The 57,671-nt window shown below is 44.0% G+C and carries 47 protein-coding genes and 1 other RNA gene (2 of these 48 cut by a window edge); 19 read left to right on the top strand and 29 right to left on the bottom strand.

What is annotated here, in order from left to right; genetic code table 11:
* The 4 genes from R8N47_RS15870 to R8N47_RS15885 all read right to left on the bottom strand — a co-directional run.
* Nucleotides 1–275 carry the start of an ABC transporter permease gene (locus R8N47_RS15870; RefSeq protein ID WP_005378436.1) on the bottom strand. 466 nt of this gene lie to the left of the window's left edge, so the window shows 275 of its 741 coding nt (coding positions 1–275); the start codon lies at nucleotides 273–275; the stop codon falls past the left edge of the window.
* 81 nt (nucleotides 276–356) lie between these two features.
* On the bottom strand, nucleotides 357–1,127 hold the full coding sequence (locus R8N47_RS15875; RefSeq protein WP_005378437.1) for an ABC transporter substrate-binding protein: 771 nt from the start codon (nucleotides 1,125–1,127) through the stop codon (nucleotides 357–359).
* Between the two features lie 83 nt (nucleotides 1,128–1,210).
* Entirely contained in the window at nucleotides 1,211–1,981 is a 771-nt protein-coding gene (locus R8N47_RS15880) for an ABC transporter ATP-binding protein (protein WP_005378438.1), read from the bottom strand.
* Between the two features lie 241 nt (nucleotides 1,982–2,222).
* Nucleotides 2,223–3,686: a hypothetical protein gene (locus R8N47_RS15885; protein WP_033905046.1), complete on the bottom strand. Its 1,464-nt coding sequence runs from the start codon at nucleotides 3,684–3,686 to the stop codon at nucleotides 2,223–2,225.
* A 454-nt stretch (nucleotides 3,687–4,140) separates the two neighbouring features.
* Between R8N47_RS15885 and R8N47_RS15890 the strand changes: the two genes are divergently transcribed.
* The 9 genes from R8N47_RS15890 (at nucleotide 4,141) to R8N47_RS15930 (ending at nucleotide 17,127) form a co-directional block, all read left to right on the top strand.
* Complete coding sequence (locus R8N47_RS15890) at nucleotides 4,141–5,688, top strand: DUF3360 family protein (RefSeq protein WP_005378441.1); 1,548 nt, start codon at nucleotides 4,141–4,143, stop codon at nucleotides 5,686–5,688.
* Between the two features lie 303 nt (nucleotides 5,689–5,991).
* Nucleotides 5,992–8,268, top strand: a complete 2,277-nt coding sequence (gene pflB, locus R8N47_RS15895) for a formate C-acetyltransferase (RefSeq protein WP_005378442.1) — start codon at nucleotides 5,992–5,994, stop codon at nucleotides 8,266–8,268.
* A gap of 153 nt (nucleotides 8,269–8,421) precedes the next feature.
* Nucleotides 8,422–9,399 (top strand): lipid A deacylase LpxR family protein, encoded by a 978-nt coding sequence (locus R8N47_RS15900; protein ID WP_042522123.1) that lies wholly within the window; start codon nucleotides 8,422–8,424, stop codon nucleotides 9,397–9,399.
* Between the two features lie 211 nt (nucleotides 9,400–9,610).
* Nucleotides 9,611–10,351: a pyruvate formate lyase 1-activating protein gene (gene pflA / locus R8N47_RS15905; protein WP_005378444.1), complete on the top strand. Its 741-nt coding sequence runs from the start codon at nucleotides 9,611–9,613 to the stop codon at nucleotides 10,349–10,351.
* 154 nt (nucleotides 10,352–10,505) lie between these two features.
* The gene (locus R8N47_RS15910) at nucleotides 10,506–11,171 is read left to right on the top strand and encodes an energy-coupling factor ABC transporter permease (protein ID WP_064353743.1); all 666 of its coding nucleotides are present in this window, start codon (nucleotides 10,506–10,508) and stop codon (nucleotides 11,169–11,171) included.
* 136 nt (nucleotides 11,172–11,307) lie between these two features.
* A complete protein-coding gene (locus tag R8N47_RS15915; RefSeq protein WP_005378446.1) occupies nucleotides 11,308–11,808 on the top strand; it encodes a YfbU family protein in 501 nt (166 codons plus the stop codon).
* 494 nt (nucleotides 11,809–12,302) lie between these two features.
* On the top strand, nucleotides 12,303–14,237 hold the full coding sequence (locus R8N47_RS15920; protein WP_005378447.1) for a PrkA family serine protein kinase: 1,935 nt from the start codon (nucleotides 12,303–12,305) through the stop codon (nucleotides 14,235–14,237).
* Nucleotides 14,238–14,284: 47 nt separating this feature from the next.
* A complete protein-coding gene (locus tag R8N47_RS15925) occupies nucleotides 14,285–15,556 on the top strand; it encodes a YeaH/YhbH family protein (RefSeq protein ID WP_005378448.1) in 1,272 nt (423 codons plus the stop codon).
* An 11-nt stretch (nucleotides 15,557–15,567) separates the two neighbouring features.
* Nucleotides 15,568–17,127: a SpoVR family protein gene (locus tag R8N47_RS15930; protein WP_005378449.1), complete on the top strand. Its 1,560-nt coding sequence runs from the start codon at nucleotides 15,568–15,570 to the stop codon at nucleotides 17,125–17,127.
* A 79-nt stretch (nucleotides 17,128–17,206) separates the two neighbouring features.
* On the opposite strand, the gene kdsB is transcribed toward R8N47_RS15930, so the two are convergent.
* Genes kdsB through R8N47_RS15955 form a run of 5 tightly spaced genes read right to left on the bottom strand, consistent with a single transcriptional unit; the run spans nucleotide 17,207 to nucleotide 23,170 of the window.
* The gene (kdsB, locus tag R8N47_RS15935) at nucleotides 17,207–17,962 is read right to left on the bottom strand and encodes a 3-deoxy-manno-octulosonate cytidylyltransferase (protein ID WP_064353742.1); all 756 of its coding nucleotides are present in this window, start codon (nucleotides 17,960–17,962) and stop codon (nucleotides 17,207–17,209) included.
* Nucleotides 17,962–18,141: a Trm112 family protein gene (locus R8N47_RS15940; RefSeq protein WP_005378451.1), complete on the bottom strand. Its 180-nt coding sequence runs from the start codon at nucleotides 18,139–18,141 to the stop codon at nucleotides 17,962–17,964. The genes kdsB and R8N47_RS15940 overlap by 1 nt, the downstream gene beginning before the upstream one ends.
* Nucleotides 18,122–19,129, bottom strand: a complete 1,008-nt coding sequence (lpxK, locus tag R8N47_RS15945; RefSeq protein ID WP_064353741.1) for a tetraacyldisaccharide 4'-kinase — start codon at nucleotides 19,127–19,129, stop codon at nucleotides 18,122–18,124. The genes R8N47_RS15940 and lpxK overlap by 20 nt, the downstream gene beginning before the upstream one ends.
* Before the next feature lie 5 nt (nucleotides 19,130–19,134).
* On the bottom strand, nucleotides 19,135–20,883 hold the full coding sequence (gene msbA, locus R8N47_RS15950) for a lipid A ABC transporter ATP-binding protein/permease MsbA (protein WP_054575458.1): 1,749 nt from the start codon (nucleotides 20,881–20,883) through the stop codon (nucleotides 19,135–19,137).
* Between the two features lie 31 nt (nucleotides 20,884–20,914).
* The gene (locus tag R8N47_RS15955; protein ID WP_064353740.1) at nucleotides 20,915–23,170 is read right to left on the bottom strand and encodes a DNA internalization-related competence protein ComEC/Rec2; all 2,256 of its coding nucleotides are present in this window, start codon (nucleotides 23,168–23,170) and stop codon (nucleotides 20,915–20,917) included.
* Nucleotides 23,171–23,178: 8 nt separating this feature from the next.
* Between R8N47_RS15955 and R8N47_RS15960 the strand changes: the two genes are divergently transcribed.
* Nucleotides 23,179–23,688 carry a DUF2062 domain-containing protein gene (locus R8N47_RS15960; protein ID WP_005387834.1) on the top strand — a complete coding sequence of 170 codons (510 nt, stop codon included), beginning with the start codon at nucleotides 23,179–23,181 and terminating at the stop codon, nucleotides 23,686–23,688.
* 148 nt (nucleotides 23,689–23,836) lie between these two features.
* On the opposite strand, the gene lolE is transcribed toward R8N47_RS15960, so the two are convergent.
* Genes lolE through lolC form a run of 3 tightly spaced genes read right to left on the bottom strand, consistent with a single transcriptional unit; the run spans nucleotide 23,837 to nucleotide 26,992 of the window.
* The gene (gene lolE, locus R8N47_RS15965; protein WP_033905042.1) at nucleotides 23,837–25,081 is read right to left on the bottom strand and encodes a lipoprotein-releasing ABC transporter permease subunit LolE; all 1,245 of its coding nucleotides are present in this window, start codon (nucleotides 25,079–25,081) and stop codon (nucleotides 23,837–23,839) included.
* Between the two features lie 2 nt (nucleotides 25,082–25,083).
* Nucleotides 25,084–25,791: a lipoprotein-releasing ABC transporter ATP-binding protein LolD gene (lolD, locus tag R8N47_RS15970; RefSeq protein WP_005378457.1), complete on the bottom strand. Its 708-nt coding sequence runs from the start codon at nucleotides 25,789–25,791 to the stop codon at nucleotides 25,084–25,086.
* Complete coding sequence (lolC, locus tag R8N47_RS15975; RefSeq protein ID WP_017820015.1) at nucleotides 25,784–26,992, bottom strand: lipoprotein-releasing ABC transporter permease subunit LolC; 1,209 nt, start codon at nucleotides 26,990–26,992, stop codon at nucleotides 25,784–25,786. The genes lolD and lolC overlap by 8 nt, the downstream gene beginning before the upstream one ends.
* A 249-nt stretch (nucleotides 26,993–27,241) precedes the next feature.
* Between lolC and R8N47_RS15980 the strand changes: the two genes are divergently transcribed.
* The 4 genes from R8N47_RS15980 to R8N47_RS15995 all read left to right on the top strand — a co-directional run bounded on the left by R8N47_RS15980 (nucleotide 27,242) and on the right by R8N47_RS15995 (nucleotide 32,762).
* Nucleotides 27,242–27,811, top strand: coding sequence for a hypothetical protein (locus R8N47_RS15980; protein ID WP_054576371.1), 570 nt, complete (start codon nucleotides 27,242–27,244; stop codon nucleotides 27,809–27,811).
* A gap of 5 nt (nucleotides 27,812–27,816) precedes the next feature.
* Nucleotides 27,817–31,278 carry a transcription-repair coupling factor gene (mfd, locus tag R8N47_RS15985; RefSeq protein WP_033905041.1) on the top strand — a complete coding sequence of 1,154 codons (3,462 nt, stop codon included), beginning with the start codon at nucleotides 27,817–27,819 and terminating at the stop codon, nucleotides 31,276–31,278.
* Between the two features lie 7 nt (nucleotides 31,279–31,285).
* Nucleotides 31,286–32,053, top strand: coding sequence for a peptidoglycan binding protein CsiV (locus R8N47_RS15990; RefSeq protein WP_080773703.1), 768 nt, complete (start codon nucleotides 31,286–31,288; stop codon nucleotides 32,051–32,053).
* A gap of 160 nt (nucleotides 32,054–32,213) precedes the next feature.
* Nucleotides 32,214–32,762: a GNAT family N-acetyltransferase gene (locus R8N47_RS15995; RefSeq protein ID WP_042522138.1), complete on the top strand. Its 549-nt coding sequence runs from the start codon at nucleotides 32,214–32,216 to the stop codon at nucleotides 32,760–32,762.
* Between the two features lie 76 nt (nucleotides 32,763–32,838).
* On the opposite strand, the gene R8N47_RS16000 is transcribed toward R8N47_RS15995, so the two are convergent.
* The 7 genes from R8N47_RS16000 to hinT all read right to left on the bottom strand — a co-directional run bounded on the left by R8N47_RS16000 (nucleotide 32,839) and on the right by hinT (nucleotide 39,052).
* The gene (locus R8N47_RS16000; RefSeq protein ID WP_005378463.1) at nucleotides 32,839–34,128 is read right to left on the bottom strand and encodes an NAD(P)/FAD-dependent oxidoreductase; all 1,290 of its coding nucleotides are present in this window, start codon (nucleotides 34,126–34,128) and stop codon (nucleotides 32,839–32,841) included.
* Between the two features lie 533 nt (nucleotides 34,129–34,661).
* Nucleotides 34,662–35,204: an alpha/beta hydrolase YcfP gene (gene ycfP, locus R8N47_RS16005; protein ID WP_005378464.1), complete on the bottom strand. Its 543-nt coding sequence runs from the start codon at nucleotides 35,202–35,204 to the stop codon at nucleotides 34,662–34,664.
* A 75-nt stretch (nucleotides 35,205–35,279) separates the two neighbouring features.
* Nucleotides 35,280–36,161 carry a thiamine kinase gene (thiK, locus tag R8N47_RS16010; protein ID WP_064353739.1) on the bottom strand — a complete coding sequence of 294 codons (882 nt, stop codon included), beginning with the start codon at nucleotides 36,159–36,161 and terminating at the stop codon, nucleotides 35,280–35,282.
* A 24-nt stretch (nucleotides 36,162–36,185) separates the two neighbouring features.
* Nucleotides 36,186–36,776 carry a penicillin-binding protein activator LpoB gene (lpoB, locus tag R8N47_RS16015; RefSeq protein WP_005378467.1) on the bottom strand — a complete coding sequence of 197 codons (591 nt, stop codon included), beginning with the start codon at nucleotides 36,774–36,776 and terminating at the stop codon, nucleotides 36,186–36,188.
* A gap of 66 nt (nucleotides 36,777–36,842) precedes the next feature.
* Nucleotides 36,843–37,235 (bottom strand): YcfL family protein, encoded by a 393-nt coding sequence (locus R8N47_RS16020; protein WP_064353738.1) that lies wholly within the window; start codon nucleotides 37,233–37,235, stop codon nucleotides 36,843–36,845.
* Entirely contained in the window at nucleotides 37,235–38,632 is a 1,398-nt protein-coding gene (locus tag R8N47_RS16025; protein WP_064353737.1) for a COG3014 family protein, read from the bottom strand. The genes R8N47_RS16020 and R8N47_RS16025 overlap by 1 nt, the downstream gene beginning before the upstream one ends.
* Nucleotides 38,633–38,701: 69 nt before the next feature.
* Complete coding sequence (hinT, locus tag R8N47_RS16030; protein ID WP_005378473.1) at nucleotides 38,702–39,052, bottom strand: purine nucleoside phosphoramidase; 351 nt, start codon at nucleotides 39,050–39,052, stop codon at nucleotides 38,702–38,704.
* A gap of 269 nt (nucleotides 39,053–39,321) precedes the next feature.
* Here hinT and R8N47_RS16035 point away from each other — a divergent pair, with 269 nt between their 5' ends.
* Nucleotides 39,322–41,313 (top strand): methyl-accepting chemotaxis protein, encoded by a 1,992-nt coding sequence (locus R8N47_RS16035; RefSeq protein ID WP_064353736.1) that lies wholly within the window; start codon nucleotides 39,322–39,324, stop codon nucleotides 41,311–41,313.
* A gap of 163 nt (nucleotides 41,314–41,476) precedes the next feature.
* Nucleotides 41,477–42,637 carry a DUF1887 family protein gene (locus R8N47_RS16040; protein ID WP_064353735.1) on the top strand — a complete coding sequence of 387 codons (1,161 nt, stop codon included), beginning with the start codon at nucleotides 41,477–41,479 and terminating at the stop codon, nucleotides 42,635–42,637.
* Between the two features lie 157 nt (nucleotides 42,638–42,794).
* On the opposite strand, the gene udp is transcribed toward R8N47_RS16040, so the two are convergent.
* The 7 genes from udp to R8N47_RS16075 form a co-directional block, all read right to left on the bottom strand.
* Nucleotides 42,795–43,553, bottom strand: coding sequence for a uridine phosphorylase (gene udp / locus R8N47_RS16045; protein ID WP_005378479.1), 759 nt, complete (start codon nucleotides 43,551–43,553; stop codon nucleotides 42,795–42,797).
* A 314-nt stretch (nucleotides 43,554–43,867) separates the two neighbouring features.
* Nucleotides 43,868–46,174: a zinc/cadmium/mercury/lead-transporting ATPase gene (locus tag R8N47_RS16050; protein ID WP_017634749.1), complete on the bottom strand. Its 2,307-nt coding sequence runs from the start codon at nucleotides 46,172–46,174 to the stop codon at nucleotides 43,868–43,870.
* Nucleotides 46,175–46,346: 172 nt separating this feature from the next.
* Entirely contained in the window at nucleotides 46,347–46,766 is a 420-nt protein-coding gene (locus tag R8N47_RS16055) for a CBS domain-containing protein (protein WP_005378483.1), read from the bottom strand.
* A gap of 247 nt (nucleotides 46,767–47,013) precedes the next feature.
* Entirely contained in the window at nucleotides 47,014–47,748 is a 735-nt protein-coding gene (locus tag R8N47_RS16060) for an RNA methyltransferase (protein WP_064353734.1), read from the bottom strand.
* A 212-nt stretch (nucleotides 47,749–47,960) separates the two neighbouring features.
* Nucleotides 47,961–48,057, bottom strand: an RNA gene (ffs, locus tag R8N47_RS16065) — signal recognition particle sRNA small type.
* 137 nt (nucleotides 48,058–48,194) lie between these two features.
* Nucleotides 48,195–50,198, bottom strand: a complete 2,004-nt coding sequence (locus tag R8N47_RS16070; RefSeq protein WP_017634751.1) for a GGDEF domain-containing protein — start codon at nucleotides 50,196–50,198, stop codon at nucleotides 48,195–48,197.
* A gap of 152 nt (nucleotides 50,199–50,350) precedes the next feature.
* Complete coding sequence (locus R8N47_RS16075; RefSeq protein WP_005389942.1) at nucleotides 50,351–51,094, bottom strand: hypothetical protein; 744 nt, start codon at nucleotides 51,092–51,094, stop codon at nucleotides 50,351–50,353.
* Between the two features lie 257 nt (nucleotides 51,095–51,351).
* Between R8N47_RS16075 and R8N47_RS16080 the strand changes: the two genes are divergently transcribed.
* Entirely contained in the window at nucleotides 51,352–51,654 is a 303-nt protein-coding gene (locus R8N47_RS16080; protein ID WP_005378570.1) for a DNA base-flipping protein, read from the top strand.
* 30 nt (nucleotides 51,655–51,684) lie between these two features.
* Here R8N47_RS16080 and R8N47_RS16085 read toward each other — a convergent pair whose 3' ends face one another.
* The gene (locus R8N47_RS16085) at nucleotides 51,685–52,119 is read right to left on the bottom strand and encodes a YbaY family lipoprotein (RefSeq protein ID WP_005378572.1); all 435 of its coding nucleotides are present in this window, start codon (nucleotides 52,117–52,119) and stop codon (nucleotides 51,685–51,687) included.
* Between the two features lie 240 nt (nucleotides 52,120–52,359).
* On the opposite strand from R8N47_RS16085, the gene tesB reads away from it, so the two are divergent.
* Entirely contained in the window at nucleotides 52,360–53,220 is an 861-nt protein-coding gene (tesB, locus tag R8N47_RS16090) for an acyl-CoA thioesterase II (protein ID WP_005378575.1), read from the top strand.
* A 68-nt stretch (nucleotides 53,221–53,288) separates the two neighbouring features.
* Here tesB and R8N47_RS16095 read toward each other — a convergent pair whose 3' ends face one another.
* Both R8N47_RS16095 and R8N47_RS16100 read right to left on the bottom strand, forming a co-directional pair.
* Nucleotides 53,289–56,330 (bottom strand): cadherin repeat domain-containing protein, encoded by a 3,042-nt coding sequence (locus tag R8N47_RS16095; protein WP_213913864.1) that lies wholly within the window; start codon nucleotides 56,328–56,330, stop codon nucleotides 53,289–53,291.
* Between the two features lie 456 nt (nucleotides 56,331–56,786).
* A complete protein-coding gene (locus tag R8N47_RS16100) occupies nucleotides 56,787–57,251 on the bottom strand; it encodes an Lrp/AsnC family transcriptional regulator (protein WP_025998626.1) in 465 nt (154 codons plus the stop codon).
* Between the two features lie 140 nt (nucleotides 57,252–57,391).
* On the opposite strand from R8N47_RS16100, the gene R8N47_RS16105 reads away from it, so the two are divergent.
* Nucleotides 57,392–57,671: the start of a PLP-dependent cysteine synthase family protein gene (locus R8N47_RS16105; protein WP_005389952.1), read on the top strand. It continues 815 nt past the right edge of the window; the window shows 280 of its 1,095 coding nt (coding positions 1–280); it begins with the start codon at nucleotides 57,392–57,394; its stop codon lies beyond the right edge, outside the window.

The raw sequence follows: 57,671 nt of genomic DNA on the forward strand, positions 1-57,671 counted from the left end.
CACTCGTTGAGCGTTTCGTTGATGGAGTAAAGGCTGTTATTTAAAAGTATTTGTCCACCAAAGAAAATTAGCATCATCAGAACCAAATCTGGAATGCCGCGAATGACGGTGGTGTAAAGAGTGGCAATCGCCCTTGCCCATTTGTAAGGCGCTAACTTAGCTAATGCGCCAAGCATGCCTAAGACCATGGCGAGAATGAGTGAAAGCACTGCAACTTCTATTGTTACTAAAGCTCCTTTCAAAATCGAAGCTTCGTATCCTTGTAAATCTAGCATAGGTGAGTTCCTAATCCCTAAACTCAAAAAATCGACCGTTGACTACTTCTAGGAACAAGCCAACGGTCGCTTAATTACGGTTTATTCACCGTACACATCGTAGTTAAAGTATTTACCAGCAATTTCTTGGTAAACACCTTTCTCACGTAGTGAAATAATTGCTGCGTCGAGTTTCTTCGTTAGATCTTTGTCTTGTTTACGAACAGCGATACCCATACCTTCGCCAAACCATTTTGGATCGGTTAACGATGGTCCAACAAACTCATAAGCTTCGCCACCTGCTTTGTTGATCACACCCTCTTCTAGAGCAGAAGCATCACCTAAAACAGCAGCAATTCGACCATTTTCTAGATCAAGATACGCTTCATCAAAAGAGCCATAACGCACAATTTCAACATCATCGCCGTAGTTGTCAGTTAAGTACTTGTCATGTGTCGTCGCACGTTGCACGCCAATTTTGACATCTTTAAGATTATCAAAATCTAGACCCGCACCTTTCTTAGCGATAAATTTATTTGGAATTTGTGCGTACTTGCCAGTGAAATCGACTTTTTTCTTGCGCTCTTCAGTGATAGACATTGCTGCGATGATGGCATCGTACTTACGTGCAAGCAGAGAAGGAATAATACCATCCCAATCTTGAGCGACGATTTTGCACTTCACTTGCATCTCTTCACAGAGTGCATTTGCCATGTCTACGTCAAAGCCTTTTATTGAGCCATCAGTTTCTGTCCAGCTAAACGGAGGGTAAGCACCTTCGATACCAAAGCGAACTGTTTTCCATTCTTTCGCTTGGGCAACACCTGATACTGCCGTTGCAGCAATCGTTGCTGCTAATAACCACTTTTTCATTTCCATACTCCTGTGATTGCTATTTTATTTCGTTTTGTTTGTTGTGTTGGCTTAGGAGGCAATAGTCTGCCGCCTAACAAATATTAGTAAATGGATGAGATAAACTGCTGTAATCGTTCTGAATCCGGGTTTGTAAATAGCTTAGCTGGATTTCCCTGTTCTTCCACTAAGCCTTGATGTAAAAACATCACATGGTTTGATACGTCACGCGCAAACGCCATTTCGTGCGTGACCACCAGCATAGTTCGCCCTTCATCTGCCAAATCTCTCATTACCCCCAGAACTTCTCCTACAAGTTCTGGGTCAAGCGCAGAAGTTGGCTCGTCAAACAACATCACCTCTGGGTCAACTGCTAGCGCACGGGCAATAGCTGCACGTTGCTGCTGGCCGCCAGATAAGTGCCCAGGGTAATAATCCTTACGCTCATACAAGCCTACTTTCTTAAGCAAGACTTCTGCATTTTCAATCGCTTGAGCTTTTGGCACGCCTAAGACATGAACAGGCGCCTCAATCACGTTTTCTAGTACGGTTAGGTGAGACCAGAGGTTGAAACCTTGGAAAACCATTGCCAGGCGTGAGCGAATACGTTGGACTTGCTTTTCATTAGCAGGAACAGATTCACCTGCTCTGTTGTTCTTCATTTGGATTAATTCACCATTTACCCAAATTTCGCCCGCGGTAGGCGTTTCTAGCAAGTTGATACATCTGAGAAAGGTACTCTTACCTGAGCCGGAAGAGCCAATGATGGAGATAACATCTCCTTTGTGCGCGGCAAGTGAAATGCCTTTTAAAACTTCATTTTGTCCAAATGTTTTGTGCAGGTCTTTTATATCTAGCGCTGGTACATCATTCATGCGCCCTACTCCCTGTGTTTTTGTCACTGCAATTAAGGGACTCCGCCCTCTCTAATTTGGAACAAATTAGCACCGCCCTTTGAAACTTGCAACAAATTATTAACCTAAATAATTCGAATAGAAAGATACTATAGACAAATTAATATGCAATATATAGCAACATATTCTTCAAAAGTTGAATATTAAATATAAAAAAGCCCCTTTCAAAGGGGCTTAATTAATTTACAAAAGTGTTAAGACGCTACTTAACCAATACCATAAAATCAGATTTCTGAGCATTCGTATTGACCTTCTCAGAATCAACTTCACTGATCACAAGACCATCGTGATCCACTTTAAGATCGGTCACATCACCATGAGAGAAAAGAGAAACAAAGTCATAGCTATTTAGGTTTGCTTCAGCAGACTCCACGACAATAGATTGTGAGAAATCACTTTTAGAAGAAACTTTCAAATCTTGCTTCACACTGTCATCGAATGTGTAGTAGAACAACTCCGGAACAACGACATCACTCTCTAAAGTTGTAAATATCTTGTGTGTTACTCGGTGTAGTGTTCCAGAGTTAGACTCTGCACGATATGCAAGGCGGCTAAAGCCTTTATCTTGGTCAGTGAAAGCAAAACCAGTATCAATAGTTGAGCCTCTCACCACATGCGACGCAGGCAGAGCATTTAGGTTGTAGTAAGCGCTTGGATCAATTGAGATATCCCAATTTGCGTCCTGATACATCTTTTGGTTCAGCACTACCGTCCAACCATTGATAGGTTTTTCAGCTGCAACACTGTAAGTCCAAGTTTCCGTTTTTGGCTCAAGCGGGTGGTAGAACTTCGTCGTTGACATAGGTAGCTCTGCAACTTCGTAGTTGTAATCACCAACAAGTACACTGATGTCTAAAGTGTCATATTTAAAAAGTGTTGGGTTCAAGATTGGAGAAGAGCCATTCATGCCAACCAACGGCAATGGTGATTCACTCGACCAATCGCGAATACCATACTGGTGCAGTTCTGTTTTCGCTGCGTCTGCATATTGTAGCACGACTGTCGACTCCATCTTCGAACCAATTGCTCTTACATCCAAAGAATCAATAGAATAGGTAGGCTTAGACTCTTTCGCAATTTTAGATATGAAGTTGTACTCTAAGCCACCAGCCTCCGTTGCTTCATATTTAAGGTCAGTTCGGGTAGCCTTACGGAAGTTGCCATTTTTATTGCAAGCAGACACCGCCTCTCGATTCATTGAGAACGTTGAGTTTCTAAGGTTATTGTCCTTTAAAAAATCTCGACCGAAGCTGTTTGCCGTAAATACTGTTCCAGAAGCATCAAGCAACTGATAAGTAAAATAGCCGTCCTCAGGAATGTCTTCTAGAACAAATTTCAAAGTAGTGCCTGATGGGTAGATAAAGTCGCCTTGACGGACACCATTCTTGTCTGAATAGAAACCGACGACCTTACCTCCTGTTAGCTGTGCACTTACGGCTGGTTGATAGGTCAATACCTGCTCGATGCCGTTGCCATCTACTCTTCGGTCGTAAATAGTACAGCTGTCTTTTTGTGCATTTGTTTCACTAATGACATTTGGAGCTGCAAAAGTAAAAGTGAATGTAGTTCTTGGTGTGGAACCACCGCCACCGCCGCCACCGCCGCCGCAACCGACCATTAACCCTGAGATGATTGCCACTAGTGGCAGTACTTTAAGCTGTTTCATGTCTTTTTCCTAAACTGAGCGGCAATGATTAGCCAAAAAATTGTCTTTGCTCTGTCCAAAGCAAGAATAAAGCCAGCTTTATATAATCACCGTGAATATTGACATTTAATCTGCATCTCGTGCAAAAGGACAAAAAGTTCTAATTTTATGCAACTTGTGTAATGAAATTACACAAGATCTCCGCATCTCATTCGCATGCCAGAAACTTTCTGTAGTTTTATTTCACAACCATTCTTAAAGTGATCTAAATCAATCACCCTAAATGGCTATCTTGCTAGACTCCTGCCAAAAGATGAGGCTTTTTTTTGCGCCTCAACACAATAAGTTATTAGCTATGCTTAGGCACAGTGTCGACGTGTAACAAATCTAACAATAGCTAGCATAAGCGTGCCGCAGGATGCGGATTAACACAATTGAATGAAGAATTCATAACTTTTAAATATATGAGGAATCTATGTCAGACGCAGTTAACAAAACGCACTCTGATTCAGATATCGAGACCAAGAGCTACCGTGAGCTTCATCGTCCAGCATCTGAGTTCGCAAGCCGTTCAGACTACCTAGACCACGAACTACAAATTATGAAGCCACGTCGTTTTGGCTTGAACTTGCCAGGTCGTGACTTCCGCTTTGAGCTTGAAGACCTTGTTCCAGCACTTGCTGGTACTATCGGTATTATCGCAATGTACTCTGCGGTAATGATGTCTTGGGCTGAAGGTCTTACTGCAGCATGGGACCACGTAAACTTAGGCAAGGACTTTGCTATCGAAGTTGCGCGTGTAGAAATGCTCATCCCTGCACTTCTTTTCTGTGTACTTGCCTCTGGTTTTATTAACCCTAAAGCCAATCTAGCAGGCAACCACGGCCCAATGATCCCTCTTATTGGTACCATCGCTCTTGCTGGTGCTCACCCTCTTGCATTAGCAATTCTCATTGGTGTGTTTGGTTTGATTTTGAGCCTCTTAAAAGGTGGGTCAAAACTGGTTAACCTCACCTCTGAAGGTACGGCTGGTGGCCTTCTTATTTTCTTAGGTTTAACCGGAACCATGAGCCAAATTAACTCTATTCAAGCTTGGGCTGTTGGTTTGCAATCCGATACGGTTGCCGCTGGTAGCATGGGTTACATCGGTCTAATTGTTCTTGCGGTTACCATTGGCTTATACGCGTTCCTTGCTAAAGTGAACAAACGCTGGCTAGCGATCCCTGTTTGTGCCTTCACTGGGCTTGCAATCGCACTTGCTCTTGGCGCAGGCTTCGATATTAAATTCGTAACCGAGACAGGCCTTCCAAACCTAAATCCAATCTACTGGTGGGGTTCAACAGAAGAAGGTTGGATGCTTGGTCTTCCTAATATGGAACACTTCATCGCTTCTCTACCATTCGCCATTCTTGCGGTAGCAATGTGGTCACCTGACTTCTTGGGTCACCGTATCTTCCAAGAGATGAACTACCCACGTAAGAGTGAGAAAGTGCTGATGGACGTTGATGACACAATGACAATGTGTTCCGTTCGCCAAATGGTCGGTACTGCAGTGGGTGGTGGTAACATCACATCATCTTGGGGGACTTACATGATCCCTGCTGCAATCGCGAAACGCCCTATTCCTGCTGGTGCCATCTTACTAGGCTCTCTATGTATTATTGTTGCAATCCTTGGTTTTCCTATGGACGTTGCAGTATGGCCTCCAGTTATGCGCGTTGCTCTTCTCGTTGGTGTATCTCTACCACTGCTTGAAGCTGGCATGCAGATGGTGAAGGACTCGAAAGACTCACAAGCAGCAGGTATCTGTATCTTTGGTTCTGCCGTTGTTAACCCAGTTCTAGCTTGGGCACTAACTATGCTTTTAGATAACAACGGTTTAATTGGAGATAAAGAGCGCGCGTCTCGCCTATCATTTGTAGACAAGATTGTGATCCCAGTAAGCGTACTTGTTATCTGTTTAGTTGCTATGCTTGCAGTTGGTATGCTTGAAGGCCAGTATGGCATCCAAGCTTGGCTATAAGCTAGCAGTCCAGAAATTTGTGGGTAGCGCTCGTCGCTACCCCATTTTTATCGAAATTTTTGAGGATTTATTGATTTAGTTTAAGGTTTGCAAAAAAATTTTAGTTTAACCTCTAACTGTTGCTTAAAAAGAGAAACGTTAAAACTAGTGACAATATTTATAGTTTTGTAAATCGAATACGTAAATTTAAGACTATAAATATTGTTATTCATAAGAGTGTACTGTTCCCCTCTTTTATCTGGGGATAGCTGGCTCAACGGCGAAGCAGTACGTATTTTTTTCTACTAAAAAGGTAGGTATGTCATGGCAGAGCAATTTGCTAAAGCTTGGGAAGGTTTTGCTGCAGGCGACTGGCAAAACGAAGTAAACGTTCGTGATTTCATTCAGAAGAACTACACTCCGTACGAAGGCGACGAATCTTTCCTAGTTTCTGAAGGTACTGAAGCGACTAACAAGCTTTGGGCTAAGGTAATGGAAGGCATCAAACAAGAGAACGCGACTCACGCTCCTGTTGATTTTGATACTTCAGTTATCTCTACCATCACTGCTCACGATGCAGGCTACATCGAAAAAGACCTAGAAACTATCGTAGGTCTTCAAACTGACGCTCCTCTAAAACGTGCGATCATCCCTAACGGTGGTATCCGCATGGTTGAAGGTTCATGCAAAGCCTACGACCGCGAGCTAGACCCACAAGTTAAAAAAATCTACACAGAATACCGTAAAACTCACAACCAAGGCGTTTTCGATATCTACACTCCTCAAATCATGGCGTGTCGTAAATCTGGCGTACTGACTGGTCTTCCAGATGCATACGGTCGTGGTCGTATCATCGGTGACTACCGTCGTGTTGCTCTATACGGTATTGACTTCCTAATGAAGGATAAATTCGCGCAGTTCTCTTCTCTACAAGAGCGTTTTGAGAACGGCGAAGACCTACAAATGACAATGCAGCTCCGTGAAGAGATCGCAGAGCAACACCGTGCTCTAGGTCAAATCAAAGAAATGGCTGCAAAATACGGTTGTGATATTTCTCGTCCTGCTGAAACTGCGCAAGAAGCTATTCAGTGGACTTACTTCGGTTACCTAGCTGCTGTTAAATCTCAAAACGGTGCGGCTATGTCTCTAGGTCGTACTTCTACGTTCCTAGACATCTTCATCGAACGTGATATCGCGGCTGGTAAGCTAACTGAAGAACAAGCTCAGGAAATGATCGACCACTTCGTAATGAAACTACGTATGGTTCGTTTCCTACGTACTCCTGAGTACGATGATCTATTCTCTGGCGACCCTATCTGGGCAACTGAGTCTATGGGTGGTATGGGTCTTGACGGTCGTACGCTAGTTACTCGTACAAACTTCCGTTTCCTAAACTCACTATACACTATGGGTCCTTCTCCAGAGCCAAACATCACTGTTCTTTGGTCTGAGCAACTACCTGAAGGCTTCAAGAAGTTCTGTGCGAAAGTATCTATCGATACTTCTTCTATTCAGTACGAAAATGACGACTTAATGCGTCCAGACATGAACTCTGACGACTACGCGATCGCATGTTGTGTATCTCCAATGGTTGTTGGTAAGCAAATGCAGTTCTTCGGTGCTCGTGCGAACCTTGCGAAAACAATGCTTTACACCATCAACGGTGGTGTGGATGAGAAGCTAAAAATCCAAGTTGGCCCGCAAATGCCTAAGATCGAAGGCGATGTTCTTAACTACGATGAACTGTGGGAGAAAATGGACCACTTCATGGATTGGCTAGCGAAACAATATGTGACTGCACTAAACGCTATCCACTTCATGCACGATAAGTACAGCTACGAAGCGGCACTAATGGCTCTACACGACCGTGACGTTAAACGTACTATGGCTTGTGGTATTGCTGGTCTATCTGTTGCGGCTGACTCACTATCTGCAATTAAATACGCAAAAGTTAAGCCAATTCGTGACGAAGACGGTCTAGCAATCGACTTCGAAATCGAAGGCGATTACCCTAAATTCGGTAACAACGACCCACGCGTTGATGACATTGCATGTGAACTTGTTTCTGTATTTATGGGCAAAATCCGTAAGCTTAAGACTTACCGTGATGCAATCCCTACTCAGTCAATTCTTACTATCACTTCAAACGTGGTTTACGGTAAGAAAACTGGTAACACGCCTGACGGTCGTCGTGCTGGTGCTCCATTTGCTCCAGGTGCAAACCCAATGCACGGTCGTGACGAGAAAGGTGCTGTAGCATCACTAACTTCAGTTGCTAAACTGCCGTTTGCTGACGCACAAGATGGTATCTCTTACACATTCTCTATCGTACCTAACGCACTAGGTAAAGATGAGGGTTCACAACGCGCTAACCTTGCTGGCCTTATGGATGGTTACTTCCACCACGAAGCGGGTATCGAAGGTGGTCAACACCTAAACGTGAACGTTCTTAACCGTGAAACTCTAGAAGACGCAGTTAAGCACCCAGAGAAATACCCTCAGCTAACAATCCGTGTATCTGGTTACGCTGTTCGCTTCAACTCTCTAACTGCAGAGCAACAAGCTGACGTAATCGCGCGTACATTCACTGAGTCTCTATAAGACTATAGCGAAATAACGTTCTAGTAATACAACAAAGGCTGATGCTAAGTAGCATCAGCCTTTTTTTATTTCTTTAATGAAAGTTGTGATATCGCGAAAGACTTTTGCCCGCATTCTTACGTATGATGCGAAAAAAGTTAGCAAATAAAGTCTATGAGATTTAGTAAATTAATTATTCTTACCCTTCTTTCTCCAGTTGCAATAGCATCCACTAAGTCTACGGTTTCTTTTACCATCGACAACGATGGTATTTTTGGCGTCGATCAAGACTATACGAATGGTGTTTTCCTTTCTTACGCGACAGACCAACTGACACAAGAAAGCCAATGGAAATGGCTGAGTCTAGCTAACTCAGAGCACGCCAATATCGATAAAATAGAGTTGGCTCTTGGCCACAAGATGTGGACTCCAAGCGACATTGAAGCCGATTATCCACTAATCAATGATCGCCCATATGCCGGTTACCTACACACCGAAATCAACTACCTTTCCCTAACGAGTGACAAAGCTGTACGGTACAATTTCACCATAGGAACTACGGGTGAAAGTTCGCTATCAGAAAAGGCGCAAGAAATCGTTCACGGCATAACAGGATCGACGGACCCTCAAGGTTGGGATTACCAGATTGAAGATAAAGTGGCGTTCAGCCTTGGTTACCGCGTATTTAACAAATTGATGCGCAGCGAAGAACAAAAAACACAATGGGAGATCACCAACATTAACGACATCAATGCGGGTAACTTCCGTAGTGATGTCTCTCAAGGCGTCATGTTTCGTTGGGGTACAAACCTAGCGAATAGCATCGGAGCCGCCAATATCAGTGTCGAAAGCCCTTTCTCAGCAAGTATGATCGCTCAGAACACGTCGAGTTGGTTCTTGTTCACCGGGTTTGAAGGTCGTTACCGCTTTAATGACATGACTATCGAAGGCGATCGTCCTGGCATTCCTGAACCGTCAGCGCCATACGACGTCACACTGCAAAATTGGCAAGCAAGTGCCGTCGCGGGAGTATCTTGGTACAACCAAAATTACGGTGCAAGCATCACCTTTACAATTAAAACACCGGATTATGAAGAAGCCCAAACCGATGTTTATGGGACAGGCTCGTTCTCCGTGTTCGCCTTTTTCTAAAAACTGGATTATCCCAGCATCGAAGTCAATCTAGATACACGGCAAGTTCTCGGGGTAGGTATTAACCACCTCGTGTTCAAGCGTTTATGTAGATTGGCTCCATCTATTTTCTTTCTTCAAATAACCTTGCCTTTAGTACCGACAAAGCTGTTTTAACCCTGCTTTTTGTAATAAAATAACAGCTAGAATTTACTAGTAATGAGAGCAAAAGATGTCAACAGCTGGTCGTATTCACTCATTTGAGTCATGTGGTACCGTAGACGGACCTGGTATTCGATTTATCGTCTTCTTGCAAGGTTGTTTAATGCGCTGTAAGTATTGCCATAACCGCGATACTTGGGACACGCATGATGGCAAAGAAGTCACGGTTGAAGAAATCATTTCCGAAGCGAAAAGTTACCGCCACTTCATGAATGCATCAGGTGGTGGCGTTACTTGTTCTGGCGGCGAAGCGATGCTTCAACCGGAATTCGTACGTGATTTTTTCCGCGCAGCTAAAGCCGAGGGCATTCATACATGTCTAGATACTAACGGTTATGTTCGTAAGCACACTGATGTTATCGATGAAGTACTGGATGCAACAGACTTAGTCATGCTTGACATCAAACACATGAAAGACGAAGTGCACCAAGATCTCATCGGTGTATCCAACCGACGCACATTGGACTTTGCTCGTTACTTACAAAAAATCGGAAAGAAAACATGGATTCGCTATGTCGTCGTGCCTGGTTACACAGATGACCCAGAAGCAGCACACATGCTTGGTGAATTTATTAAAGACATGGATAACATCGAAAAGGTCGAGTTACTTCCTTACCACAAATTAGGGGCTCATAAGTGGGAAGCGTTAGGCTTAGAATACCCACTCGAAGGCGTAAACCCGCCACCGAAAGAAACCATGGATGAAATTCAATCCATTCTTGCTCAATACAACGATAACGTAAAATACTAAGTGAACCGCAAGACTAACCTCTTTAAAATACCAGCTTATTGCTGGTATTTTTTTGATTATATCTAAGCCTTATCAGTGAGTTTCTCTGCGGTCATTTAGGTATAAAAAGAACGATAGAAATGATTGCGTCATGTTCGCATAGGAAGGAAGTAACATGGATTTGTTTAACTTAGGCTCTCTTGTTGTCTCAATTTGGATAGTAGCTGTCTACTGCCTACCAGATTGGAAAAAAGTCGTTTGGCTCAAACTGGAAAAAGAAAAAGGATTTCAGCACCTCGTTTTTGCAACGCTCTTCTTTTTCAGTATTTTATGGGCCGCTCAAGCAGGTGTAAAAGAAGGATTACAGATTCATTTTCTTGCACTAACAACGCTGACGATGATGTATGGTTGGCGCATGGCATTTCTACTCAGCATTCCCGCTATGTTGGTCAACCACCTACTACATGATGTGTCCTTGCTACTCTTACCCACGTCGTTAGTTCTATCTGCCCTAATTCCGATTTTCATTAGTTACTTAGTGTTTCTTCTGAGTTACCACTACTTACCACGAAACATTTTTGTTTTCATCTTCGTTGCTGGATTTTTCAATGGCGCGATAACAGGAAGTCTGCACCTCATCATTAACTCTTTTTATCACCTATCAGTTGGTCACTACGATTGGGAAACCATTCAACATAACTACTTTGTTTTTGTGCCGTTGCTCGCCTTTCCTGAAGGTCTACTAAATGGTATGGCACTGGCGGTTTTAACCGTATTCAAGCCAGAGTGGCTGAGAGTATTTTCAGACCGAGACTACATATACAATCATTACCATAAATAAGTGTTTTGAAACTGGTCAAAAGTGACAGTTCTTGCCATTTTTTAGTATTAAATATGTGTTGAGATCATGTTTCACTCATGTCTTAAGCGTTAACCTAAGCACATTAAAAATGTATTAGATATCTAGTGAGGTCACCATGGAAATGTCAAACGCTCAACGTTTGATTCTATCAAACCAATACAACCTTATGTCTCAACTTGATCCAAGTAATGCGGCCAAATACAAACGCTTACAAACGATCGTTGAACGTGGTTATGAACTACAAATGCGAGAGTTGAACAAAGATTTCGGCTGCCTCTCAGAAGCAGAATGTCGTGAGATCATCGACGTTATGGAGATGTATCATGCGATGCAAGAATCTTACAACATGCTAGACGATGAAGATCGTAGCAACGTGGATCAACGTCGCTTGAAGTTCTTGGGATTTGATATCGCTTCAGAAGCGCAACAAGTACATTACGTACGTTTTCTCATCGATTCTGAAGGTTTGTACCCTCAGTTTGACAAGGCAGATCATCACTTTAACAGCCAAATGCCGATGCTAGATAAATACCGCCGTATGCTGCAAACTTGGCGTAACTGCCCTCGTCAGTATCATTTATGTGAAAACGAACTAGCGCAAATCTTCAGCGCATAAAAATGGTCGTCTAAGAATGAGGAGAGCGCCCGCTCTCCTTGTTATTTACCCTGTCACAAACTTATCTAAGACTTTGCTCTCTTCCTACCTCTTTCACTTACCTTGCTCAATGTAGAACAACGAATCACTGAGACTCTTCTGTCTTTGCCAAATATTTGATTTCTATTGCACCTATTCACGACATAAATTCGTCCTTAATAAAAGAGTGATTCAAATGTCACTTTTACAATAAATTCATAATTGTTAAGCAAAATTGCAAATCCCCGACTAGGCTTAAGTAGAGAAAGGCTGTGATTGAAAAATTCATATCCACCGCTCACCGTTGTAACGAAAAAACCGTCCATAAAGCAAAGTCTTTGGTGTCGCCAATCTTACATTCTGTACGAACCAAATGTGATAACAGGACGTATATTCAAACAACAACGAGCATAACTGTTGGTGGAAAGCCTGAATCAACGTTCGTCGGTAGACTGACTATTAAAGGGGAAAGCGACATGAGTATTTTCGACCACTATCAATCAAGATATGAAGCTGCAAAAGATGAAGAGATGTCGTTACAGGAGTTTTTAGCCCTGTGTAAAGATGACAAAAGCGCTTATGCTAATGCAGCAGAACGCCTACTGATGGCGATTGGTGAACCAGAGATAATCGATACGGCAAAGGATCCGAGACTAAGCCGAATCTTCTCGAATCGTGTTATCTCTCGTTATGAAACCTTTAAAGACTTTTATGGCATGGAAGATGCCATAGAACAAATTGTGTCTTACCTAAAACATGCGGCGCAAGGCCTAGAAGAGCGTAAGCAGATTCTTTACCTACTCGGCCCTGTAGGTGGTGGTAAGTCTTCGCTTGCAGAAAAGCTTAAGGCTCTGATGGAACAGATGCCTATTTATGTTCTTACTGCTAACGGCGAACGCAGCCCAGTGAATGACCATCCATTCTGCCTATTCAAAGCCACAGAAGATGGCGATATTTTGAAAAAAGAATATGGCATCGAGCACCGTTATCTTCGCTCGATCATGTCTCCTTGGGCCGCTAAACGTCTTCACGAGTTTGGTGGTGATATCACCAAATTTAAAGTAGTGAAAGTACGCCCTTCTATCCTTGACCAAATCGGTATTGCCAAAACTGAACCAGGCGATGAAAACAACCAAGATATCTCATCATTGGTTGGTAAAGTCGATATTCGTAAGCTTGAACACTATTCGCAAGACGATCCAGACGCTTACAGCTACTCCGGTGCGCTGTGTAAAGCAAACCAAGGTTTAATGGAATTCGTTGAGATGTTCAAAGCACCAATCAAAGTGCTTCACCCGCTGTTAACAGCAACGCAAGAAGGCAACTTCAACGGTACAGAAGGCCTTTCTGCGATTCCATTCGACGGTATGATTCTGGCTCACTCAAACGAATCTGAGTGGCAGACCTTCCGTAACAACAAGAACAATGAAGCGTTCTTGGACCGTGTTTATATTGTGAAAGTACCTTACTGTCTACGTGTTTCAGAAGAAGTCAAAATCTACCAAAAACTTCTTGAAAACAGTGAGTTGTCTCAAGCCCCTTGTTCACCAAGCACGCTCGAGACTCTGGCACAATTCAGTATTCTTTCTCGACTTAAAGAGCCTGAAAACTCGTCCATCTTCTCTAAGATGCGCGTATACGACGGTGAAACGCTGAAAGATACGGATCCAAAGGCAAAAAGCTATCAAGAGTATCGTGATTATGCTGGTGTCGATGAAGGCATGAACGGTCTCTCAACACGTTTTGCCTTTAAGATTTTGTCACGCGTATTTAACTTCGACCAAACCGAAGTGGCAGCCAACCCTGTACATCTATTCTATGTGATTGAACAACAGGTTGAGCGCGAACAGTTCCCTGCTGAAACAGCAGAGAAATATCTCGAGTTCTTGAAAGGCTACCTAGTACCTCGATACGTTGAATTTATCGGTAAAGAGATTCAGACCGCTTATCTTGAGTCTTACTCTGAATACGGCCAAAACATCTTCGACCGATATGTCACCTATGCAGACTTCTGGATTCAAGACCAAGAGTACCGAGATCCCGAAACTGGTCAGCTATTTGATCGCTCTTCACTGAATGCTGAGCTAGAGAAGATCGAAAAAACAGCTGGTATTTCTAACCCGAAAGATTTCCGAAACGAAATCGTTAACTTTGTGCTTCGTGCGAAAGCGAATAACAATGGTCAAAACCCGGTTTGGACCAGCTACGAAAAACTGCGCACAGTAATCGAGAAGAAAATGTTCTCCAATACCGAAGAGCTACTTCCGGTTATCTCATTTAATGCGAAAACCTCTTCTGAAGATCAGAAGAAGCACGACGACTTTGTCGCTCGCATGATGGAAAAAGGCTATACCGAGAAACAGGTTCGCCTACTTTCTGAGTGGTACCTACGAGTACGTAAGTCATCCTAACCCAGTATTGAGTTAGGTCGCTTGTGAAACATGAAGAGGGCTATTTCATGGCGCAATTTATAGACCGAAGGCTCAATGGCAAGAACAAGAGCGCTGTTAATCGACAGCGCTTCTTGAAGCGCCACAAAGAGCAAATAAAAGAGTCGGTAGCAGACGCAGTGAATCGACGCTCGATTACGAATACGGAAACGGGCGAAGACGTCTCTATCCCTCACAAAGACATCAATGAGCCTATATTTCATCAAGGCAAAGGTGGTGTTCGCGAACGAGTTCATCCCGGTAACGATCAATTCATTACTGGTGATAAAATTGAGCGTCCCAAAGGTGGCGGTCAGGGTAGCGGCTCAGGAGAAGGGAACGCCAGTCCAGATGGAGAAGGCCAAGACGAATTTGTATTCCAAATATCAAAAGATGAGTACCTCGATATTTTGTTTGAAGATCTCGAGCTGCCTAATCTAGAAAAAAACCAAATTGCCAAAATCACTGAATGGAAAACACACCGTGCAGGCTTTCAAACTGCCGGTATCCCTTCCAATATCGCCGTAGTACGCTCTCTGCAACAATCTCTTGCGCGCCGTACTGCAATGACTGCTGGTAAGAAACGACTTCTCAAAGAGCTAGAAGACGAACTTGCTCGCATCAAAAATATTGAGCCTGCTCAGCAGTTTGAAGAGAACCGCTTGAAGGCTGAAATTGAAGAACTGCGCAAGAAAATCGAAAGCGTGCCGTTCATCGATACCTTCGACTTACGCTTCAAGAACTATGAGAAACGCCCTGTACCATCGAGCCAAGCGGTCATGTTCTGTCTAATGGACGTATCCGGTTCTATGGATCAGGCAACGAAAGACATCGCAAAACGCTTCTATGTTCTTTTGTACTTGTTCTTAACTCGTACCTACGAGAATGTCGAAGTCGTCTTTATCCGCCACCATACCCAAGCGAAGGAAGTGGACGAGCACGAATTTTTCTACTCACAAGAAACCGGGGGTACCATTGTATCTAGCGCGCTCAAGTTAATGGATGAAATAGTAAAAGAGCGATACCCGATTGGTCAGTGGAACATATATGCAGCTCAAGCATCCGACGGTGACAACTGGGCAGATGATTCGCCAAGATGCCGGGATCTGTTAGTGAACAAATTACTTCCAAACTGTCAGTATTACTCTTACATAGAGATCACACGGCGCTCGCACCAAACTCTATGGCATGAGTACGAAAAACTCACTGAAGAATTTCCTAATTTCGCAATGAAAAACATTCGCTCTGTGGAGGATATTTTCCCAGTCTTTCGTGAACTATTCCAAAAAGAAACGGCGTAAGGAGGCTAGCGATGAATACCGCAACGAGAAACCTCTCAGGAGAGGCGCCTAAGAAGCGTAACAGTAAAGTGTTGCCAGATGGACCAGATTGGACTTTTGAGCTGTTAGAGCGATACCACAAAGAAATTAAGCGTGTCGCGGAGCATTATCGCCTAGACACTTACCCTAACCAAATAGAAGTGATTACTTCAGAACAGATGATGGATGCCTACTCAAGTATCGGCATGCCAATCAATTACAACCACTGGTCATTTGGTAAAAAATTCATTCAAACAGAGCAGAACTATAAACATGGTCAAATGGGGCTAGCCTACGAGATTGTGATTAACTCCGACCCTTGTATTGCTTATTTGATGGAAGAAAATACGGTAACAATGCAAGCACTCGTTATAGCGCACGCGTGTTACGGCCATAACTCTTTTTTCAAAGGTAATTACCTATTCCAAACGTGGACTGACGCCAGCTCTATTATCGACTATCTGCTGTTCGCCAAAAAGTATTTAGCCGAGTGTGAAGAACGATATGGCGTAAAAGAAGTGGAAAAACTGCTCGACTCTTGTCACGCGTTAATGAACTTTGGTGTAGACCGCTACAAGCGTCCAGAGAAAATCTCAATTACAGAGGAAAAAGCAAGACAAGAAGAACGCGAAGCATACCTACAATCTCAAGTTAATGAGCTTTGGCGCACGGTACCAACAGCCAAGACGAAAGAGGAAGACATTAAAGAGCGATTCCCAAGCGAGCCTCAGGAAAACTTGCTCTACTTCTTCGAAAAACATGCGCCGTTGCTAGAGCCGTGGCAACGTGAAGTTGTTCGTATCGTCCGTAAGATCAGTCAGTATTTTTATCCGCAAAAACAAACGCAAGTCATGAATGAGGGCTGGGCAACGTTCTGGCACTATACCATACTCAACCATCTTTATGATGAGGGCTTGGTGTCTGAAAAGTTCATTCTAGAGTTCTTACATAGCCACACCAGTGTCGTGGCTCAGCCGCCTTATAACAGTCCTTACTTTAATGGCATTAACCCCTACGCGTTAGGCTTTGCCATGTTCCGAGATATTAAGCGTATCTGCGAAGAACCAACTGATGAGGACAAGGAGTGGTTTCCAGACCTAGCAGGAACCGACTGGTTAGATGCAGTGCATTTCGCGATGCATAATTTCAAAGATGAAAGCTTTATTAGCCAATACCTTTCTCCGAAATTAATGCGTGATTTCAAGCTGTTTGCGATCAACGATGATGATCATAAGAACTTTATTGAAGTCGCTGCTATACACGATGAGATGGGTTATAAACGCATTAGAGAAACCTTAGCCGCTCAGTATAACTTATCTAATCTTGAGCCAAACATTCAGGTGTTCAATGTCGATGTCCGTGGTGATCGATCGCTTACGTTGCAGTACGTTCCTCACAACCGCATCCCACTTGATGATAGTTACGAAGAAGTTCTAAAGCACGTGTATCGATTATGGGGCTTTGATGTCATTCTCCAAGAAGTGAAAGACACCGGTCACCGAGAGGTGTTAGCGACCTGCCCTAAACGGAACCAATACGACACTAACATTTAACTAATACCGCGATACAAGTAAAACAAAAAGGCTCCTAATTCAGGAGCCTTGTTTATTCTTAAATCTATATGAGCATTTGTTACGCTTGCTTCTCAACAATCGCGCGCACGGCTTCTAGGTCTTCGGGCGTATCAACCCCTGCCGCTGGTGCTTCTTTCGCTACCGCCACATGAATTTTTTCACCGTACCAAAGCACTCGCAGTTGCTCAAGACACTCAATCTGCTCTAATGCACTTGGTGCCCAGTTGACATACGTATTAATGAAACCAGCTCGATAAGCATAAATACCAATATGACGCATTAATGGGTTGGCAATAGTTTTGTCTTGTTTAGCAAAGTTATCGCGATCCCAAGGGATGGTTGCTCGACTAAAGTACATCGCATAGCCTTGCTCATCTGCGACAACTTTAACAGCGTTCGGGTTGAACACTTCCTCTTCCGAGTCTATTTCTACAGCTAACGTCGCCATCGGGGCTTCACACCCAGATAAGTTATCAGCAACCTGACGAATGATGGACGGCGGAATCAAAGGCTCATCCCCTTGCACATTAACAATAATGTGGTCTGACGGAATAGCCATCTTTTCAACAACTTCGGCAAGACGCTCCGTACCTGATTCGTGGTGGGGAGAGGTCATACAAACTTTACCACCAAATGACGAAACCGCTTTCGCAACACGCTCGTCATCAGTTGCAACGATGACATCTTCCGCACCCGCTTGTAGCGCTTGTTCATAAACCCACTGAACCATAGGCTTACCACCAATATCCGCTAGCGGTTTACCAGGCAAACGGCTCGATGCGTAGCGCGAAGGGATGACAACCGTAAAAGACATTAGCGTCCCTCATCCATGCTCATAGTGCGAGCTTCAGGCTCTAGCAGAACTGGAATACCCTCTTTGATCGGGTAAGCAAGGCGATCCAATTTGCAGATCAACTCTTGATTATCTTTATCGTACGTCAGCTTACCTTTGCAAACAGGGCAAGCTACAATCTCAAGTAGACGGTGATCCATAAGCCGCTTTAACCTCTTTTATTCTATTTAAAATTTGCTCTGCATCGTTTGACTCAAACTGGGCAGATACAGGCAGATACCACCAATTATCTTGCGCATAATGGCTGCACTTGACGGCATCTTTCTCGGTCATAATCACATTGGTCCCTTGTTGAGCCAATGCTTCTAATTCTTGTTGATCAAAGTCTTGATGGTCAGCAAAACCTTTTGTGACTTTAACATTTGCGTTCATCGAGTTTAGTGTATGAAAAAAACGCGGAGGATGCCCAATGCCCGCAAATGCGACGAGATCTTTCAACTCCGAGACATCCACATGTTGCTTAGTCTTAAGATTAATAGCTTTAGAGGGTGCTAAAGCCATTGCGATTTCGCCCGTATGCGCTTGACCGCCATTGGTGATGATAAAGTCGACTTCTTTAAGTCGCTCAATACCTTCACGTAAAGGACCTAATGGAATCAGGCTTTCATTCCCAAACCGGCGATTCCCATCCACAATCACTAACTCAATATCACGGCCTAACGCATAATGTTGTAATCCATCATCCGTAATTATGATATCCACATCCAAATCTAGCAGTGCTTTCACAGCATTTGAACGCACAGGATCTACCGCAACAGGTGCTCCTGTACGGCGATGAATCAACTTAGGTTCATCGCCACAATGCTTCGCTGGCGTATCTTCTTTTAGCACTAACGGATAGACAGGAGCCTTTGCCCCATAACCACGAGAAACAACCCCCGGCTTAAAGCCCATTTGCTGTAGTTGCTCAACAAGCCACACAACAACTGGTGTTTTACCATTGCCACCAGCAGTGATATTGCCAACCACAACAACAGGTATTGGCGCATTATAAGCTTGCTTACGGCCAGTTTGGTATTGCTTTCGCTTTGACTTGCTTATCGCTCCAAATAATAAACTCAGTGGCCACAAAAGCGGCCACAAGAGGTATTTTATTGGATGGTTTTCAAACCAGATTTTTTCAATCACCGCGCTTATTCACCAAACTGAATACGGTGCAATTGTGCATACGCACCATTTTTCTTAATAAGCTCAGCGTGGTTGCCACGTTCAATGATGGCACCATCATCAACCACAAGAATTTCATCGGCTTTCTCGATTGTGGATAAGCGGTGCGCTATTACAAGTACCGTTTTATCTTTTTGCAGCTCATCAAGTGCAGCTTGAATAGCTCGCTCGGATTCGGTATCCAAAGCCGAAGTTGCCTCATCAAGAATCAGCACTGGAGCATCACGCAATAGAGCTCGCGCAATCGCAACACGTTGGCGTTGACCACCAGACAAGCTAGCACCATTTTCACCAATCATGGTATCAAGTCCATCATCCATTTTGCCGATGAACTCCATCGCATGCGCGAGTGTTGCCGCTTTCTCGATATCACTGCGCTCGTATTGGCCATCCGTTGCGTACGCAATATTGTTTGCTATCGTGTCATTAAACAAATGAACATTTTGCGATACTAGTGCAAATTGCTGACGTAAATTCTTTAGCTCGTAATCACGAATATCATGCCCATCTAATGTGATAGATCCACTGTCAACATCATAGAAGCGGTTGAACAAGTTCGCGATGGTACTTTTACCTGAGCCAGAACGGCCAACTAGCGCCACCGTTTTTCCTCTTGGAATATCGAAGCTGACATTTTCCAATGCTGGTTTTTCTGCACCAGTGTAAGTAAAGCTTACGTTTTTAACTGAAACATCGCCATTTGCGCGTTCAACTGTCAACTTACCTTCGTTTTTCTCAGGCTCGAGGTCAATTAACGCGAAGAGCGTTTGGCTCGCGGCCATACCACGTTGGAACTGAGAAGTAACGTTAGTCAGCGCTTTAAGTGGGCGCATCAGACCAAACATTGCAGAGAACACAACAGTAAATGTACCTGGAGTCAGTTGCTCTTTAATCGAATCAATACTTGCTAAATAAAGAACGGCAACAATTGCAAGTGATGCAATCATTTGGATGATAGGGTTAGCCGCCGCTTGAGCCGTCACCAACTTCATGCTTTGTTGACGCATTTGGTTGCTGACTTTTTCAAATCGTTTACGTTCGATGTCTTGGCCGCCATAGCTCAACACAACTTTATGGCCTTTCAGCATCTGCTCTGCTGATGCAGTTACGTTACCCATCATGGTCTGCATATTTTTGGATATTTTTCTAAAACGTTTAGAAACAACACCAATACCCCATGCTACAACGGGAGCAACAGCAAACAGCACTAGCGACAATTGCCAGCTGTTGTAAAACATCAAAACTAACAGACCAATGATACTTGCGCCTTCACGGACAATGCTCACCAACGCTTGGCTAGTTGCCGCTGATACTTGCTCTGAGTCGTAGGTTATACGCGACAATAAGTTGCCCGTCTTTTCCTTATCAAAATAAGACACTGGCATATGCATAAAGTGATTGAACACCATGCGACGGACTTGCATAACTACGTTGCCAGATACCCAGCTCAAACAATAGGTGGAGACAAATCCACTTATGCCACGGATGAACATCATGGCAAAAATAATCAATGGAAGCGTGCGTAAAAAATCAGATTCAGCGTTCCCAAAACCTTCATCGAGTAGTGGTTTTAGCAGGGAAATCATATAGGTATCTGATATGGCATTAATAACTAATGCAATGACTGCAACGACAAGACCTGACTTATAAAGGCGAATAAATTGCCATAGACGCTTAAACGTCTGCCAAGTCGTTTCATCAGTATTTATCGACATAGAAGTGCTTTATTTTCTTACATTAAGACTCTCATTCTACTCCCTTACGCAGCATCTGCCTATACCAAGGCTCAAATGTATCGCTACGTTTGGTTTCTGAGCGCCAATTATCACGGTGAATAAAGAAGCTTACCTGACCACCCTCACCAGTATCAAGCCAAGTGACGCCAAGTTTTCGGTATGAAGCAACGACACTTTCCGCTGGCATTCCCCATCGATTGTTTTTTGCTAAAGAAGCAACCGCCACACTCGGGCTCACCGCCTCAATAAATCGAGGATTCGATGAACTTTTACTCCCGTGGTGAGGGACTAGCATCACATCGCTTTGTAACTTTCCGGGTTCTCTAAGCAAAATCCACTCGCTAATGGCCTCAATATCACCAGTAAAAAGCATACTAAAGTTAGAAATAGGGTCAGTAAGTCGTAATACACAGGAGTGCGGATTATACGCACGTTGAACAAGTGCAGGAGGCCAGAGCACTTCCATGTTTAATCCTTGCCATTTCCATTGGTCGCCTCTAGTGCAAGGCTCATATTCGATAAAGAATTGACTACTAAGTTTACGCTGTGGAGAAAAGGCATCTTCAATGAAAAAGCGGCCGCCTGCGTGATCATTATCGGAATGGCTTAGAATCAGTGTATCTATGCTTTCATAACCTCGTTGATGCAAAACCGGAGTGACGACCTGCTCTGCGATACTGCCGCTTTGCCATGCTTTACCAGTGTCATACAGCAACACCTTGTCGTCTTTTTCTACAACCACTGCAAGGCCATGACCTACATCTAATACATCGATACGCCAATGCGGTTCATACTCCGCTGCAAACTTGATACTAATAACGATGCCGAGTAACAAATACCACGCGTACTGAGACATGAACCGTTGAAATATTAAGCAAACCACTATCACCATAACCAGCATTGTCATTTCCATGCTAATGGGTTGCCAAGAACCTACTGCGTACTGTATTGACGTGCTCAATGGCTGTAATGACCAGTCCACCAAATGCCACAGAGGCTTCGCTATCATTTCAAGAAACAAAGATGAGAACAGGGCTAGAAACATCAAAGGTACAACGATAAATCCGAACCAAGGAATAAATACCAAGTTGTAGGCTATTGAGGACAAACTAAAACCGGAGAAGAAATGGCCACTAACAGGTACGATTAAAGCGCTCAACATCAATTGAGTAAGCAATAACGCTTTTAATCGCGCTTTCCAACCTCCCCTTTGATGTCGAATCAAATTAATTGCGAACAATACCGCACAAACGGAGAGGTACGATAACCAAAAGCTCATACTGTAGGATGCAAAAGGTTGGACAAGCAGTTGTAGAGATACTGCAAGCAAAAGAACTCGCCAAGAAGTCCAGTGCACCAGAGTATACTTCAGGAGAACGTAAACAACGCATACCGACACTGCTCGCGTAGTAGGCAGAGAGAAATCCGCTAACCAAGCGTAGGCAACAGCGAAGATCAGCCCATATAAGCTAGGCAACAACTGGTATTGGGGTAATAGATAACGAACGGTACCGCCCACGACTAGCCCAAAAGTAAACGCCATACCAATATGTAAACCAGAAATGGAGACCAAATGCAGTAAACCACTGTCCCTGAGCGCTTGCCAATCTTCCTTAGACAACCAAGAACGGTCAGCAAAAACTAACGCACTTATTAACGAGAAATGATGAAGGGAAGACACATCATCAGCGACATCGGCAATAATGGATTGACGCAGAGATACATTAGAACGAACAATCCACTTAGCGTCTTTGTTAACAACCGCTCGGGCGATAGTATTTTTACCCATCGCGTGCTTTTCAGCATCAAAGCCAGCTTCGTTGCGTAGACCTGTAATCGGCTTTAACGAGATGGATGTCGTAAACTCACTGTTAACATCGAGTGGAAAAGGCGTAATAAGACGGATTTTAGGTTTAAGAAAAGGTAACAGAGTTTGAGAATTTACCGCTTCTATAGCGACAATACCTTCATAACCGTGACTTATTTGCGTAAAAGGGCTGTCAACTTTACCAATTATGGTAATATTCTCCCCTGCTTGAAAAAGGGCTTGTCTCTGAGACTCCAATACATTGCCGTGGACGATGACAACCATAAAGCCCGCAATTGCGCCTATGCTAATTAAGCCACGACGTAATTTGATTATTGAGCCAGTGGTTATTATTCCCAGCAGCAACCAACGCCAATCTGGTATTGTCGGCCACCAAGCTGACGAGATTACGCTCGCTACAAATAACGCCAAGGTCCAACTTTTTTCTGAGAGAGTCATGCTGTCCTATGCCTAGAAAGCTGATAAAACGCTTCATGCCAGATCATGAATTGATCAAACGCCAAAAAGCATTGAAGGTCTTCGGCAATGTGTTGTACAACCCAAACTTGTGGTGCTTAAACCGCCGCTCGGCATCAGGGGCTTTTGCTGTCGGGTTATTTATGGCTTTTGTTCCGCTGCCGAGCCAAATGATCATGGCCGCTGGTTTGGCCATTATGTTGGGTGTCAATCTGCCCCTCTCCGTCGCTTTGGTATGGATCAGCAATCCTATCACTATGCCTGTGCTATTTTACTTTGCGTACAAGCTAGGTGCTCTAGTGATGCGTCTTCCCCCGCAACCTTTTCACTTTGAACTATCGTGGGAATTCATCATGCAGCAAATGAGCACCATTGGACCTCCATTTCTATTGGGCTGCGCAATTTGTGGGGTTGTATCCGCGATTATTGGCTACTTCGGAATTCGAGGGCTTTGGCGCTACTCAGTGGTACGGAGCTGGCAAAAACGCAAAATAAGATAAGACCTTACTGCGTAAAAATCAGCATTTGAGCTATCAGTTGAGGGGCATCTAACAGTTAGAATGAAACGCGATGTTACTCAAGTCGGATAAATACAAAAAAGGACCGAATTCGGTCCTTTTTGTTTTTCGCATACTGTAAAACAATCAGCTATTTAGAACTCAGTACAGCCGCCGGATTCAACCTTGCGGCACGCGAAGCAGGATACCACGTCGCAAGTAAACTAAGCACTATAGCCGTCACTGACACCAATGCCACATCTGGCCAGTGTAGTTGTGATGGTAAGAAGTCGACGAAGTAAATATCACCCGATAAAAACTGATGACCAATTAAGCTCTCTAACCCTTTAATTAACGGAGTCAGGTTTAACGCCACTAAGACACCGATAACACTGCCGACGAGACTGCCAAATACACCAGAGAATACACCTTGCCAAACAAAGATCCGTTTGATTAGGCTATCTTTTGCTCCCATTGTTCGCAAAATTGCAATTTCCGCCGCTCGGTCTTTCACTGCCATCATCAACGTAGACACAATATTAAAACATGCCACGCCAATCACCAGTACCATCACCAAGTACATAATGGTGCGCACGAGCTGAATATCGCGATACAAAAAACCAAACTTTTGCTGCCAGCTTTTCAAATACACGTAAACATCAACCATGCTACCAACCTCGCGAACAATAGAAGGCGCATTGAGAACATCGTCAGTTTTTAGTGAAATGCCTGTGACCCCTTCCCCTAACCTCGCGTATTGCTGCGCATCAGCTAATGGTACTAACGCTAGAGAGTGGTCGATTTGGCCATTCAACGTTAAGAACCCTGACACCTTCACGCGCACACGCTTAGGAGCCTGCACTTTATTTGCGCCGCCTGTTTGCGGAATCATTAACGTAACATAATCCCCCACGGCGACATTTAGCTCGTTTGCTACACCTCGGCCTAAGATCACTTGCTGCTGACCGGCATAAAAGTTTTGCCAAGCTGCTTGGTCAATAAAATTCGATAAGCTCGACACCGCTTGCTCGAAAGTAGGCTCTACACCACGAACTTCTATCGCTTTTAGCTTACTGCCTTTTTCTGCCAAGCCCGTAAAACGAACGTACGGTGCTGCCGCAACAACATGTTCATGTTTTAGAGCTTGATTCATCGTTTTGGTGTAGTCCTGAAGTGGTCCATTAACACCTTCTAACTCGCCGTGTGGAATCACAGACAACACACGCGATTGCAGCTCGCGCTCAAAGCCATTCATTGCAGACAAACCGATAATGATCACAGCAACGCCAACCGCAATACCAATGGTCGAAGAAAGCGATATGAAAGACACCATCTTGTTGCGCTTTTTCGCTCGACTGAAGCGACCACCAATCATCAAAGCTAAAGAGGTAAACAAAACTAGCCCTCCGCAGATGCTGTATCAGTCACAAAACGATCTACGAGCAAACCATCTTGCATGTGCATTTGACGATCCATTTTTGCTGCCAGCTCTTTGTCATGCGTGACAACCAAAAATGCAATGTTTGACTCTTTATTGAGCTCGCGCATCAAATCATAGATAGACAGTGCCGTATTGTGATCTAAGTTCCCCGTAGGTTCATCAGCCAAGACCAGATCAGGTTTATTCACCAATGCACGCGCAATCGCAACACGCTGACGCTCACCGCCCGATAACTCGGAGGGTCTATGTTGCATCCGATGACTCAAACCAACTTTATCTAACAGCGCTTTAGCCGCCTGTTTTGCATCCGCTACTTTAGCACCGCCAATCATCAGTGGCATCGCCACATTTTCAAGCGCAGTAAAGTCAGCCAACAAGTGATGAAACTGGTATACAAAACCAAGGTGCTTGTTGCGTAATGCCGCCTGTTTGTTCGAGCTCAAAGCTGATAGGTTTTGCCCTAGAAAATCAACTTCACCATGAGTTGCGTCATCTAACGCACCTAAAATATGCAATAAGGTACTTTTTCCCGAACCAGAAGAGCCAACAATAGAAACCAACTCCCCTTTGTCGATATCGAAACTTACGCCTTTCAACACTTCCGTATCTAACGAACCCTCTCGGTAGACTTTACGAATATCACGACATTCTAATAGCTTATTCATAGCGAAGTGCCTCAGCAGGTTTAACAGAAGATGCTCGATAAGAAGGATAAAGCGTAGCAGCAAGGCTAAGAGCAATCGCCAACACCACCACTAAAAGAATTTGGAGTGAATCAATCAAGATGGGTAGATGACCACCAAAGCTGAATAGCGCCACACCAGCAGATTCAAGAATCGCATTTAGATTAAGTGACAAGATCACGCCCGCAGCGCCACCAACAATCGCGCCAATTACACCACTGCTTGCACCTTGCACCATGAAAATGGTCATCACTTGAGATTGAGTCATGCCTTGAGTTTTCAATATTGCGACTTCTGATTGCTTCTCCATTACCACCATGATTAAAGCGGAGATAATATTGAATGCAGCGACACCCACAATTAGACCTAGCATAAGTCCCATCATGTTCTTTTCCATTTTCACCGCTTGGAAAAGCTCACCACGCTGTTCGCGCCAATCACTCCATTCCCATCCATCAGGCATGGGTTGGTCAGCAAAATCCGTCACCATAAATGGGTCAGAGAAAAAGACACGCCAACCAGAAACCGTGTCTTTAGGGAAACGCATCAGCTTAGATGCATCCGTCATGTTCACAATCATTAATTGACCATCAACGTCCGATCCCGTATTGAAAATGCCTGAGACAGTAAAGTTTCGCTGGCTAGGAATACGACCAAGTGGGGTAAACTGCGTCGCGTTGGTCACCATCAAGCGTACTTTATCCCCGATTGAGACCTTTAGTGAACGCGCCAAACTGTGACCCAAAAATACATTGTAGTCACCTGCATGAAGTGACGATAATCGTCCGGCAATCAAATGGTTGCTAATCGGATCGCCTTTCTTAGGTTCAATACCGATGAGGTAACCAGCCGTCAGCTGTGCAGAACTCTGAATAACAGCCTCTCCTCTAACGATAGGCTCCGGCTGAGATTCACTCGACATCGCTTGAACAAATGGAGGGGCAGACTCGGTCATAGGCGTTTTTCCATCGTGTTGCGAAACCACGGCATGAGGTAGCACACCTAAAATGCGTTCTTTTAACTGCGATTCAAACCCGTTCATCACAGAAAGAACCGTCACCAACGCCATTACACCGATCGTAATACCCGCCGTCGACATATAAGAAACAAATCGGCTGAACCTATCTCCAGAGCGTCCCCGAAGATACCTTAAGCCAATAAACAATGAGATAGGATGATACATATAAGACAAACCAACTGGTTGTTTTGATATAAAGCTTTAGCGGATTATCTTACCTTACTCTTCTCATTAAGAAGACAAGAGAATCGCTAAATTTGTCAACGACATGCAATAAGTCTGTATTTAGGGCAAAAAGTTCAAGGACAAATCGGCTAAACTTGATAACTTCATTCAGTTAGCGATAATCAGTGCCCTATTTCTCTTTGTTTGTTGAGTGAACAGGGAGCGCTCACTGGCAAAAGGATCGACTATATGACAGAGCAAGAATACTTTACCGTCCATCATAACCTCACCATCAACGTCGAAACGTTGAGTGCGGACTTTGCTTTGCCAGATGAAGAAACGTTTGTCTCCGAAATTCCAGCACCATTTATTGTCGCCAGTGAATTTAGTCACTTAGATATGTTGGCAGACAACGCGCGTCTAGAGCTGAAAAACAAAGAGTTAAAGCATGTGATCAACTTGCTTGATACGCAAAACGCGAAACTTAACCTCTTGTTGAGCTTTATGCTTTCACAACAAGATGACGCCTCCATTCGCTATCAAACGACGCAGTTTGGTGCTAGTCAACTCAGTTTCCGCTCAGATACAGCGTTAACTACTCAACAACTCGTTCGTGTTAAACTGTTCCTCGATCACCCTGCTGCGGCGATTTACTGTTACGCTCAAGTAGAAGAATGTGATGCTTCAGAGCAAGATTTCATTATCACGCTTAGATACAAGATGCTCCGAGAATCTGATCAAGATTTACTGATAAAGGCGGCACTGTATCAACAACAAAAACTTTTACGTCAGCGCTCGATGGAGCGAGATAAAAAATAATTCCTATGACAAAAGCAACGATTCTTTCCGTCACAAACCCTTCAGAGCGTGGCGACAAAAAACAGCTAGGTAATTTGCCGGGCGCAGCTCTACCTCTAGCCATTGCAGAGCTGGCCAAGCAGCATTCGAGTCACTCGCTACTCGTTGTGCCTGACCCGCAAATCGCTTTAAAGCTTCAGGCAGAGATTGAGCAATTCACCGACCAAACGGTAAGCCTGTTCCCCGACTGGGAAACGCTGCCTTACGATAACTTTTCTCCGCATCAAGAAATCATCTCTGAACGTATCGCACGCCTATACCAACTGCCAAGTCAACGTGATGGCATAACCATCGTCCCGGTCAGTACAGTATTGCAACGCCAATCGCCACGTGATTTTCTGTTGCAACACACTTTAATGGTGAAAACTGGTGATCGGCTCTCGCTAGAGAAGTTACGTGTACAACTTGAAAATTCAGGCTACCGCCATGTAGATCAAGTATTTGGGCCAGGTGAATATGCAAGTCGTGGGTCTATTCTGGATCTCTTTCCTATGGGCAGCAATGACCCGTACCGCATCGACTTCTTTGATGATGAAATAGATACCATTCGCACGTTTGATCCAGAGAACCAACGCTCTATCGACGATATTCAGCAAATCCAATTGCTGCCTGCACATGAGTTCCCAACCACTAAAGAAGCGATTGAAGATTTCCGTACACGTTGGCGCACCCAGTTCGACGCACGCCGCGAGCCTGAATCAATCTACATGCAAGTGACCAAAGGCACGTGGCCCGCTGGTATTGAGTATTGGCAGCCGCTGTTTTTTGACCATACCGAGACTTTATTTGAATATTTGCCAGAAGACTCTCAAGTCATCACATATGGTGATATCGAATCTGCGGTCGATACTTTCTTAACCGATGTCGAATATCGATACGACCAGAAAAAAGTTGATCCGCTGCGTCCTCTTTTGACTCCTGAACAGCTTTGGTTGAAAAAAGACGAACTTTTCAGTCAACTAAAACAGCTCCCTATCGCTCAATTGAGCCTAGATAAAGTGGTTAAGCGTGCCGGTCGTCAAAACCTACCAGTACAATCGTTAGCCGAGCTTGGCGTTCAACAACAAAATAAAGAGCCGCTCTCGCGCCTTCGTCAGTTTAGTGAGCAATTCAGCGGCAAAATCGTTTTCTCGGTAGAGTCAGAAGGTCGTCGTGAAGCACTAACGGAGCTGTTGCAAGGCATCAAAGTTCGGCCGGTCGTACATGGCTCACTTTACCAAGCTCTAGACTCGGGTGATCGATTCAGCTTGATCTTAGGCGCAGCAGAGCATGGTTTCATTCACGAAGAGCTGAACTTCGCTCTGATCTGTGAAAGTGATCTACTCGGTGACCGTGTTATCCAGCGACGCCGCAAAGATAAAAAAGCCGTCAACAGTGACACCGTTATTCGCCATCTTGCGGAACTAAAACCCGGTCAACCTGTGGTTCATATTGATCACGGTATTGGCCGCTACATCGGTTTACAAACACTTGAAGCCGGTGGCATGAAAACGGAATACGTCACCCTTGAGTATCAAAACGATGCCAAGCTCTACGTGCCAGTTTCATCACTGAATCTTATCAGCCGTTATTCTGGCGGCGCTGAAGAGAGTGCGCCACTGCATAAATTAGGTGGTGAAGCGTGGGCAAAAGCACGTCGTAAAGCGGCAGAAAAAGTGCGTGATGTCGCAGCAGAATTGCTGGATGTGTATGCTAAACGAGAATTAAAACCTGGCTTCAAATTTGAGCTAGATCGTGGGCAATACGCAACATTTAAAGCAACATTCCCGTTTGAAGAAACAGATGACCAAGCGATGGCCATCAATGCCGTATTGTCAGACATGTGCCAGGCAAAAGCGATGGATCGCTTAGTGTGTGGTGACGTGGGCTTTGGTAAAACGGAAGTCGCTATGCGCGCAGCATTTGTCGCAACGGATAACAGTAAACAGGTCGCCGTACTCGTACCAACAACCTTGCTTGCTCAGCAGCATTTCGAAAACTTCCGTGACCGTTTTGCCAACTTACCAATCCGAGTTGAAGTACTGTCTCGTTTTAAATCTGCCAAAGAACAAAAAGTCATTCTGCAAGACGTTGCCGATGGTAAAGTAGACATTGTCGTTGGTACGCATAAGCTGCTTTCGAGCGACATTAAATTCAAAGATTTAGGTTTGTTGATCGTTGATGAGGAACACCGCTTCGGGGTTCGTCAAAAAGAAAAAGTCAAAGCAATGCGTGCGGATGTGGACATTCTTACCCTCACCGCAACACCAATTCCACGCACACTGAATATGGCAATGAGTGGCATGCGAGACCTGTCGATCATCGCGACACCTCCTGCACGCCGTTTAGCCATTAAAACCTTTGTTCGACAAAAAGAAGAGCCAGTGGTCCGTGAAGCGGTACTGCGTGAAATTATGCGTGGTGGTCAGGTTTACTTCCTGCACAATCAGGTTGAAACCATTGAAAAAACGGCAGAAGACTTACAGAAACTCATCCCAGAGGCACGTATTACCGTGGCTCATGGTCAAATGCGCGAGCGCGAACTTGAGCGAATCATGAATGACTTCTACCATCAGCGCTTTAATGTGTTGGTGTGTACAACCATCATCGAAACCGGTATCGACGTACCAACGGCGAATACCATAATCATGGATCGTGCGGACAATCTTGGCTTGGCGCAGTTGCATCAATTACGTGGCCGTGTTGGACGTTCGCACCATCAAGCCTATGCTTACTTATTAACGCCACATCCAAAAGCCATGACCAAAGATGCCATCAAGCGTCTTGATGCGATTGCTTCACTGGAAGACTTAGGTGCTGGCTTTACGTTAGCAACCCACGATTTAGAAATCCGTGGTGCTGGTGAGCTGCTTGGTGATGAGCAAAGTGGGCAAATTCAATCCGTTGGTTTTACACTTTATATGGAAATGCTGGAACAAGCAGTGCAAGCATTAAAAGAAGGCAAGGAGCCATCTTTGGATGAGCTGCTTCGTGAGCAAACTGAAGTGGAAATGCGAATCCCAGCGCTCTTACCAGATGATTACATTCCGGATGTAAACACACGACTGTCGATGTACAAACGCATTGCGAGTGTCACAAGCAGTGATGAACTATCAGAGCTAAAAGTGGAACTGATTGATCGCTTTGGTCTGCTTCCAGACGCAACAAAGAACTTACTTGCCGTCTCAGAATTGAAAATTTCGGCTGGTAGTTTAAAAGCGAAAAAGATAGAAGCCCATGATAAAGGTGGATTTATCGAGTTTTACCCTGATGCTGACATAAACCCAGCGTATTTAGTTAAACTGCTGCAATCACAGCCGCAAAAATTTGCAATGGAAGGTCCAACTAAGTTCAAGTTTAGCGTACCATTGGTGGACCGACGTAAACGCATTCAGTTTGTTCAAGACTTACTGAATGATTTTAAACAGAATTTATTACCAACGAGCTAATAGTCGAATGAGAATACTGATCCCGTTATTGCTTCTATGTGTCTCAATGCCCTCTTGGGCACAGCGCCAATTTGATATTGAAGTGATCATTTTCAAGCGAGCAGTCGACGCTGAAAGCACAACAGAATCTTGGCCGAATCAACTGCCAAAAATCGATATGGAAAATGTCGGTAGCCTAGAGAGTGAATCCTACCGCCGCTCTAAAGGCGTGACACTTTTGCCAAGTTCTTCTTTCCGTCTCAACGCGCAAGAAGCGGCACTAAATAATCATGCCGGCTTTAAAGTGCTTAAACACGTAGCCTGGCGTCAAGGTGACCGAGGTAAATCTAGCGCCCCAATTTTCCGCATCGTTGGCGGGCGAGATTTCTCTGATTCTTATCAAGCAGATGGCCGCCCACTCAATGGCAATCAAACATTTTCCAGCGACGGTTACAGTGAAGAGACGGTCAATGGTCCTTTATATGAACTAGATGGTCGATTCCAAATATACGTACAGCATTACCTCTTCGCCGAAACAACACTAGATCTGCGCGAACCAAGTGTTAGAGAGGTGCGTTTTGAACCAACCTCAACTGAGCAATTGGCGGATGACTTAGGTGAAGTAGATGGTAACGTCCAAGTCGGTAACTTGGCAGAAATATCGCCGACAGTAACCGAAGAGAAATTCCTGAAGAGTTATCGAATGGATCAAAAACGTCGTATGCGTAGCAGCGAGACTCATTACCTAGATAACCCGTTGATGGGTATGATCATTCAAGTTCGTCGGGTTCGATAAGCACGAGCGGTTCGACAAAGCGCAGCAAAGCTGCGCTTTGTTTTTATCTGCTATACGTCAGTTATTCCTAACCAACGCAGAGCAAGGAAAATAGCTGCGTTCAAGTATAAATAGACAGCTTTCAATTTACTTACACTCAACATGGAAGTCGTATTAGTTCATGAGTCCAGACTTTGAAATCATTGCGCCCCGCTTAGCGCTCAAGCTCATCCCTGCTGAAGAAGCACATTCACTACAACGATTACTTGCAGAATCCCCTTCGCTGCACCAATGGCTTGACTGGTGTGATAAAAACGTCACATTGAAAACCGCGCAGGACTTTCTGTTGGCAACCCGTCTTAACTGGGTCAAAACTGAGGCTTTTGGTTTCGGTATCTATGAGCGGCAAAGTAACACTTTGGTTGGAATGGCAGCGGTTAATGAGTTATACCATACGTTTAATATGGCGAGTATTGGTTACTGGGTTGCCGACCGCTATCAACGACAAGGCTATGCCCAAGAAGCCGTTAAAGCCTTAGCAGAATTCTGCTTCGCAAAGCTAAGTTTAACTCGACTAGAGATTGTTTGTGACCCCGACAACGAAGCTAGCCTAGCCTTAATTGAGTCCGTCGGTGCACAAAAAGAAGCCATCGCCAGAAACCGGTTTATTTTTCATGGTAAGCCTAAAGATGGCGTTGTGTACTCACTTTTACCGACAGATCTAACATAAACAAAAAGCCACCGACTTGCGGTGGCTTCTGCATTTTTTAAGATACAGTACATCCACATAGAGTGGATTTAAAACCTTAGTGCAGCTTAAGGTTTGGACGCAGCACGCGATTAATGCGACCGACGAGCATCATCAGACCGGTTTTGAATACACCGTGCAACGCCATTAGGTGCATGCGATACAACGAGATGTAAACGACACGAGCAATACGGCCTTCTACCATCATCGACCCTTTAGTTAGGTTCCCCATCAGACTACCAACGGTTGAAAAGCGACTTAGAGACACTAATGAACCGTGATCTTTATATACATAGTCTTTCAACTCGCGCCCGTTGATCTTCGCGACGATGTTACTAAATGCCTGGCTTGCCATTTGGTGTGCAGCTTGAGCGCGTGGCGGCACGAACGAACCGTCAGACTGGGTGCATTGTGCTAAGTCACCAATAACAAAGATGTCATCATCTCGTGTTGTCTGTAGTGTGTTTTTCACTACAAGCTGATTGATACGGTTCGTTTCTAAGCCAGCGATATCTTTAATAAAGTCTGGAGCTTTGATACCCGCAGCCCAAACCATGATTTGAGCTGGGATCTTCTCACCATCTTTTGTAGTAAGGCCATCTTTTTCAGCTTTAGTCACCATAGTGGCGGTGCGCACGTTTACGCCCAACTTCACCAACTCTTGATGAGCAGCAGAAGAAATACGTGGAGGTAACGCTGGTAAAATACGCTCACCTGCTTCAATCAGATTGACGTTCAACTTGCTAGAATCAAGATCACCGAAGCCATAAGTGCGCAGCTCTTTAACAGCATTATGTAACTCAGCTGATAGTTCAACGCCAGTTGCACCAGCACCAACAATCGCAATATCGACCGTACCGTTACCGTTTTTCGCGTGCAGCTTTAGGAACTCGTTGTTCATTTCTGTACGGAAACGGTGTGCTTGCTCAGGGCTGTCTAGGAAAATACAGTTTTCACGAACGCCAGGCGTGTTGAAGTCGTTTGATGTCGAGCCAATCGCCATCACTAGAATGTCGTATTCTAGCTCACGGCTTGGCATAAGAAGTTCACCGTGTTCGTCTTTAAGCTCACTTAAGATGATCACTTTACGTTCACGGTCGATGTCTTGAAGGCTACCCATTTGGAAGTCGAAGCTGTGGTTTTTTGCATGAGCTCGATAGCTCAGTGCATCTACTCCTTCGTCCAAAGAACCTGTAGCAACCTCATGCAATAATGGCTTCCACAAGTGGCTCGCTTTTCGATCGACTAGCGTAATTTGCGCACGGTTTTTGCGACCTAGAGTTCGACCAAGCTTAGTTGCCAACTCAAGACCACCTGCACCGCCGCCTACAACGATAATGCGTGTCACAATGATTTTCCTCTACAAAAATGAATATATGGGGTTCAGCTCGATGCATGACTCACAAACATTTGTGGCATCCATCCAACCGATGAATTCTTGGTTCTTAGAGGTGTCTCAATTACTTGGATTAAAAAACTGCCACTCACCTTGATTCTTTATCTATCAATGACTTGTCAGGGTTTGGCATGTTTATCTGGTACGCATACGACGCCAGAATTTTTTGGGCAAGTTTATTACTCGCTCTCAATTTTTTTTGATATTTATCAAATTATTTTAGTCCGGTTCATTATATAGAGACCAACTTTGAAGGCAACCAAAATCCGTGTAACGAGTACGGATTGACTACTTTTCGACTACTCTACAACAAGGTGTTCGTGCTACATAGGAGGGAAGTAAGAAAACGGTAAGGAGAACACAATATTCAAAGCGTTAAACCAAGAAAATGTGCCTTTCAAAGAGACAGTGGCTCGGCATACTCAAGAGAAGGAATCGCAGCAAAGCAGCCGATAAAAACGCCGCTTTACTGTCTACACTCAACATTAATAAGTATTTTTAAATGCCTTTATCGCTTGTAAATGATGAGAGATTTTTTTGAACTTATGAGACTGAGTTTCATCCCAAATGATTTGATAGTGTTTTTCTAGCTCAGCTGCCGTTTTCGAATTGTCATGCACTTCATCATCTTTAGAGAGAATCACTAAGCAGTGAGCTTGATTTTTCGCTCGGAACTGATCAACACATTTTGTTGCGATATCTTCGTACTCTTCTGGACGATCGATTCGACCAGCCATCGTTTTTTCTGGGTGCAAGTTCGGGTTGAACATCACTTGCTTGATACCGCATAGAAAACCAATTCGCTCAGACCAGTAACCACCTAAACCAACCCCGCAGATTAACGGGTTTGGGTCATCAGATTGATCGATAACTTTAGACACTTCTTTTAACAAGTGTTGCATGTCGTGCTTTGGGTGAAGGGTGCTGTAATTGATAAAACGAACGTCGTCGTCGATAAATTGCAGTTGAAGAACTTTTTCGTGGTTACCCGGGCTTGTACTGTCAAAGCCGTGTAAGTAAATAATCATGTGTACCTCTCCCTGTGTGTATCTGGTACTTTTATTAAAACTACCACTATTTCCTTACTGTTAAAGGGGAAAATATCACGAGTTCTCAAAACAGTGATCTTCCATACACAATGAGCCTTTCAACTCATACGCACTGTTTAAGTATTGTTCATCTCCCCACAATTTATAGGCAAGTAGATACCAGAGCATCGCCATCACCAAGGTTCTTGGTTGCCAAGCTTTTACACCTCTCAGCCAAAGAGACACATCTTCGACACCTCGAATTTGGCAATACTGCTTTACCGCTTCTTCCACAGGCGAATTCGCGACCTGAATAGTTAAGGTCAAATCAAGCCTAGGGTCAGCAATCCCGGCATACTCCCAATCAATGACTTTCACCCCATTCTCTCCTCGCACTAGGTTGTAACACCCCAGATCGAAGTGACATAGGGCCAGCGGAACAGGTGCAACGTTCGGTTCCGTGCGCCACTTCATGTACAAAGCCTCAAACTCCGTCCCCACATACTGACCACCAAGCTCAAGCCAATAATGATCGATGCGAGAAATATATGAAAATGGAACCAAAGGAATTGCGCTTATCGGATATTGATGAATCTTCGCCGCAATGGATAATAAATTGCTTAGTGCTAAGCCTGACTCCGTCAGAGCCTCTCCTTCTATCCATTCCACCAGCAACCCTTGCTCATGAATAAAAACTGGCTTGGGGCCAATTTCCAATGAAGAGACTGCATTCAGCACTTGATATTCACTGTGACGAGAAATTGAAAAAGCCTTGCAGACATGACTGGTCGGTCGCCAGATGTATGCAAGGCCTTGAGAAGATTCCAACCGCCAACAACGGTTGGTGAGCCCCCCGGTAACAGTTTGTACTTTTACCGGAGGCTCCGTAAAGAAGCCATCGAGAGCGTTAAGACTCGGATCTAACTGTTTTGCTTGTAGCCAAGAAAACCATGCCATTGATGACTTCTCCACCCTGTTCGATTAAAGACCGAATAGGCTCTTAGATTGCGCTTTACGAATTTCAGTTTCATCCGCCCACTCAATCAAACCTGTTTCTAGGTCCATTAGGCGCATGGTCATCTTGTAGTATACATCTTTATCGCTACCTGCATTTTTCACAATGCTAGATAGGTTGCCGTAAAGCATGTATTGAGCACCAACCATTTTACCAAATTGGATCGCTGTGCTTTGGTTAACAAGCTCATCCGTATTTTGGAAGTTAAGTTGTTCACGCACAGACTCAACACGATCCATATCAACAAAACGGAACTTACCTGAGTTCAACATCTTAGTAGAGATCGTGTCAGTAATGGATTCAGTGTCAATATGTTCACTGGTTTTGTTCTTAATTCGCTCAACAAAAACGATAGGACGTTGGTCACGAGTAATTGCTGCTACAGAGCCCGACATCATCATGCTATCCACCATTTCAGCCGCGATTTTTTGTAAATCTGTTGAGCCAAAATCGATAGTCGTGGTTTCTGTTGCTTGCGCATCGCCGTAAGAGACTTTGTTAGAACAGCCACCTAAAATGACGGCAAGACCTAAAAGAGCAATAATACTTTTTTTCATGAGAGTTCCTTAGTTTTTCAATACCAGCGCATCGTTAGCGCGGCAGCTTCGGCAGAGCCGTTAAGATTAATCGTCTTGTGCTTCTCTAATTTGCACACGGAATTTTGTGCCATTTGGATTCACAGTAACTTCAGATAACGTGACTTGCTCAAATCCGCGCACAATCATTTTTCGCCACGGACCAGGTTTGGTATTCACTTCTAAACCATTGTTGTCATACCAATAAAATCGGTAAAGAATGTGCTGATCACCTTTGTAATTGCTACTCAGCAGCACGACTCCTCGTGGGCGATCATCAACGTAAGTGGTGGTGATGTTGTCAACTAATAAGCGACTACCTAAAACGTTATCATTAAAAAATACTTTTTGCGTTTGGCCATCAATTCGAATACCAGCCGTGTTTTCGGCGCATCCAACTAAACCAATAGCCATTGCTAAACAAACAAGCCATGCTTTCATTACAGTCTCCCTAGCTGTTTATGCCACACGGTTGAGTGTGCTCCCTGACGAGATACCCATACCAATGTAGTCTGCTGTGCAGGCACTTCAAACTGATAGGTTTGATCACCCAAGTTTAAACTTTGTGTTCCCGGTTTCACGATTTTTGAAGCCGTTTTCACTTGCGCTGGCAATGTTTGCCAACTTCTCGTATCTGGCTGTTCGGTCAATGTGTTCCATACATTGAAAAGTATGTTGCCCACATCATCGCCTTTTTTCGCCGCCTCTTTTCGGATTCGATCTTTTGCCCAAACACGAAGAGCTTGACGGATCACTATTGTAGTAAGGCGTTCATTAAGATCGTTTTGCGCCATCGCATTAACATCAACCAGCGTACTGGAAGGCAATACCTGACCATTTAAAACAACATCGCTAAAACGTTGAGCACCTCGGTTCTGATAATAAGGAAGCGCCAACGAATAAATCGCGCCATTATCGCGACTGTCGTAAATCGGTAAATCAATACGCCACCCTTTCATCGCCTCAACAACACCCTGCTCATCAATAACGATGACTCGCCCTTGTGACTGAGTTAATCCAGAAGGTGCTTTGCCATACCGCTTCTCTAGCATGCGCAAGTCTTCACGCATGCCTAACTTCTTAGCAGCGTATAAGGTGCTTTCTACAACTTGCTTGTTGTCTGGCATTACAGCGAGTGCTCGTCGGTAATCAACGTAAGCACTGTTTAAGTCTCGCGACGCTTCATATAACAAGCCAGAAAGATAGAACAGATAACCATTTTGTACCGCGCTTAGTTTTTTACCAGCATCAGGGTAGTTCGCTAATACACTGCCTAAATTGGCAGACATGCCTTGCTTGTTAAGGTCTTTCTCTGCTGCTTTTAGCTCTTTTTCACGCACCTTTCTTGCCGCTTCCTGAACTTGATTAGCTCGACGCACTTCAACTAGTGCTCCTTCTAAATCGTTTTTCTGTAAGTAATTTAGTCCTAGATACAGGTGCAAAAAGCCAAGTTCGTAATCGGCGGGATGATAGTCTTGGAGATTGTCGTTCACTGCGAGAGAGCCGACGCTCGTTGCCGTGTCTGACACAGATATCGTCGCTCGATCTTGTTGAACACGTACGGCACGATCGCTGCTTTCTAGCGCATTCAAACTTGTCGGGTAATCTTCAGCAAGAAAAGAGATACGACCTTTTTCAAAATTGCCAAGTATCTCGCCACCCACTTCACTTGATTGAAGTTGTTTTGCTTTGGCATATTCCCCTGCAACAACGGCTTGATAAACTTCTTGATTCTGGTTGCTGTAATGGCTAAACAGATTGCCCGCAGATAAATTCGCGCAGCCAGAGGCCATTAAAGCCCAGCTCATCAGCCCTAACAGCTTTACACCTAGTTTCACATTTATCTCCACAAATGTGTCATTCGACAGGAAAAAGAAGTGGGTGAATCGCCACCCACTTTTAAAAGCTTAGCTCAATACCATTGGACCTAGAGGGCGGCCGCCTAGTAGGTGCATGTGAATATGGTAAACCTCTTGGCCACCATGTGGATTACAATTAACGATCAGGCGATAGCCGTCTTCAGCAATACCTTCTTCTTTCGCTAACTTTCTAGCAACAGTGAACAAACGCCCCATCATTGCTTCATCTTCAGCTTCTACATCATTCGTTGTTGGGATCAGTTTATTCGGAATAATGAGAATATGGCTTGGTGTGCGAGGGTTAATGTCGCGAAACGCAGTCACCAAATCATCTTGATAAAGGATATCGGCAGGGATTTCCTTGCGAATAATTTTACTAAAGATCGTTTCTTCCGCCATGAGGACTCCATTTTATAAACGTAATTAGACCCCAATTAGTATGCGCCAACCAAAAGCGGAGCTCAATAAAAACAGTGTTCACTTAACATTATTAATCAAATGCTAATTAACGAAGCTTTTTTTGTCGTGTGCGTCATAAAATGCGCATCACAAACTGAATACAATCCAATGAATTTTGTTACTTTTTTAAGACAATTATTATTTTTATACCCAAGTAAATTCAAAAATACTTGGGTAGCTTGTCTATTTTTGGGAGAGGAAGCTCACTTATGCGAGGTTCAGTTATTAAAAGGATGTATGCCGGCTTTGCACTGATCATCATCCTATTTGCCGTCACAATTGCCATTATGATGGGAGGAATGAGTGATATTCACGGAAAATTTGGCACGGTTTCTAAATCATCCCTACCGTTGGTATCGTTATCTAATCAAACCAGTGTTGAGCTGCTTTCTGCCGACAAATCATTTAAAGACTTCCTGACGACAGAGAATAAACAACGCATGGATGAAATGCGTCAGGAATTTGCTAGATCTCAACAGCGCTTCGAATCCACATTGGCTCAACTGAAAACCGCAAGCCAAATCTACCCTTCTCTTGCCGAACCGTTTTCAGAGTTAAAAACGTTAGAGCAGAGCTATTTTACAGAAGCTCTAGAGGCCATGGACAACTACGAAGCAATGTTCGCGGCTCAAGAAGAAGTGCAAAAATCCTCACGCCGCTTCCAAAAACTGAATACCGAACTGTCGGTTGGTCTTAAAGAATATGTGGCAGATCAAACCAGCATTTCTGTCAAAGTCATGGCAAAGAGCTACTTTATCAAGTTAAAAGATGCCGAAGTGATTACTTCTGATGCCCTCGCCAGTTCCAACCCTGAGTTTGTTACGCAAGCCGTGGCTAAAAACCGCAAAGCAGTAACACACTTGAATTACGCATTCCGCGGGTTGGTGACTCAGCTTCCTGAGCTAGAAAAAGCATTTGGCGAATCTGTAGAGCAATTTACTCGTGACGTTGGTATGCGTGGCGGTGTGCTAGACCAACATAATAATTACCTCAATGCTCGCGCCGCTTTGTATAACAATATCGCCAACCTAGCAAATAAAGTGGATTCAACCATGGCGATTCTTGAGCAATTCACGACAACCGCAACAGATAAGCTCAATGAATCATTGGCAGACGCAGGTGACATATATTCGGCGGGTGTAACGAAAGCCATCATCATTGGCGTTATTGTCGTTTTACTCGCGACAGCGATTGGCTACCACATCGCACAAAGCGTTCGCGAACCGTTGACTCGTATTCTAAAAGTGTTAGAAAGCCTGACTGAAGGTGATATGACACAGCGTATCGATATTCGCTATAACAACGAATTCAGCCGTGTGAGTGGACACATTAACTCACTCGCCGACAACCTTCACGAGATCTTGGTGAAACTCAACGAAGCGTCAGAAAACCTATCGTCAACCGCGACAACCAACGAACGCACCTCTTCGCAAGCACAAATTAAATTGAGCTCTCAACGCGAACAAACGGCAAACGTCGCTACTGCGATGACAGAAATGTCTCATTCAGTGCAAGAAGTCGCGCAAAGTGCGCAAAGCTCGCTAGAAATGGTGCAACGCGTCGAATCTGCCTCTGAAGAAGGCAGAAATGTTATGAGCAGTAACATCTCAACCATTAATCAACTAGAAACACGTTTGAACGAATCGGTTTCCGCAGTTTCTGAGCTACAAAAGATGAGTGGTCAAATTGGATCTATCCTTGATGTGATCCGCAACATTGCGGAGCAAACCAACCTACTGGCATTGAACGCGGCAATTGAAGCGGCTCGCGCTGGTGAACAAGGTCGCGGCTTCGCGGTAGTGGCAGATGAAGTACGAGTACTCGCATCAAGAACGACTCAATCAACCACTGAAATTGAATCCATGATCAGTAATCTGCAAGCTAGCTCGCAATCGGCGAACCAAGTCATACAAAGCTGTATGAGCGATATGGAGATGTCGGTTGAGCAAGCGTCAAAAGCGAACAGCTCAATGGAAGAGATCCAGGCGCTAATCATTGAGATCAGCCAAATGAGTACGCACATTTCACAAGCAGCAGCAGAGCAAAGTGAAACATCAACAGACATTGCTCGCAGCATCGAAGATATCAACAGCATCGCCGATGAAAGTTTCCAAGCCATGTCGAGTATCGCACAAACCAGTGAATCACTGACCCACTTGGCTCATCAGCAAAATGAATTGGTCCACCGCTTTAAGTTATAAATACTTTATAATTAAGAGCATTAATTAGTGCAATCAACTGTATAAGGGCGACTTTTTGTTAAGTCGCCCTTGTTTTTTGTCGGCCATGTCTACATATGATTAATAAGGCCAGCTCATCCCCTTGCACAACTCTTTTCGAGCGGCCTCATAAAAAGGAAAATCTATGGCTGTTCATGTTGGTATTATCGACCAAGACCCAGTGAGATTGGTCACTCCTCTATTAGATAATCGTACGCTAAGCACACATATCGTCTTCATCGGAGACAAGAGCCAGTTAGATATATTTGACCGACTGAGTGCCGTTTTAGCTCAACGAGAAATTACTTCTGAATTTTTTGAAATTCCATCCGCTGTTAATACATCTCTGATCAAACAAGCAATTCAAAAACTGGCAAAAGACCTTCATGAACGCGGCGAAGATGTAAAATTGAACGCGAGCTGTGGTCTTCGTCATCGCTTGTTGTCGGTGTACGAAGTTTTCCGTACCTATCGCTGGCCAATTTTTGTGGTTGAGCCTAGTAGCGATAAGCTTTGTTGGTTATACCCTGATGGCAAAGAAGATACCCAAGTCGAAGATCACATTACGATTGCAGATTACCTCACTATCTTTGGTGCACGCGGCGAGTTTCATCACGTTGATTTACCACCTCTTCTTGATAAAAAATTGTATGAACTTGGTGAACGATGGGCCTCAAATGCGCTTGAGCTTGGGCCAGGTCTAGCAACACTTAACTACCTTGCAACCACATGCCGCAAAGAACAAAAGCTTGATGTCGAGCTCTCCGAAAAACAGCAGGGCTACCGTGAGCTCAACATGTTGCTTTCAGATTTAGTAGAAGCAGAAATCGCCACCTATGAGAATGGCGTTTTAACGTTTGCAGATGAAGATGCTCGACGCTTTTCAAACGGTGAGTGGTTAGAAACTTTGGTTCACAGCACCGTGAAGCAAATCCAAGACACCATGCCGACGATCCAAGATCGATCGTTAAATGTTCAGGTTTATCGTAAACTTGGTGAAAGTGAAGTACGCAATGAGTTAGATGTCGCAACAGTTGTAAACAACAAGCTGCACATCATCGAGTGCAAAACCAAAGGCATGAGAGATGACGGCGACGATACTTTATATAAGTTAGAATCGCTTCGCGATCTATTAGGTGGCTTGCAAGCGCGCGCAATGTTGGTGAGCTTCCGTCCTCTTCGTCACAATGACATTACTCGTGCTGAAGACTTAGGGCTAGCCCTGATTGGCCCTGATGAGCTTAAAGATTTAAGAACGCACTTAACGGCTTGGTTTAAAGACGCGGGCGGTTCAGACGAGATATAGTGCCATTAAGAAAAGCTAAAATTCACAACGATAAAAAGCAGCATTAATGCTGCTTTTTTTATACCTAAATTTTAGCTGTACGCATTTCTATAAGTAGAAAAAAACCAGAGGTTAGCCTCTGGTTTTTTCTGTTTGTTTAAATGCCAACTATAGAGGCTTAAAGCATTTTACGCGCTGCTTCTACAACCACTTTAATTGAACGCGCTTCCGTTTCTTTCAGAGTTGAATGATCTGGAATCTCTTTTTGTGTACGGTTGATGATAACACCAGCCACACAACCCGCTTTTAAACCAGAGCTCGCACACATTGTTAGCAGTGTTGCAGACTCCATCTCGAAGTTAAGTACGCCCATGTCTTGCCATTCTTGCATAGAGCCTTGGAAACGCTTAACAACACGACCAGAGAACGTATCGTAACGTTCTTGACCAGGGTAGAACGTGTCGCTTGATGCAGTCACACCCATGTGAACTGTAGCGCCAGACTCTTCTACCGCTGCTTTCATTGCGGTTGCTACTTCAAAGTCAGCAACTGCTGGGAATTCCATAGGAGCAAAGTGTAGGCTCGCACCGTCAAGACGAACTGACCCCGTCGTTACGATCATGTCACCCACGTTTACATGTGGTTGAATTGCACCCGTTGTACCAACACGTAGGAAAGTACGAACACCAAGCTGTGCCAATTCCTCAACTGCGATAGAGGTAGAAGGACCACCAATACCTGTAGAACAAACCACAACAGGTTTACCGTCTAACTCTGCACGGTATAGCGTGTATTCACGATGGCTTGCTAGAAATACTGGATTTTCCATTTGTTCTGCGATTTTTTGAACACGCGCTGGGTCACCAGGAATGATCGCTAGAGTCGCACCATTAAGATCAGCTTCAGTAACACCTAAATGGAATACAGCTTGAGACATAAGTCGCTCCTTATTGTGGCTTATTTTATGAACAATAAGCTCATTAATCAGTTATTGGGTACAGATGCACTGTAGCGAACCTTTCACCAACATAGAGTGATCACAATCACAATGACAAAATGTAATGAAAATGAAATTTCAAACAAAACTGGCATTGATCACACTTTAAGGGGCGTTAGATCATTTTGTTGCATAGCAATGCGTGATTTCAAGGACGAGAAAAACGTCTGATCGCATCAGGTGAATACGGTTAAAAAAAGCCCGATACACGAATGCCTCGGGCTATTAATGAGTGGGATCAATGGTTAGGTCAGTTATTTGATCTGCTTGGACTCAAAACGAAGTAATCTCAACGCATTCAATGTCACCAGTGCTGTTGCACCACTGTCGGCTAATACAGCAACCCACAACCCAGTTACACCAAGTAAACTTGTCACTAAGAATACACCTTTCAAACCTAGCGCTAACGCGACATTCTGACGAATGTTACTTAGCGTCGCACGCGACAGTTCTATCATGGCAGGTAGCTCAATCAAACGGTTGTGTGTTAACGCCGCATCAGCAGTCTCGAGTGCAACATCCGTACCGCCTCCCATCGCAATGCCGATACTCGAAGCTTTCATGGCTGGAGCATCATTGATACCGTCTCCCACCATCGCAACGGTATGTTGTTGTGATAGCTTCTCGACGTAATGCACCTTGTCTGCAGGTAACAAACTCGCTTTATAATCCAAGCCTATTCTATTTGCCATTGCTTCTGCACTTCTCGGGTTGTCACCCGTTAGCATCACCGACGTGACCCCAAGTTCCTTCAACATTGCGATGGCTTGCTGGGCATCTGAGCGCAATGTATCTTGCCATGCGATCACGCCAATGACCTCGTCATCGAAACGCACAATGACAACCGTTTTACCTTGTTGTTCCAACGTAACCACTTGCTCTTTGGCTTGTTGAGAAAGTGGAAAGTCTGCCTTTGAAGGCGTGACCACTTGGACCATTTTTCCATCGACGTAACCTGTGACACCAGAGCCTACTTGCGCGGTTTTATCCAACGCTTCAGGAATAGTAAGCCCCTGCTCTTGCACTTTGGTAACTAAAGAAACCGCTAGAGGATGACTTGAACCAATCTCGATTGACGCAGTTAGGCTAAGTAACTTGTCTTCATCCATATCAAAAGCAAAGACGTCGGTCACTTCTGGTTTACCTTGCGTCAGTGTCCCAGTTTTATCAAATGCGACAGACTCAACCTTGCCAAGCAACTCAAGCGCCGCACCACCTTTGATCAATGCGCCCCGCTTAGCCGCTGCCGCCAAGCCAGAAGTGATCGCCGCAGGCGTTGAAATTACTAATGCACATGGACAAGCAATCAACAGAAGGGCGAGTCCTCGATAGATCCACGTTTCCCACGGTTGGGCAAATAGTAATGGCGGCGTAACGATAACCATCAGAGACACCAGCATCATTAGCGGCGTATACCAACGGCTAAATTTATCAAGAAAGCGTTCTAATGGTGCCTTACGAGATTCGGCTTCTTCAATCAAATGAAGAATTCGGTCTATCGCATTCTCGCCCTGACGGGAAGTCACCTGTAAGCGAACCACTTTATCGACAACCACAGCCCCGGCCATCACTTTGCCACCGGTTTGATGTTCAACGGGAACAGATTCTCCCGTTAACGCACTTTCGTCAAAACTCGCAAGCGCATCTTGCAAAACACCGTCGGCAGGCAAACGACCTCCAGGTGCGACTTCTATGATATCCCCTGGTTTAAGCTGAGCAGCTGGTACTTCTTTACGCTCTCCATCAATAATTAAAATTGAATTTTCTGGGACTAAGTCCATTAACGCCTGGACACCGCTTCGCGCGCGAGATGATGCATATGCTTCTAACTTTTCACCAATAAGGAAAAGCAATAACACCATTGCGGCTTCGGCGGTTTCACCTAAATATAAAGCGCCGAGCGCCGCTACACTCATTAACGTTTCAATCGCAAAAGGCGTACCGCTACGCGCCAACTTAAATGCTTTGAGCGCGATTGGGTATAAACCAAGTAAACACGTCAAAGTGAATAACCAAGCGCTTATTTGAGGGTCGATCTTAGAAATTACTGCCGCAGTAGCCATTGCACCAGCAATCGAGAGAATTTGGATGTTGTCTCTTATGACGCCAAGCCAGCCTTTCTTTGTAGTGCTTGGTTTTGGAGCATCAAGTGAAGAGAGCGGGAAACCCGTTTTTTGGGCTGTCTGCTCTATCGTAGCTATCAGCTCTAGACCATCAAAATCGACGACCAGTTTTTCTGTTGCAAACAAAACCTTGGCTTGGCTGACGCCTTGTAAAGACGTAATGGCTTTCTCAAGCTTTTGCGCACAAGATGGGCAATCCATACCTGACACAAGCCAAGCGTTCCGAACGGAGGAATTACTCTCCCTTGTGGGATCGTCTTCCTCGCCTGTGTCAACGCTGCAGCCTCCTCCACTACAGCAAGAGCTTTCAGAAACATCAACACTGGCCTGAGAGATATTGAGCGAAGATTTTACTGGCGCACAGCATGACTCGCTTGCACCAAGCGGCACCGCAGTTTTGATTTTGCTAGATTGGCAACCTTGATGTTTTGTACACATAATTTTTTCCTTATTGGTATCGGTGATTTACCTATTGCTAAGGATAAACCTTAGAGTAAGCTCCAAGGTCAAGATAAATTTGTACAGTTCGGCGATAGAAAATAAAAAAGACGCCGAAGCGTCTTTCCAAACCAGTTTAAAAGCAATATTCCGTAAAGTTTAAACAGAGAGGTTAAACGGGATGCTTAAAGCACTCATTTAATGTCATTCCTATGGCACGCAGCACGTCTCTTCTTGTGATAACACCAACCAACTTACCTTTGCCATCCACCACTGGATACATTTTCGGCTTTCCAACTTTCATCATGTCAGCCAGTTCAATTACTGACATTTCTGGAGAAACAGATAAGACATCATCATGCATACACTCTTGTACCGTATGTGTATCTTGGCAGTGATAACTTGCTTTCACCAACTTATCTAATAAGTCTTGCTCCGATAAAAACCCAACCACTTTTTCATTTTCATCAATGACAGGGCCACCTAGTGTGACACTTTGCATTACTTTGTTTAAAGCTGCCGAAAGTGACATATCTTTCGTGAAAGTCACCGCTTGCAACGTCATGTAATCTTTTACTTTTAATGAGTGCATTCTTATCTCCTTAAGGGCATTTTATTGCGGCCTTTAGATAAGTGTCGCCTAATTTCCTGATTTTACTAAATGGAAAGGAGTAATTTTATTTATAGGCACAGCCTATTGAACTAAAACAAAATTAACTCACCGAACAACATTCACTGTATTTCGTTAAACGCAAGATTCAGCCAGGCTGATTTTTCTAGGCAATAAATACAACAAAGCCAGTCAAATTGACTGGCTTTGTTATTAAGTAATTGTTGCGTTAGCTATGTTGGCGGCGCATGTTGTCTAAAATAATGCCAGTCGCCATCGCGACATTCAGTGATTCGGCACCGCCAAACGCCGGAATCGTGATTTTATCTGTCACGAATTTTGCTGCGGCTTCGCGCACACCATGAGATTCGCTGCCCATCAACAAAATACCTTCAGCAGCGAAATCCGTTTTATGAACGCTCTCTCCTTCCAAAAACGCGCCATATACTGGCAATTTGGCGTGTTCCAAGTAACTTGGCAAATCCACCAAACTCACTTGTACGCGGCCAAAGCTGCCCATGGTCGCACTGATCGTTTTAGGATTATAAGGATCAGCACAATCTGTACTCGCAATAATGTGCTTGATGCCATACCAGTCTGCAACACGAATAATCGTACCTAGATTACCAGGGTCGGATACACCATCTAGCGCAATCATCAAGCCTTTCGCTTGAGGCTCTTTTACACTCGGAATTTCAACCACAGCAATGGCCGCATTATTGCTCACAAGCGTGCTCGCTTTGGTCAATTCATCAAGCGATGCTTCAACACAATCAAAACGATTTAGCGTACTAGCATTTTGTTCGAGAAATGCCGCTGTTGCAAAAACCTGCTTCACCTTCAATGAACTACTTGCTAGCTCTAGTACGTTCTTTTCACCCTGAACTAGGAATAAGCCATGCGCTTTACGCTGTTTCTTTTGACCTAAAGCACGAAGCAGTTTTAATTGGTTTTTTGAAATCATTAAAGTATCCCAGGTGAAAATGGTTATTCGGCGAGCGTACCCTAAACAATCTTCACGACAGTTCGGTATCAAGCGGATGAGATTATAAATTATACCTAAATAACCTCAAGAAGCTTGATCATCAGAAGACGTTGAACACCAAGCGTAGCCAAAATAAAAGAAGGCTCAAAAACGAAAAAAGCCCTGCGATAACGCAGGGCTTTCAAAGGGTGGGACCCCAGCCACATCCCGGCACACAAGTCACACGCTGCGGCTGCTTCCTTCCGGACCTGACCGAGTTCACGAGCTATTGTTGCGAGAGGACCAGAGCCCCATAATTCTTTTCGAGAGGTCTTGCCTCAATCGATGGGGCGATTATTCAGTATCAGCTCTCATAATGCAAGAGCAAAAACCTTGAATTTCATCATTTCATTACCGTTTGAACAAAACTCGATCAATTCATTCCTTTATGATGAAACCGTGCAGTCACGATAAGAGGAGTCGTGCCGTGAGGACTGCTTACTCATGTACATGTCTTCATCAGCCAAATGCATCGCTTGCTCTAAGCTCATGTGCCGTTCCCTTTTTGCAGAGAAACCAATAGAGATACTTATAGACTCCAAATCACTACATAATTTGCCTTTCACATCGATTCTACTGAGCTCTCTCATTGCTCTAGTTAACTCGGCTTGCGTAGGATAACCCAGTAATATGAACTCATCCCCTCCAATTCGATAACATCTTCCCGACCAGACATAATGAATTTTTAGCGCCAGTAGTTGTAAAACTTCGTCCCCAGCGCGATGACCATAAGTGTCATTGATTCGTTTGAAATGATTAATGTCTAAGTAAAGTATGGATAGATCTTTGTTTACTCCTTTTCGATACTTTACTTGCAACGCACGACGATTCCTTAACCCTGTTAAGTTGTCAGTGTTCGATTGACGGTAAAGATAAAGCGAAACACAAATAGCAAACAATAATACAAAGATAAACACAGCTTGTGTTTGCGTCGCTAATCGAATCTCATATTCAAGTGCGGTACGCCAATCTGGGCGTACATCGTACTGAGCAATGATCTTATCAACTTCTAACATCGCTATCGCTCGACTGAAGAAAGGCGCAAGCATGGCTCCTTTTTCATTCGCGACCAATCCAACAGAGAGTTGTGACTCATAAAACTCGCCAATAGCGGTATCCTGCTCTATCGGAACCAATTCACTGAGACGTAAAAAATGATTGAGCATCGCCGTATCCATCGGAATGTAATCGACTTCTTCATTTAGTAGCCCCTGAATGAGCTCTTGTTGGGTACGATAACGTTTGAGTTCTTTTAGCGGTAACAGTTGCGTCATCATTTGATCGAAAAAGTCATCCTTAACTACGCCAATCCGCTCAGATATCAACTGTGAAACATGAGAGTATGTGCTCGGTTTGTAACCTAAACGCTTGACCATCACCGATGCTGGCGCGTAATGGGGCTTTGGAAAGTAGCTAAATGCGCGCCGCTCACGGCTGACCGTTAACGGCGCCAAAATTTCGAAATTACCTTGGATAAACTCATGGTACATAGAACCCCAGCTTTCACCAGGCTCACTAATGATCAAGCAGTTTAAAGCCAAGATCTCACAGCTTCTCAGGACTACATCAGCCGTCATCCCTTCGACACTACCATCTGCGTTGTATACAACATATGGAAAGATAGATTCGAGCTTAATCCGTATTGGTTCATTAAAATCAAGGGGTAATAAACGAATAGAATCACGCAACGCTGCTCGCCTTAATTCAAATTGATACTGGGAAATTTCTTCGCGAAGCTGCTTTTGCACCGCTTCCCCGTGAATAAACGTAGCGAACGTGTCCAACTCTTCAAGATGATGATCTTTTTTACTGATGATGGATACGGGCTTTATCGAAATCTGATCATTGAGCATCTTGGCGTCAAACCCCTCCATCAGCATCGGCTTGAGCTGGTTAATGGCATCGACAACGCCATCCACAGCACCTGAACGTAGCAGTGTTACTGCTTGTTCGTGACCTTGATAAGAGATCTGTTCTAGCTCAGGGTAGTGTTGTTTAAGTAATTGGGCATAAACTGTATCTTTGGGGACGCCAACACGCGAAATGTCACTCAACGTCGAATCTTTTAAACCAAAGAGGTAGGTATATTCGATATTTGTTGGGCGGGAATAACTAAAACGTTGAGCACGTTCTTGTGTGTAAGTGATATTCGCAGCAAAGTCCGCTTCCCCATTCGCTACTGAATTTAGAATGGCATCAAAGCTGGAGTAGTTCACGTATTGAACGGTAAAGCCAAACTCCTTTGAAGCAGCATTGAAAAGAACACGAGTGACGACATCATCCGCTTCAGTCGCGACTTTATAATGAGCAATTAAAGGGGCTTCGGCTTTTACATTCAAACTCAAGAGGCAACATGCAAAAAGCAACAGTGTTCGAGCAAAAGTTGTCATGACAAACTTATCTTAAATCAACCACTTATATTGTGGTTATTATTATTGGAAGTGTAGTAAATATGAAATGAAGAACATATACTAATCTCCATTTTGTTCCACAACCAATTCGATACTCTGCCGCACATGTCACTTTTTACCTGACTAAAAACTCATAATTCAGCCTGTTCATCGCTACTACGTAAAATATAGTCAGTCATCCAAGCCGTCCCTAACAAACAGATCCAAACCACGAAAACAGGGTTTGGCACATCCGTGGTCGGGCTGACGACTAAAGCGGCAAAACCCACAGTCGGCAATGTCCAACATAATAATTTGCTCCAACGAATGGTATGTTGAAGCTTCGCAAGTGCTTCCATTGACGCTAACATTCCCGTCAAACTTAACGCCATAAGAACGGCGTACGGTAGGCCTGCAATCCACAATGGGAGCAACAAAAACAACGGCCACCAGCTGTGTTTATTGGATGGCGTCCAATGCGCAGCCGACCACCACATCGCCATAACCGCAATGGTTTGAACCACTGTAACCCAAGCAGAACCATCCAGCTTACCGCCTTGCTGTGTGACCATAAGACCAACTTGCAGTGTAAGTACAATAAGACCAGCGGTGAGCAACACACCTAAAGAGCTTCTACGAGAAAATACCACCATTAAAAGTGGGAAAAGGATCAAAACACCAACCGACAAAGCAATTGGCTGCATTGAGAGTGTCGCACCAAAAGCCATCATCGCGCCCAGCAATACTAAGCCAGCGAACCCACCTTGTGGCAGAACCCACAGCGCGGGGATCATAAGTGCAAGAACGGGAATGTCACCCTCGCTCAAACTCATCGCCCGAACACAGACAACAGCGAGTAAGGTCGTAACGAAAAATTGAAGTGTCGATAAAATCATAGCGCCTCCTGGCTTCCCCACCTACTTGGTAACTCAACGGCAAAAACTGGGATTGAAAGTCGTTGAGAGGGTCTAGATTCAAGCTTAGCTTGCGTTTGCTTCATGCTGTTTAAGGCTCATCAACCAACGACACTAAAGAACAGAAAATGTAATTCTTCAAAGTGAGTCGCTGGCAACACAAGGGTTAAGAACCGTTAGCAATATACAAGTCCAATGGTTTACCATTCCTTAGTAACCCAAAATAGACACTTTTGAGTATGGACCAATTTTTAGCGCAAATCTTTGCTGTAATTCACCAAATTCCAAAAGGAAAAGTCTCCACCTATGGGGAAATTGCCAAAATGGCCGGTTATCCGGGCTATGCGAGACATGTTGGTAAAGCACTGGGCAATTTACCAGAAGGCAGTAAACTCCCCTGGTTTAGAGTGGTAAATAGCCAAGGAAAAATATCTTTAAAAGGCAGAGACTTAGAGCGACAAAAAAAGAAATTAGAAGCAGAAGGGATTGAAGTATCGGAAGTTGGCAAAACTTCACTTAAAAAATACAAATGGCAGCCTTAAGCTGCCATTTTTTGTTCTCAGTACGTCGTATTAACGTGTTCCAACTAGACGAATATCTAATTGGTGAGTTTGTGCTTCATCTGTAATAACACCGTTATGTGTGTCGCTGATAAAACGCAGCTTTCCATCTACCTCAATGCGAGCACGAACGCTGTAACGATGGTTTGGTTTGATTTCATTGCTGTCGTAACTCAACTCAAAAGAAAGAGGAACTTGCTTACCTTCTGTTTCGAATGTCTGTTTCGCCAACACTTTTGCTGGCGCATCCGCCAAGGACACATCTTCTAACGCAATAGTAACCACTGCGTTTGGTGGCAAGGCAATCCGCTCGCGATAAGCCACTGTACCTGTAATCGTCTTCATTGACGCTTCTGTAGATTCCATTTCTGTATTTTGAGAAGTTTGGCAACCCACTAACGCAGCCCCAAAGAGTAGAGAAGTAACAAGTAGTAGTGTTTTTTTCATATATTCCTCGAAAAGAGCATTAAACCGAAGCAATTATAGGTGTGGAATATAAAACTGTCTGCTTCCTGTCACTTTATTTGACAATAGTTTGACTGAGTTAGAATTTATCAAACAATTGATTTTGTTTCATAATTGGAACAATACTATTTCTAAGTTACTCAATAGTTCTTAACTATGCCACTTCACAAGAGTGAGGCTGTTGAGGTAACTTGGAATGAAAGACAACGGTGAGGAGACACAATGAGTAAACCACTACGAGAATTGCTCAGCCTACTACAACTCGAAAAATTAGAAGAAGGCTTGTTTCGTGGCCAAAGTGAAAACCTAGGTTTGCCTCAAGTTTATGGCGGTCAAGTAATTGGGCAAGCACTTTCTGCTGCGCGCTACACCGTTGAAGAAACACGCACGGTACACTCCTTCCATAGCTATTTTTTGTACCCTGGCGATCCAGAAAAACCTATTATTTATGACGTAGAAAATCTGAGAGATGGCCGTAGCTTTAGCACTAGACGCGTAAAGGCAATTCAAAATGGACGCCCTATTTTTTACCTAACCGCATCCTACCATGGCGATCAACCTGGGTTTGATCATCAAAAAGAAATGCCAGATATCCCTGGTCCAGAAAACTTTGCCTCAGAGAGTGAGCTCGCAAGCCATATTGCAGAATTTCTACCCAAACGCTTACGCAAAACATTTTGCGGGGAAAAGCCAATCGAAACTCGCCCCGTTACGGTTATCAACCCTTTGAAGCCCAAAAAAGCAGAACCCAAACAGTACCTTTGGATTCGTGCTAATGGTGAAATGCCAGAGAATCAGCTAATTCACCAGTACCTTCTGGCCTACGCATCCGATTGGGGATTCCTTGTAACAGCAATGCATCCACATGAAGTCTCATTAATGACGCCTAACTTTCAAGTGGCCACCATTGACCACTCTATCTGGTTCCATCGCCCGTTTAAGATGGATGAATGGCTTCTATATGCGATAGAGAGCCCAACGGCGAGCAATACTCGTGGGTTGGTCCGTGGCGAAATATACAACCAGCAAGGTCACTTAGTGGCGACCGCCGTGCAAGAAGGGGTGATGCGCTACACGAAATAGCTCGTGTTCGCTAGACGAAAAAAGGAGTGCTGTTCCGCACTCCTTTTTTAATGGGTATCAAACGATGATTAATTTGGTTGATACTTCATGTTAACAACCGACCATTCGTAAAGTGATTTCGGGTAACCATATTCGCCTTTCCCGTAAATGACATTTGGGTCGGCATAGAATCCACCTTTATTCGTTGCTAAAAATTCACGAACCCCACGACGATAAGTAATCACAGGTGCTACTAACTCATACTCTACCTTTTCCATCTTCGAGTCATCAATTATTAAGAACCGAGTCATACGAATCGTGCTGCCGCTGGTGCAGTACCCTGGGTCATCATAGTCAATTGCTTCAAAAGGCTTGAGATCATCTTCGAACAGCTCTGATGTACATCCATCAAATCGAGCTAAGTGTACCCACGCTCCTTTTATTAGAGTTTGGTCATCGTTACCCACCGGCTTGAATGCAAGTAGTGCAATCTTACCTTTGCCGTATAATTTCAATTCTTCGTCCGTTGGCTCACGCACTGAACGAACGTTCATCAAACCAAACTCACTTTCTTCTAAGTTAGAAAACTCACGTGCATTTAGCGTGCTAAACAATACTGTTTGTTCAGTTTCAAGCAATGTATATTGATCCGCAACACCTTCATCTGCAAAGCTTAGATACAGCTGGACTTTCTTACTTTCCAACGCTTTGTAATCTCGAGATTCTCCTTCCGAAATGTCGAGAGAAATCCAACGTCTTTTTACTGGCGGGAGATCAAGTAACGTCAGCTCTTCCTTATCAACATCTAATGAAGCGACTCCTTTAATTGTTGAGCTGGATATTTGATAGCTGCGGTTTCCTATTGGTGTACCAAAGTCTAGCTTAACCTTTTTAAATGGTTCAAATTCCACCTTCATTGTAGAAGCACTTAAACCAGGGTGATTCGCTTTGTTAATAGTGCCATTTACGACGATTGTTTTAGCTTTGTAGTTGCGCCCAGTAAGGGTAACCTCTAATTGGTACGTGCCTGCATGCAGGATTTTCAAACGCCCTGTATCAGGAGAAACTAGCTCGACCACAGGGTCTTTTTGGTTAATAAGACGGTAACTTGCCTTCGCAATCCCACCACTCATCACTGGTGAGATAACACTACCAGCGGAGAATTCTACCGTTGGGTAAGTAACCGATACCGGGTTTGTGCCTTGTTTAATCGTGACCGAGAAACTACTTTCACCCGGATCCACTTTGTCGTCCCCCGCATCCGAAACAATAATTTTTGTGCTACCCGCGTTAAGAATTTGCATGGCACCCGTTTGGCTGTTTAAGGAAACCACATCTATTGCTGCGTTGTCTGCAAATCGGTACGTAACTTCCCCAACCGTACCAGAGATTTTCGGCGCAACAAATGTTTGGCCAACCTTCCAAATCTCTTCCACATCGGATTGAACTTCAATTCGGCTCGGCGCGCTCAAAATTGTCACGTAGACTTTTTGATCAGGACCAACGGTATAATTCGCGCTCTCTTTTCTGCGCACAGTTAGCGTCGCTTTACCCGCTTTATACACATGGAGACGTCCTTCACTAAAACCACCGACAACATCTGGTGCGGTGTTATCTACAATCTCAATTTGCTCGTCAGCACTCAAACCAAAATCACGGTGAAGATCAAAACTGTATTTGTTGCTGTATACAACGTCATAATCGTGCGTTGCCATCGGTTGGCCTTCAGCCTTTGCAACTTTGATGACGACATTAAATTGAATAGGTTGGTAGAACTCCCCACCATCGTCTTCAAACTTAAGGTCGTACTCACCCGCAGTCACTACCTCCAACTTGCCGTCAGTCATTCGTAAGCCATTAGGTAAGCTGCTAACTAGATTTACGTTACCTTTTTGCCCTTTAAACGCCAGAGGGATTGAAAGATTTGGTTGATAAGTAAGCGGCATTTCAATGTCTTTTATAACTGGATGAGGCGCGCGATTAACTTCAAGATCAAAACGAGTTTTGCTTGCAGGATAATTACGCATGTCATGCTCGTAAATTTCCACTTCAGCAGCACCAACACCTTTGATCAGTAATGCTTCACCATTTTCTGTTTTAGCAACAACGTCTTCACCACGAATGATTCTCAGCTCATAGTCACCGTAGGCGTTCGTCACCTTAGGGAAAATTCGTCCACCTTCCTCATAAGTTGTGACAATATCCGCTGCGCTGATTTCTTGACGCTTGCCTTGTTTTACATCCACAAAAAATTGCGCTGTTTGCTGTTTATCTAGAAACGCGTCGCTGTAAGTTGCAGTCGCTTCAACCGTTAATCGCCCAACATTATGAACAAGAAGCAAACCCGTTTCAGGGTCTAGCAACTCGGCCACCTTGCTGTCTGGTACGCTATTTATGATTTTGTAAGAAATACGTTGCGTTTGAGCTTTATCTAGACGCACTGGTTCTAACGTCAACCCTTCTCGATACTCGTCTTCAAGCAAAGCGAACTGTAATTGCCCCGGAGCTACTGCATGCAGTTTAACCGTAGCGCGAACTTGTTTCGGCAAGTAAAAGTCGTTACCTGAATCAGTAATCAGCACCGATGCCTGACCAACTGAACCTAATGAATATACCGACCCGTTCTCATCAACACGAATCAAGTTATGACCACTTTCTACCTCATAACTCAGTTCGCCTTTTTGGCCACGGACGATCAACGCTTTTCCTTCTGACTCAATCGCATTGAAATTCAGATCACTCACTGAAAGTTCAGTATTGATACCTCGCTCTACAGTCACAGAAAATCTTGCTTCAGAAGATTCATAAGCAGAGCTACTATCTGTAGCAAGAATAGTCGCCGTTCCTGGGCGCAGAATTTGTAGTATTCCTGAGTCATTAATTTGCACGACATTTGGCGGATTAGAATCAATGACTTGGTAAGATACCGACCCATGTACATTGCTCAGTTTTGCTTCAGTAACCGTTCCCACTCCTTCAAACTTCAATACCGTGTCTTCCACTTTTAATTGCGGACGGTTCTGCTTTGTTATCGTAGTTGGTGTCTTCGTATTGTTCGGCTTAGAGTCTCCCCCACCGCCACAGCCAGCAAGTAAAGCTGCGAGAAAAAGCAAATAGTAATTTCTGTTCATTTTTAGTAATACTTTGTTACATACAAGATGGGGCGATAATAATACGATGTTTTATTAATCACTATCCCCATTTTTGAGTACTTTATTACTTAAGTAATTGCTACTGTATTCATCCTAAAAACAAATACTCAAAAATAGCGACCAAATTACATGAAAACACAAAAAGCAAACGTTTAAATCAAACTCTTCCATTAATTTAGTAAAAATTAATATTCAATAAAATAAAACATGAAAAAGAAAGAGAAAAAATTGCGTTATTTTTTCTTTCATTATGATGTAAAGGATTAATGGACTGTAAAAACAAATGGTTAATGAAAAATAGAAGAGAGAATAAATATCGTTTATATTTATAAAAATCTGGTAGGAAATAGTTTTAAAAGCATAATCAAACTACCTTTTAACATTTAAAATACTAAAAGGTAGAATTAACATTAGATAGAATTCTTATAGGGCGAGTTATTTTAGGATTGGTAACTCTGTTGTGTATTTAATGGACTCCATAGCAAATGTTGAAGTCACATTAGATAGCCCTTTTACGCTATTAACTAACCGCTTATAGAATTCGTCAAAACACTTCATATCTTTGACTAGTACTTTCATCATGTAGTCATACTCGCCAGCCATACGATAAAACTCCATTACCTCAGGAAAGTCACTCACAGTTGTAACAAAATGGTGATACCAACCTTCGGAATGATCAATCGTTTTTAACTGAACAAATGCAATGAAAGATAGCTCGAGCTTTTCTGCACTTAACAACGCCACGCGTTTTTCGATGTAGCCCTCTTCTTCCAACCTTTTCAAGCGCTTCCAGCATGGTGTTGTAGTAAGATTGACTCGCTCAGCCACGTCATTTAATGACAAGGTGCTGTCGGTTTGTAGTAAAGCAAGCAGCTGCTTATCTATTCGATCTAAACTCATTTCTATAAAACCCATAAAATGCAGAAAATTTTTCTACAGATATCTTTATTAAGAGTAACAATAGCAAAGTTTTTCTCGGAAATTATAGATAAATTATCCCTATCTAATACTTATCTATCGATTTCCCAAGGAGAGACGCCATGTGTACTGACCACAATTGGATCAACAATGCAGTGCGTAAAATTGAAGCAGACTTCCAACGTTCTGCTGATACTCACTTATTTAAACTCGAACTACCTTCTCTTGATGGTATCGATATCTATCTAAAAGATGAGAGTACGCACCCTACAGGCTCTCTTAAGCATCGATTGGCGCGCTCATTATTTCTTTACGCTATTTGTAATGGATGGATTGGTCCTGAAACCACTGTAATCGAGGCGTCCTCAGGCAGCACTGCCGTTTCGGAAGCGTATTTTGCGC

The organism is Vibrio sp. 2132-1 (assembly GCF_033344315.1).

Coding starts and splice junctions, on each gene's coding strand:
- R8N47_RS15875 (WP_005378437.1), bottom strand. CDS start 1,127: ATGAAAAAGTGGTTATTAGCAGCAACGATTGCTGCAACGGCAGTATCA.
- R8N47_RS15880 (WP_005378438.1), bottom strand. CDS start 1,981: ATGAATGATGTACCAGCGCTAGATATAAAAGACCTGCACAAAACATTT.
- R8N47_RS15885 (WP_033905046.1), bottom strand. CDS start 3,686: ATGAAACAGCTTAAAGTACTGCCACTAGTGGCAATCATCTCAGGGTTA.
- R8N47_RS15890 (WP_005378441.1), top strand. CDS start 4,141: ATGTCAGACGCAGTTAACAAAACGCACTCTGATTCAGATATCGAGACC.
- pflB (WP_005378442.1), top strand. CDS start 5,992: ATGGCAGAGCAATTTGCTAAAGCTTGGGAAGGTTTTGCTGCAGGCGAC.
- R8N47_RS15900 (WP_042522123.1), top strand. CDS start 8,422: ATGAGATTTAGTAAATTAATTATTCTTACCCTTCTTTCTCCAGTTGCA.
- pflA (WP_005378444.1), top strand. CDS start 9,611: ATGTCAACAGCTGGTCGTATTCACTCATTTGAGTCATGTGGTACCGTA.
- R8N47_RS15910 (WP_064353743.1), top strand. CDS start 10,506: ATGGATTTGTTTAACTTAGGCTCTCTTGTTGTCTCAATTTGGATAGTA.
- R8N47_RS15915 (WP_005378446.1), top strand. CDS start 11,308: ATGGAAATGTCAAACGCTCAACGTTTGATTCTATCAAACCAATACAAC.
- R8N47_RS15920 (WP_005378447.1), top strand. CDS start 12,303: ATGAGTATTTTCGACCACTATCAATCAAGATATGAAGCTGCAAAAGAT.
- R8N47_RS15925 (WP_005378448.1), top strand. CDS start 14,285: ATGGCGCAATTTATAGACCGAAGGCTCAATGGCAAGAACAAGAGCGCT.
- R8N47_RS15930 (WP_005378449.1), top strand. CDS start 15,568: ATGAATACCGCAACGAGAAACCTCTCAGGAGAGGCGCCTAAGAAGCGT.
- kdsB (WP_064353742.1), bottom strand. CDS start 17,962: ATGTCTTTTACGGTTGTCATCCCTTCGCGCTACGCATCGAGCCGTTTG.
- R8N47_RS15940 (WP_005378451.1), bottom strand. CDS start 18,141: ATGGATCACCGTCTACTTGAGATTGTAGCTTGCCCTGTTTGCAAAGGT.
- msbA (WP_054575458.1), bottom strand. CDS start 20,883: ATGTCGATAAATACTGATGAAACGACTTGGCAGACGTTTAAGCGTCTA.
- R8N47_RS15955 (WP_064353740.1), bottom strand. CDS start 23,170: ATGACTCTCTCAGAAAAAAGTTGGACCTTGGCGTTATTTGTAGCGAGC.
- R8N47_RS15960 (WP_005387834.1), top strand. CDS start 23,179: ATGCCTAGAAAGCTGATAAAACGCTTCATGCCAGATCATGAATTGATC.
- lolD (WP_005378457.1), bottom strand. CDS start 25,791: ATGAATAAGCTATTAGAATGTCGTGATATTCGTAAAGTCTACCGAGAG.
- lolC (WP_017820015.1), bottom strand. CDS start 26,992: ATGTATCATCCTATCTCATTGTTTATTGGCTTAAGGTATCTTCGGGGA.
- R8N47_RS15980 (WP_054576371.1), top strand. CDS start 27,242: ATGACAGAGCAAGAATACTTTACCGTCCATCATAACCTCACCATCAAC.
- mfd (WP_033905041.1), top strand. CDS start 27,817: ATGACAAAAGCAACGATTCTTTCCGTCACAAACCCTTCAGAGCGTGGC.
- R8N47_RS15990 (WP_080773703.1), top strand. CDS start 31,286: ATGAGAATACTGATCCCGTTATTGCTTCTATGTGTCTCAATGCCCTCT.
- R8N47_RS15995 (WP_042522138.1), top strand. CDS start 32,214: ATGAGTCCAGACTTTGAAATCATTGCGCCCCGCTTAGCGCTCAAGCTC.
- ycfP (WP_005378464.1), bottom strand. CDS start 35,204: ATGATTATTTACTTACACGGCTTTGACAGTACAAGCCCGGGTAACCAC.
- thiK (WP_064353739.1), bottom strand. CDS start 36,161: ATGGCATGGTTTTCTTGGCTACAAGCAAAACAGTTAGATCCGAGTCTT.
- lpoB (WP_005378467.1), bottom strand. CDS start 36,776: ATGAAAAAAAGTATTATTGCTCTTTTAGGTCTTGCCGTCATTTTAGGT.
- R8N47_RS16020 (WP_064353738.1), bottom strand. CDS start 37,235: ATGAAAGCATGGCTTGTTTGTTTAGCAATGGCTATTGGTTTAGTTGGA.
- hinT (WP_005378473.1), bottom strand. CDS start 39,052: ATGGCGGAAGAAACGATCTTTAGTAAAATTATTCGCAAGGAAATCCCT.
- R8N47_RS16035 (WP_064353736.1), top strand. CDS start 39,322: ATGCGAGGTTCAGTTATTAAAAGGATGTATGCCGGCTTTGCACTGATC.
- R8N47_RS16040 (WP_064353735.1), top strand. CDS start 41,477: ATGGCTGTTCATGTTGGTATTATCGACCAAGACCCAGTGAGATTGGTC.
- udp (WP_005378479.1), bottom strand. CDS start 43,553: ATGTCTCAAGCTGTATTCCATTTAGGTGTTACTGAAGCTGATCTTAAT.
- R8N47_RS16050 (WP_017634749.1), bottom strand. CDS start 46,174: ATGTGTACAAAACATCAAGGTTGCCAATCTAGCAAAATCAAAACTGCG.
- R8N47_RS16055 (WP_005378483.1), bottom strand. CDS start 46,766: ATGCACTCATTAAAAGTAAAAGATTACATGACGTTGCAAGCGGTGACT.
- R8N47_RS16060 (WP_064353734.1), bottom strand. CDS start 47,748: ATGATTTCAAAAAACCAATTAAAACTGCTTCGTGCTTTAGGTCAAAAG.
- R8N47_RS16070 (WP_017634751.1), bottom strand. CDS start 50,198: ATGACAACTTTTGCTCGAACACTGTTGCTTTTTGCATGTTGCCTCTTG.
- R8N47_RS16075 (WP_005389942.1), bottom strand. CDS start 51,094: ATGATTTTATCGACACTTCAATTTTTCGTTACGACCTTACTCGCTGTT.
- R8N47_RS16080 (WP_005378570.1), top strand. CDS start 51,352: ATGGACCAATTTTTAGCGCAAATCTTTGCTGTAATTCACCAAATTCCA.
- R8N47_RS16085 (WP_005378572.1), bottom strand. CDS start 52,119: ATGAAAAAAACACTACTACTTGTTACTTCTCTACTCTTTGGGGCTGCG.
- tesB (WP_005378575.1), top strand. CDS start 52,360: ATGAGTAAACCACTACGAGAATTGCTCAGCCTACTACAACTCGAAAAA.
- R8N47_RS16095 (WP_213913864.1), bottom strand. CDS start 56,330: ATGAACAGAAATTACTATTTGCTTTTTCTCGCAGCTTTACTTGCTGGC.
- R8N47_RS16100 (WP_025998626.1), bottom strand. CDS start 57,251: ATGAGTTTAGATCGAATAGATAAGCAGCTGCTTGCTTTACTACAAACC.